At 63.9% G+C, this 56,453-nt stretch carries 54 protein-coding genes and 1 tRNA gene (2 of these 55 only partly in view); 36 read left to right on the top strand and 19 right to left on the bottom strand.

The features are described 5' to 3' along the window. A protein-coding gene (locus tag E8M79_RS12245; protein WP_171015842.1) for a Do family serine endopeptidase crosses the window boundary here: on the top strand, positions 1–880 show its 3' portion. 584 nt of this gene lie to the left of the window's left edge; 880 of the gene's 1,464 nt are visible here — the last part of the coding sequence; the start codon falls outside the window, past its left edge; it ends in the stop codon at positions 878–880. A gap of 69 nt (positions 881–949) precedes the next feature. On the opposite strand, the gene E8M79_RS12240 is transcribed toward E8M79_RS12245, so the two are convergent. After that, positions 950–1,333 (bottom strand): VOC family protein, encoded by a 384-nt coding sequence (locus E8M79_RS12240; protein WP_137152172.1) that lies wholly within the window; start codon positions 1,331–1,333, stop codon positions 950–952. Positions 1,334–1,523: 190 nt separating this feature from the next. Between E8M79_RS12240 and E8M79_RS12235 the strand changes: the two genes are divergently transcribed. The 5 genes from E8M79_RS12235 (at position 1,524) to E8M79_RS12215 (ending at position 5,737) form a co-directional block, all read left to right on the top strand. Continuing rightward, positions 1,524–2,849 (top strand): replication-associated recombination protein A, encoded by a 1,326-nt coding sequence (locus E8M79_RS12235; protein WP_137152171.1) that lies wholly within the window; start codon positions 1,524–1,526, stop codon positions 2,847–2,849. Positions 2,850–2,931: 82 nt separating this feature from the next. Continuing rightward, positions 2,932–3,312 (top strand): fluoride efflux transporter CrcB, encoded by a 381-nt coding sequence (gene crcB / locus E8M79_RS12230; RefSeq protein ID WP_137152170.1) that lies wholly within the window; start codon positions 2,932–2,934, stop codon positions 3,310–3,312. Continuing rightward, complete coding sequence (locus tag E8M79_RS12225) at positions 3,309–4,295, top strand: RluA family pseudouridine synthase (RefSeq protein ID WP_137152169.1); 987 nt, start codon at positions 3,309–3,311, stop codon at positions 4,293–4,295. Before crcB ends, E8M79_RS12225 begins: the two co-directional genes overlap by 4 nt. Then, on the top strand, positions 4,292–4,954 hold the full coding sequence (locus E8M79_RS12220; RefSeq protein WP_137152168.1) for an HAD-IA family hydrolase: 663 nt from the start codon (positions 4,292–4,294) through the stop codon (positions 4,952–4,954). The genes E8M79_RS12225 and E8M79_RS12220 overlap by 4 nt, the downstream gene beginning before the upstream one ends. Positions 4,955–4,957: 3 nt before the next feature. After that, positions 4,958–5,737: an ATP12 family protein gene (locus E8M79_RS12215; RefSeq protein WP_137152167.1), complete on the top strand. Its 780-nt coding sequence runs from the start codon at positions 4,958–4,960 to the stop codon at positions 5,735–5,737. Here the strand turns inward: E8M79_RS12215 and folK are convergent. The 5 genes from folK to E8M79_RS12190 form a co-directional block, all read right to left on the bottom strand. After that, the gene (folK, locus tag E8M79_RS12210) at positions 5,734–6,165 is read right to left on the bottom strand and encodes a 2-amino-4-hydroxy-6-hydroxymethyldihydropteridine diphosphokinase (RefSeq protein ID WP_137152166.1); all 432 of its coding nucleotides are present in this window, start codon (positions 6,163–6,165) and stop codon (positions 5,734–5,736) included. The two genes, E8M79_RS12215 and folK, sit on opposite strands and share 4 nt — an antisense overlap. Further along, positions 6,165–6,551, bottom strand: a complete 387-nt coding sequence (gene folB / locus E8M79_RS12205; RefSeq protein ID WP_137152165.1) for a dihydroneopterin aldolase — start codon at positions 6,549–6,551, stop codon at positions 6,165–6,167. The genes folK and folB overlap by 1 nt, the downstream gene beginning before the upstream one ends. A 6-nt stretch (positions 6,552–6,557) precedes the next feature. Further along, positions 6,558–7,409, bottom strand: a complete 852-nt coding sequence (folP, locus tag E8M79_RS12200; protein ID WP_137152164.1) for a dihydropteroate synthase — start codon at positions 7,407–7,409, stop codon at positions 6,558–6,560. Between the two features lie 7 nt (positions 7,410–7,416). Beyond that, positions 7,417–9,186, bottom strand: a complete 1,770-nt coding sequence (locus E8M79_RS12195; RefSeq protein ID WP_137152163.1) for an SLC13 family permease — start codon at positions 9,184–9,186, stop codon at positions 7,417–7,419. 153 nt (positions 9,187–9,339) lie between these two features. Beyond that, positions 9,340–10,194, bottom strand: coding sequence for an AraC family transcriptional regulator (locus E8M79_RS12190; protein ID WP_137152162.1), 855 nt, complete (start codon positions 10,192–10,194; stop codon positions 9,340–9,342). 132 nt (positions 10,195–10,326) lie between these two features. Here E8M79_RS12190 and E8M79_RS12185 point away from each other — a divergent pair, with 132 nt between their 5' ends. Continuing rightward, positions 10,327–11,265, top strand: a complete 939-nt coding sequence (locus E8M79_RS12185) for a phytanoyl-CoA dioxygenase family protein (RefSeq protein WP_137152161.1) — start codon at positions 10,327–10,329, stop codon at positions 11,263–11,265. 94 nt (positions 11,266–11,359) lie between these two features. Here E8M79_RS12185 and rimO read toward each other — a convergent pair whose 3' ends face one another. After that, on the bottom strand, positions 11,360–12,691 hold the full coding sequence (gene rimO, locus E8M79_RS12180; protein ID WP_137152160.1) for a 30S ribosomal protein S12 methylthiotransferase RimO: 1,332 nt from the start codon (positions 12,689–12,691) through the stop codon (positions 11,360–11,362). Positions 12,692–12,942: 251 nt separating this feature from the next. Here rimO and E8M79_RS12175 point away from each other — a divergent pair, with 251 nt between their 5' ends. Then, complete coding sequence (locus E8M79_RS12175; RefSeq protein WP_137152159.1) at positions 12,943–13,323, top strand: DoxX family protein; 381 nt, start codon at positions 12,943–12,945, stop codon at positions 13,321–13,323. A gap of 77 nt (positions 13,324–13,400) precedes the next feature. On the opposite strand, the gene E8M79_RS12170 is transcribed toward E8M79_RS12175, so the two are convergent. Beyond that, a complete protein-coding gene (locus E8M79_RS12170) occupies positions 13,401–13,973 on the bottom strand; it encodes a DUF4282 domain-containing protein (protein ID WP_137152158.1) in 573 nt (190 codons plus the stop codon). Between the two features lie 46 nt (positions 13,974–14,019). Next, entirely contained in the window at positions 14,020–14,787 is a 768-nt protein-coding gene (gene lipB / locus E8M79_RS12165; RefSeq protein WP_137152157.1) for a lipoyl(octanoyl) transferase LipB, read from the bottom strand. Between the two features lie 73 nt (positions 14,788–14,860). On the opposite strand from lipB, the gene E8M79_RS12160 reads away from it, so the two are divergent. The 3 genes from E8M79_RS12160 to E8M79_RS12150 all read left to right on the top strand — a co-directional run bounded on the left by E8M79_RS12160 (position 14,861) and on the right by E8M79_RS12150 (position 15,831). Beyond that, entirely contained in the window at positions 14,861–15,094 is a 234-nt protein-coding gene (locus E8M79_RS12160; protein ID WP_137152156.1) for a FliM/FliN family flagellar motor switch protein, read from the top strand. Positions 15,095–15,292: 198 nt separating this feature from the next. Next, positions 15,293–15,377 (top strand) — tRNA-Leu (locus E8M79_RS12155). 136 nt (positions 15,378–15,513) lie between these two features. Further along, entirely contained in the window at positions 15,514–15,831 is a 318-nt protein-coding gene (locus tag E8M79_RS12150; protein WP_137152155.1) for a hypothetical protein, read from the top strand. A 69-nt stretch (positions 15,832–15,900) separates the two neighbouring features. On the opposite strand, the gene E8M79_RS12145 is transcribed toward E8M79_RS12150, so the two are convergent. Then, positions 15,901–16,149, bottom strand: a complete 249-nt coding sequence (locus E8M79_RS12145) for a hypothetical protein (RefSeq protein WP_137152154.1) — start codon at positions 16,147–16,149, stop codon at positions 15,901–15,903. A 265-nt stretch (positions 16,150–16,414) separates the two neighbouring features. On the opposite strand from E8M79_RS12145, the gene mgtE reads away from it, so the two are divergent. The 6 genes from mgtE (at position 16,415) to E8M79_RS12115 (ending at position 21,824) form a co-directional block, all read left to right on the top strand. Beyond that, on the top strand, positions 16,415–17,830 hold the full coding sequence (mgtE, locus tag E8M79_RS12140; RefSeq protein ID WP_137152153.1) for a magnesium transporter: 1,416 nt from the start codon (positions 16,415–16,417) through the stop codon (positions 17,828–17,830). Continuing rightward, on the top strand, positions 17,831–18,391 hold the full coding sequence (locus tag E8M79_RS12135) for an AAA family ATPase (protein WP_137152152.1): 561 nt from the start codon (positions 17,831–17,833) through the stop codon (positions 18,389–18,391). It begins immediately after the preceding gene. A gap of 394 nt (positions 18,392–18,785) precedes the next feature. Continuing rightward, complete coding sequence (locus tag E8M79_RS12130; RefSeq protein WP_171015841.1) at positions 18,786–19,463, top strand: glutathione S-transferase family protein; 678 nt, start codon at positions 18,786–18,788, stop codon at positions 19,461–19,463. Next, positions 19,460–19,885: a DUF1489 domain-containing protein gene (locus E8M79_RS12125; protein ID WP_248304980.1), complete on the top strand. Its 426-nt coding sequence runs from the start codon at positions 19,460–19,462 to the stop codon at positions 19,883–19,885. Before E8M79_RS12130 ends, E8M79_RS12125 begins: the two co-directional genes overlap by 4 nt. An 88-nt stretch (positions 19,886–19,973) precedes the next feature. Then, on the top strand, positions 19,974–20,819 hold the full coding sequence (locus E8M79_RS12120; RefSeq protein WP_137152150.1) for a division plane positioning ATPase MipZ: 846 nt from the start codon (positions 19,974–19,976) through the stop codon (positions 20,817–20,819). Between the two features lie 96 nt (positions 20,820–20,915). Continuing rightward, on the top strand, positions 20,916–21,824 hold the full coding sequence (locus E8M79_RS12115; RefSeq protein WP_137152149.1) for a division plane positioning ATPase MipZ: 909 nt from the start codon (positions 20,916–20,918) through the stop codon (positions 21,822–21,824). Positions 21,825–21,846: 22 nt separating this feature from the next. Here the strand turns inward: E8M79_RS12115 and E8M79_RS12110 are convergent, their stop codons facing one another. Beyond that, complete coding sequence (locus tag E8M79_RS12110; RefSeq protein WP_137152148.1) at positions 21,847–22,116, bottom strand: hypothetical protein; 270 nt, start codon at positions 22,114–22,116, stop codon at positions 21,847–21,849. Between the two features lie 84 nt (positions 22,117–22,200). Beyond that, positions 22,201–23,757 carry a D-alanyl-D-alanine carboxypeptidase gene (locus tag E8M79_RS12105; protein WP_137152147.1) on the bottom strand — a complete coding sequence of 519 codons (1,557 nt, stop codon included), beginning with the start codon at positions 23,755–23,757 and terminating at the stop codon, positions 22,201–22,203. A 564-nt stretch (positions 23,758–24,321) separates the two neighbouring features. Here E8M79_RS12105 and clpS point away from each other — a divergent pair. The 3 genes from clpS to E8M79_RS12090 all read left to right on the top strand — a co-directional run bounded on the left by clpS (position 24,322) and on the right by E8M79_RS12090 (position 28,295). Further along, on the top strand, positions 24,322–24,726 hold the full coding sequence (gene clpS, locus E8M79_RS12100; RefSeq protein WP_137152146.1) for an ATP-dependent Clp protease adapter ClpS: 405 nt from the start codon (positions 24,322–24,324) through the stop codon (positions 24,724–24,726). A 9-nt stretch (positions 24,727–24,735) separates the two neighbouring features. After that, on the top strand, positions 24,736–27,075 hold the full coding sequence (gene clpA, locus E8M79_RS12095) for an ATP-dependent Clp protease ATP-binding subunit ClpA (protein ID WP_137152145.1): 2,340 nt from the start codon (positions 24,736–24,738) through the stop codon (positions 27,073–27,075). Positions 27,076–27,254: 179 nt separating this feature from the next. Next, entirely contained in the window at positions 27,255–28,295 is a 1,041-nt protein-coding gene (locus E8M79_RS12090; RefSeq protein WP_137152144.1) for a copper chaperone PCu(A)C, read from the top strand. Positions 28,296–28,387: 92 nt separating this feature from the next. On the opposite strand, the gene E8M79_RS12085 is transcribed toward E8M79_RS12090, so the two are convergent. From E8M79_RS12085 to E8M79_RS12065, 5 genes are all read right to left on the bottom strand, one after another. Beyond that, positions 28,388–29,638: an ABC transporter permease gene (locus tag E8M79_RS12085; protein ID WP_137152143.1), complete on the bottom strand. Its 1,251-nt coding sequence runs from the start codon at positions 29,636–29,638 to the stop codon at positions 28,388–28,390. Then, complete coding sequence (locus E8M79_RS12080; protein WP_137152142.1) at positions 29,635–30,312, bottom strand: ATP-binding cassette domain-containing protein; 678 nt, start codon at positions 30,310–30,312, stop codon at positions 29,635–29,637. The genes E8M79_RS12085 and E8M79_RS12080 overlap by 4 nt, the downstream gene beginning before the upstream one ends. Positions 30,313–30,321: 9 nt before the next feature. Beyond that, positions 30,322–30,753 (bottom strand): hypothetical protein, encoded by a 432-nt coding sequence (locus E8M79_RS12075; RefSeq protein WP_137152141.1) that lies wholly within the window; start codon positions 30,751–30,753, stop codon positions 30,322–30,324. Between the two features lie 141 nt (positions 30,754–30,894). After that, entirely contained in the window at positions 30,895–32,424 is a 1,530-nt protein-coding gene (locus E8M79_RS12070) for an alkaline phosphatase (RefSeq protein WP_137152140.1), read from the bottom strand. A 152-nt stretch (positions 32,425–32,576) separates the two neighbouring features. Next, on the bottom strand, positions 32,577–33,230 hold the full coding sequence (locus E8M79_RS12065; protein WP_171015840.1) for a DUF1275 family protein: 654 nt from the start codon (positions 33,228–33,230) through the stop codon (positions 32,577–32,579). Between the two features lie 139 nt (positions 33,231–33,369). On the opposite strand from E8M79_RS12065, the gene E8M79_RS12060 reads away from it, so the two are divergent. The 16 genes from E8M79_RS12060 to E8M79_RS11985 all read left to right on the top strand — a co-directional run bounded on the left by E8M79_RS12060 (position 33,370) and on the right by E8M79_RS11985 (position 54,611). After that, positions 33,370–34,380 carry a zinc-dependent alcohol dehydrogenase family protein gene (locus E8M79_RS12060; RefSeq protein WP_137152138.1) on the top strand — a complete coding sequence of 337 codons (1,011 nt, stop codon included), beginning with the start codon at positions 33,370–33,372 and terminating at the stop codon, positions 34,378–34,380. A 325-nt stretch (positions 34,381–34,705) separates the two neighbouring features. Continuing rightward, positions 34,706–38,161, top strand: a complete 3,456-nt coding sequence (gene dnaE, locus E8M79_RS12055; RefSeq protein ID WP_137152137.1) for a DNA polymerase III subunit alpha — start codon at positions 34,706–34,708, stop codon at positions 38,159–38,161. A gap of 436 nt (positions 38,162–38,597) precedes the next feature. Next, a complete protein-coding gene (locus E8M79_RS12050; RefSeq protein WP_137152136.1) occupies positions 38,598–40,322 on the top strand; it encodes an ATP-binding protein in 1,725 nt (574 codons plus the stop codon). Between the two features lie 723 nt (positions 40,323–41,045). Continuing rightward, entirely contained in the window at positions 41,046–42,392 is a 1,347-nt protein-coding gene (locus tag E8M79_RS12045; RefSeq protein ID WP_137152135.1) for an MFS transporter, read from the top strand. A gap of 201 nt (positions 42,393–42,593) precedes the next feature. Next, positions 42,594–43,364, top strand: coding sequence for a 30S ribosomal protein S2 (rpsB, locus tag E8M79_RS12040; RefSeq protein ID WP_137152134.1), 771 nt, complete (start codon positions 42,594–42,596; stop codon positions 43,362–43,364). Positions 43,365–43,437: 73 nt separating this feature from the next. Beyond that, positions 43,438–44,367 (top strand): translation elongation factor Ts, encoded by a 930-nt coding sequence (gene tsf / locus E8M79_RS12035; RefSeq protein ID WP_137152133.1) that lies wholly within the window; start codon positions 43,438–43,440, stop codon positions 44,365–44,367. A gap of 199 nt (positions 44,368–44,566) precedes the next feature. Then, the gene (gene pyrH / locus E8M79_RS12030; protein ID WP_137152132.1) at positions 44,567–45,286 is read left to right on the top strand and encodes a UMP kinase; all 720 of its coding nucleotides are present in this window, start codon (positions 44,567–44,569) and stop codon (positions 45,284–45,286) included. A gap of 18 nt (positions 45,287–45,304) precedes the next feature. Next, the gene (gene frr, locus E8M79_RS12025) at positions 45,305–45,859 is read left to right on the top strand and encodes a ribosome recycling factor (protein ID WP_137152131.1); all 555 of its coding nucleotides are present in this window, start codon (positions 45,305–45,307) and stop codon (positions 45,857–45,859) included. 29 nt (positions 45,860–45,888) lie between these two features. Then, complete coding sequence (locus E8M79_RS12020) at positions 45,889–46,650, top strand: isoprenyl transferase (RefSeq protein ID WP_137152130.1); 762 nt, start codon at positions 45,889–45,891, stop codon at positions 46,648–46,650. Beyond that, complete coding sequence (locus E8M79_RS12015) at positions 46,647–47,507, top strand: phosphatidate cytidylyltransferase (RefSeq protein WP_137152129.1); 861 nt, start codon at positions 46,647–46,649, stop codon at positions 47,505–47,507. Before E8M79_RS12020 ends, E8M79_RS12015 begins: the two co-directional genes overlap by 4 nt. Positions 47,508–47,539: 32 nt before the next feature. Beyond that, the gene (gene rseP, locus E8M79_RS12010) at positions 47,540–48,676 is read left to right on the top strand and encodes an RIP metalloprotease RseP (RefSeq protein ID WP_137152128.1); all 1,137 of its coding nucleotides are present in this window, start codon (positions 47,540–47,542) and stop codon (positions 48,674–48,676) included. A 183-nt stretch (positions 48,677–48,859) separates the two neighbouring features. Next, the gene (gene bamA, locus E8M79_RS12005; RefSeq protein WP_137152127.1) at positions 48,860–50,998 is read left to right on the top strand and encodes an outer membrane protein assembly factor BamA; all 2,139 of its coding nucleotides are present in this window, start codon (positions 48,860–48,862) and stop codon (positions 50,996–50,998) included. Positions 50,999–51,070: 72 nt separating this feature from the next. Then, entirely contained in the window at positions 51,071–52,099 is a 1,029-nt protein-coding gene (lpxD, locus tag E8M79_RS12000; protein ID WP_171015839.1) for a UDP-3-O-(3-hydroxymyristoyl)glucosamine N-acyltransferase, read from the top strand. Further along, entirely contained in the window at positions 52,096–52,560 is a 465-nt protein-coding gene (gene fabZ / locus E8M79_RS11995; RefSeq protein WP_137152125.1) for a 3-hydroxyacyl-ACP dehydratase FabZ, read from the top strand. The genes lpxD and fabZ overlap by 4 nt, the downstream gene beginning before the upstream one ends. Continuing rightward, positions 52,557–53,366 (top strand): acyl-ACP--UDP-N-acetylglucosamine O-acyltransferase, encoded by an 810-nt coding sequence (gene lpxA, locus E8M79_RS11990; RefSeq protein ID WP_137152124.1) that lies wholly within the window; start codon positions 52,557–52,559, stop codon positions 53,364–53,366. The genes fabZ and lpxA overlap by 4 nt, the downstream gene beginning before the upstream one ends. 93 nt (positions 53,367–53,459) lie before the next feature. Beyond that, entirely contained in the window at positions 53,460–54,611 is a 1,152-nt protein-coding gene (locus E8M79_RS11985; protein ID WP_171015838.1) for a lipid-A-disaccharide synthase, read from the top strand. On the opposite strand, the gene gltA is transcribed toward E8M79_RS11985, so the two are convergent. Beyond that, positions 54,587–55,876 (bottom strand): citrate synthase, encoded by a 1,290-nt coding sequence (gene gltA / locus E8M79_RS11980; protein WP_137152122.1) that lies wholly within the window; start codon positions 55,874–55,876, stop codon positions 54,587–54,589. The genes E8M79_RS11985 and gltA overlap by 25 nt on opposite strands. A 155-nt stretch (positions 55,877–56,031) precedes the next feature. Continuing rightward, positions 56,032–56,453: the 3' end of a glutamate--tRNA ligase gene (gene gltX, locus E8M79_RS11975; RefSeq protein WP_137152121.1), read on the bottom strand. It continues 1,039 nt past the right edge of the window; the window shows 422 of its 1,461 coding nt (coding positions 1,040–1,461); its start codon lies beyond the right edge, outside the window — the gene reads right to left on this strand; it ends in the stop codon at positions 56,032–56,034.

Here is a 56,453-nt window from a genome sequence, read left to right as displayed (position 1 = left end):
TGGCGTCGGCCAGACCGTCACCAGCGGCATTGTCTCGGCCCTGGCGCGCACCGGCGTCGAGCGCTCGGATTATGAGTTCTTCATCCAGACCGATGCCGCCATCAATCCGGGCAATTCGGGCGGTGCCCTGGTCGACATGGCCGGGCATCTGGTGGGCATCAATACCGCCATCTATTCGCAGTCCGGCGGCTCGGTGGGCATCGGCTTTGCCATTCCGGCCAATATGGCCAAGCTGGTGGCCGAAGCGGGCGTGTCGGGCGGGCAGATCGTGCGCCCCTGGTTTGGTGCCAAGATGCAGGCGGTCACCGCCGATATCGCCGCCAGCCTTGCCATGGCTGCCCCGCATGGCGCGCTGATCACCGAAGTGGCCCCTGATGGCCCGGCGGCCCGCGCCGGCTTTGCCTCGGGCGATGTGGTGATGAGCGTGGATGGCGTGGCGATCGACGATCCCAGCGCCTTCAACTTCCGCCTGGCCACCAAGCCCATCGGGCAATCGGTCAAGCTCGAGCGCCTGCGCAACGGAAGCAGCGAGTCGGTTGATTTCACTGTCGAAGCCGCGCCCGTGCCCGATGCCAATACCACGGCCACCATCACCGGGGATTCCCGCTTTGCCGGCACCACCGTGCGCCAGCTCGATCCGGCCCTGGCCGAGGTCAAGGGCCTGGCCTATGACGCCAAGGGCATCATCGTCACCGAGGTGGCGCCCAATAGCCCGGCCGAAGCCATGGGCCTTAAGGTCGATGACATCATCCTCCAGCTCAACGACACCGCCATGGACAGCGCCAAGGCCTTCGCCCAGACCGCTGGCCAGCGCGTCCGCACCTGGCAGATCATCCTGCAGCGCGACGGCCGCGTCACCCGCAGCATCATCAGCGGCTAGCGCCGTCGTCTCCCCCTCCGACGCCTCGCGCCGGAGGGGTATTTGATGCGCCAGCCCTGATCGACCAGCCTATTCCGGGGCGTGGCAGACCGCTTCGATATTGTTGCCATCCGGGTCGAGCACGAAGGCGCCGTAGTAGGTGGCGTGGTAATGCGGGCGCAGGCCCGGCTTGCCATTGTCGGTGCCGCCGGCGGCCATGGCGGCGGCATAGAAGGCATCGACTTCGGCGCGCGTCTTGGCGGCAAAGGCAATGTGAACGATCGGGCGCTGTGCTTCGCCTTCAGTCAGCCAGAAGGCCGGGCCAGTCTGGCCATAGCCGCCGACCTTGACGCCATTGGTATATTCGGCGGGCACCTGCACGAGGAAGCTCGAGCCCAGTGGCGCCAGCGCCGCATCGTAGAATTGGCGGGCGCGGTCAAAATCGCGGACGGTGATGCCAAAGTGGTCGAACATGGTGGTCAGCTCCCAGAGTGTGTTGATGCCTCCGTCCTAATGCTGGCCTGCTGACAGTCTGCGGCAGCACGCTGTGCCATTGTTGATGGAGAGCCGGGCAGGGGATTTGCACCGGGCAGAGCCCTCTGCCCTTGCTCCCCGCGCCGGGCTGGCCTAGGCAGGAGCAGTGTCCAAGAACCGATGATCCGGCATGGCAGACCTATTCGCTCCTGATCCCGAAAGCGCCGTTGAAGCCGATGCCGCCCGGCCGCTGGCCGATCAGTTGCGGCCGCGCTCGCTCGACCAGGTGATCGGGCAGAGCCATTTGCTGGGCCCCAATGGCACGTTGCGCCGCATGATCGCCTCGGGCCGGCTGGGCTCGCTGATCCTGTGGGGGCCGCCCGGCACCGGCAAAACCACCGTGGCGCGGCTGCTGGCCGACCAGATCGGCTATACCTTCGAGCAGATCTCGGCGGTGTTCTCCGGCGTTGCCGATCTCAAGAAGGCGTTCGAGAAGGCCCGCTTCGAGCGCCTCAGCGGCCACAAGACGCTGCTGTTTGTCGATGAGATCCATCGCTTCAACCGTGCGCAGCAGGATGGCTTCCTGCCGGTGATGGAAGACGGCACCGTGGTGCTGGTCGGCGCCACGACTGAAAACCCGAGCTTCGAGCTCAATGCCGCTCTGCTGTCGCGCAGCCAGGTGCTGCGCTTTGAGTCGCTGTCGGCCGAGGATCTGGAAAAGCTGGTCGCCCGGGCCGAGGCGCTGACCGGGGCGGCGCTGCCGCTTGATCCGGAGGCGCGGCAATTGCTGCTGACCCTGGCCGATGGCGACGGGCGGGCCCTGTTGGGCCTGGTGGAAGAGGTACTGGCCTCGGTGCGGCAGGACGAGACGCTGGACGCGGCGGGGCTCCTGACCGTCGTGCAGCGCCGTGCGCCGATCTATGACAAGGCGCAGGACGGGCACTACAATCTGATCTCGGCGCTGCACAAGACCATCCGCGGCTCCGATCCCGATGCCGCGCTCTATTATTTCGCCCGCATGCTCGATGCGGGCGAGGATCCGCTGTTCCTCGCCCGCCGGCTGATCCGCATGGCGGTCGAAGATGTGGGGCTGGCCGATCCGCAGGCGCTGCCGCAGGCCGTTGCCGCGCGCGATGCCTTCCAGATGCTGGGCTCGCCCGAGGGCGAGCTGGCCCTGGCGCAGGTTGTGGTCTATCTCGCCCTCGCGCCCAAGTCCAACGCCGTCTACACCGCCTTCAAGGCCGCCAGTGGCGTTGCCAAATCCACCGGCTCGCCCATGCCGCCCATGGTCATCCTCAATGCCCCCACCAAGCTGATGAAGGGAAGCGGCTATGGCGATGGCTATATCTATGACCACGATACGCCCGAGGGCTTTTCCGGCCAGGAGTATTTCCCCGAGAGCATCGGCCGGCAGAAATTCTACGAGCCGGTCGAGCGCGGCAGCGAGCGCGACTATCGCAAGCGCATCGATTATTTCGAGCGCCTGCGCGCTGCCAAGCGGGAGAACCGGGAATGAGGCCCGCTCTTTCCGGACTGCGCCTGTCCTTCGCCGTAGCGCCAGTGTCGCCTAAACCATCCTCCCCGTCGGAGCCTCTGTGATGTTTCCCTTTGTTCTCGTTGGCGCCGGTGGCGCCCTGGGTGCCATGAGCCGCTATGGGCTGGCTTCGCTGGTCGGCCGCTTCTTTCCCATGGACTTCCCGCTGGCGACGCTGTTGATCAACATCATCGGCTCGGTGCTCATGGGCGTGCTGATTGGCCTGTTGTCCCGCTTCATGCCGCCGCAACAGGCCGAGCTGCGGCTGTTTCTGGCGGTTGGCGTCTTGGGCGGCTTCACGACATTTTCGTCGTTTTCGCTCGACACCATCGTGCTGATCGAGCGCGGCGAGGTGATTCAGGCGGGGGCCTATGTGCTGTTGTCGGTTGTGGTTTGTCTCATTGGGCTTTATCTCGGGCTTTTGGTGACCCGAGGCGTGGCATGAGTGGCGTTCAACAGCGGCAGGTAGAGAGCGACGAAGACGGCATGCGTCTGGATCGCTGGTTTGCCCATCATTTCCCCCAGCTCGGCTTTGGCCGGCTGCAAAAGCTGATCCGTAATGGCGAGGTCAAGGTCGACAAGGCCAAGGTCACCACCAGCACGCGGCTGTCGCCTGGGCAGGTGGTGCGCATTCCGCCCATTGACGATCCCGACACGGTCAAGCCGGTCAAGGTCAATGACGAGGATGCCCGGCTGATCGCCGACATGATCATCTATGAAGATGACGACATCTATGTGCTCAACAAGCCGCATGGCCTGGCCGTGCAGGGCGGTACGGGCACCAAGCGGCATCTCGACGGCATGCTCAAGAGCCTGCCCAACAAGAAGGGCGAGCCGCCGCGCCTCGTTCATCGCCTCGACCGCGATACCTCCGGCTGCCTGATCGTCGCCAAGACCAAGGCGGCCGCCAGCCATTTCGGCGCGGTGTTCCGCTCGCGCTCGGCCCGCAAGATCTATTGGGCCATTGTCGCGGGCAATCCGCATCCGCCGCAGGGCGAAATCTCGTGCTTCCTGGCGCGCCAGTCCACCGACGATGGCGAGCAGATGATCGTGGTCAAGAATGGCACGCCGGGCGCGCAGCACTCGATGAGCTATTATTCGACCACCGATACGGCCAGCCGGCGCTTTGCCTGGGTCACGCTCAAGCCGGTCACCGGCCGCACGCACCAGTTGCGCGTGCACATGGCCCAGCTCGGCACGCCGATCATCGGCGACCCGCGCTACTTCAACATCGAGAACTGGCAGGGCGCCCCGGGCCTGAGCTACGGGCTGCACCTGCATGCCCGCCGCATTGCCATTCCGCTGCGCAATGGCCAGCGCCTCGATATCTCCGCGCCGCTGCCGCCGCATATGCGCCACAGCTTTGAAACGCTGGGCTTTGATCCGGATCGCTACGACGTCAGCGGCGACCCCGAGGACGGCGCATGATCCTTGTCATGTTCGACATGGATGGGACGCTGATCGACTCGCAGGCGCTCATCACCGAACATATGGCAGCCACCTTCCGCAGCCTGGGCCTGGTCGCGCCGACGCCGGAAGAGGGCCGCCGGGTCATCGGGCTGTCGCTGCCCATCGCCATGGCGCGGCTGGCCGGGACCGACGACACCGTACTGATCGACCAACTGGTCGAAACCTATCGCGCGCATTATCGCGCCTCGGTGGTCACCGATGCGGGCCGTGAGGGGCTGTTTCCGGGTACGCTGGAGGCCCTGCAGCGCCTCAATGCCCGCGAGGACGTCATAATGGGCATTGCCACCGGCAAGGGCCTCAACGGTGTCCACCGCCTCTTGGCGCTGCATGGCGTGTCGAACTATTTCACCACGCTGCAGACGCCGGACCACAATCCCAGCAAGCCGCATCCCGGCATGCTGCTGCGCGCCATGGCCGAAACCGGCGCGACGCCGGACCAGACCATCATTATCGGCGACACCACCTTTGATATCGACATGGGCGTGGCTGCCGGCACCCGCACCATCGGCGTCACCTGGGGCTATCACGACCCGCGCGAATTGATCGCGGCGGGCGCCAGCACCATGATCGACCGCTATGACCAGCTCGACGGCGCCATCCGTCAACTCGTGGAGTAAGCCATGCGCGACCAGCTCGAAGACATCCAGAAGCATCTGGACGACGGCTACGGCCGGGCGCAGCACCTCAACAAGGTCGAGCTGCCCAAGCGCTTCTACAAGGACGTCGGCGTCGCGCCCGTCGAGGCCGGCTTCACCGTTACCCTTGATGGGCGTCAGGTCCGCACGCCGGGCCGCAAGATCCCGGTCGTCGTGCCGGCGGCAGCCATTGCCACCACCATGGCCGAGGAATGGCTCGGGCAGGGCGAGTTCATCAATCCGGCCACCATGCCCACCGTGCGGCTGATCAATTCGGCCGTCGAAAGCGGCGACGACAATGTGCCGGCCTTCCGCGCCGAGATCGTCAAATTTGCCGCCAATGACCTGCTGCTCTATCGCGCTGAGTCGCCGCAGGAACTGGTGTCCGAGCAGGAGCTGGTGTGGGATCGGGCGCTGACCAGCATTGCCCGCCACTTTGGCGTCAGCTTCCAGCCGACCTTTGGCGTCATCCACCAGCCGCAGCCGCAGCCGACGCTCGATCGCCTGGCTGAAGTGCTGGAAAGCGAAAATCTCTTCACCCTCACCGCCATGGTGTCGGTCACCGGCCTCACCGGTTCGGGCCTGCTGACGCTGGGCTATTGGCACAAGCTGCTGACACCCGACCAGGTCTGGGCGGCCGCGCATCTCGACGAGGACTACCAGATTTCCCTGTGGGGCCAGGACGAGGAAGCCGCCGAACGCCGCGCCATGCGCCGCAATGAGTTCGACACGGCCGTGGCCGTGCTCGAGGCCCTGCGCGCCTAGTCGGTCGGCGCCACCAGCGCCGTCACGTCCTCGACGATCTCGCCGAGCGGCACCAGCACGAAATCGCGTTCATGCGCATAGGGATGCGGCAAGGTCAGCCGCTCGGACTTCATGCGCACGCCCTCATAGGCGATGATGTCGATATCGATCAGCCGGGGGCCCCAGACTTCCTTGCGCACGCGGCCCATGGCGCGCTCGATGCCGAGCACGGCGTCGAGCAGGTCGATGGGCGCCAGGCTCGTCTCAATGGCCAGCGCCATATTGGCAAAGTCGGGCTGGTCGGTCTTGCCCCAGGGCTTGGTGGTCAGCACCGAGGATTGCTGCACCACGGTGATATCGGCATGGGCGTCCAGCCGGCTCACCGCCTCGACCAATTGACCGCGTGGATCGCCGATATTGGCGCCAAGGCTGAGCCAGGCCCGCGCCATCACGCGGCCTTCCGCTGACGGTGCAGCTCAATGGCCGCCTCGCCCCGCACCATGGCAATGGGCGCCTCCGGCTTGCGCAGGCGGATGATGATCCAGCTCACGGCAGGGAAAGCCGCAAAGATCGCCTCAACGATATTGTTGGCCACCGCCTCGAGCAGGTGCATGCGCTGCCCCTCGAAGGCAGCTTTGACCACATCATAGATATCGGCATAGGAAATGCCGGTGCTGAGCTTGTCGGTGGTGGCGGGCGCGGTGAGGTCGGCGCCCAGCTCGAGATCGATGAAGAATCGCTGGCCGAGCTTGGCCTCCTCGGCAAAGACGCCGTGGAACCCGTAAAAGCCCAAGTCTTTCAGGATGATACGGTCGCCGGTGAATGGCTCGGTCATGCGGGCTTACCCCAGTTGTGCGGGCGGACCATACAGCGTTGCCTCGGCCACGCGAAGGGCGTCGCGATTGGCGCGCACATCATGCACGCGGAAGATGTGGCCGCCGCGCAGATAGCCCAGCACCGTCGTGGCGATGGTCCCGGCCAGCCGCTCATCGGCCTGATTGCCCAGCAATTTGCCGATCATCGACTTGCGCGAGGTGCCCACCAGGATCGGCATGCCGGGCGGACATGCGGCGGTGAGATCATTGAGCAGAGCATAGTTTTCGGCCAGCGACTTGCCGAAGCCAAAGCCGGGGTCGGCGATCAGACGGTCGCGCTGGAGGCCGGCTGCTTCGGCAATAGCGATGCTGTCGGTGAAATAGGCCTGCATGGCTTCGGCCAGCGAAGCGGCCTCGGTGGCCGCCCGCTGCCAGTGCATGGCGATGACCGGCACCTTATGCAGGGCGGCGATCTCGGCCATTTCCGGCGCGCCCTGCAGGCCATGGACGTCGTTGATGATGCTGGCGCCCGCCTGGATGGCCTGGTCGGCCACCAGGGGCTTATAGGTGTCGATGGAGATGGGCAGGTCGACGCCATCGGCGCGCAGCGCGTCGAGCACCGGCATGACGCGGTCGAGCTCTTCCTGCACGCCCACCGGCGCGGCGCCGGGGCGGGTGCTTTCCCCGCCAATGTCGAGGATATCGGCGCCTTCGGCGATCATCTGCCGGGCATGGGCGCGGGCCAGCTCGACACCGGCATGGCGGCCGCCGTCGGAAAAACTGTCCGGCGTGACATTGAGAATGCCCATCACCAGGGCAGTGCGGCCCAGGATCAGCGGCGAACGGTTCGGCAGGGCGATGGTGTGCGTGCTGTGCATGGCGCGCTCAGAACGGCCAGACGAGCATCAGCATGGGCACGGCCACGAGCACGACGATAAACGACAGCGGCGCCCCCAGGCGCCAGTAGTCGCCGAATTTGTAGCCGCCCGGGCCCATCACCAGCGTGTTGCACTGGTGGCCGATGGGCGTGAGGAAGTCGCAGCCGGCGCCGATGGCCACCGCCAGCAGGAAGGCTTCGGGCTTGTAGCCGAGGTCGGTGGCAAAGGTCGCGGCAATCGGCGCCATGACCAGCACGGTGGCGGCATTGTTGAGAAAGGGCGTCACGGCCATGGCCGCGACCATGATCAGGGCCAGCGCGCCCCAGCCGGGCATGGTGCTGGCGGTCATGGAGAGCCAATTGGCCACCAGTTCGCTGGCGCCGGTGGTGCGCAGCGAGTCCGACACCGGGATCAGGCAGGCGAGCATGATCAGGATGGGGCCGTCGATCTGTGAATAAAGGTCGCGCAGGGGCAGGGCGCGGAACAGCACCATGGCAGCAGCAGCGGCAAAAAAGGCCGGCGCGACCGGCACGATGCCCAGCGCCGTGGCGCCCATGGCGACCGCCAGAATCACCAGCGGCAGCAGCCCGCCGCGGATGCTGCCCAGGCGCAGGCCGCGCTCCACCAGAGGCAGGCAGTCCCATTCGCGCAGCAGTTCGGGCAGGCGCTTGATATGGCCCTGGATCAGGATGACGTCGCCATTCTGGAAGCGGATCTGGCCCAGGCGCTCGGTGAAGCGCTCGTCGCGGCGGCTGACGGCCAGCAGGTTGAGGCCGGTGCGGTCGAACAGGGTCAATTCCTGCGCGGTGGCCCCGATCAGGCCCGAGCTTTCCCCGATCACCGCTTCGATGACGCCGAAATCGGCGGCGTCTTTGGTGGCGGCGCCGCGCCGCTCGGAGAACACCAGGCCGGATTGGTTGACCATCTTGTCGAGCGCTTCGGGTTCGCCGGCGATCAGCAGAATGTCGCCGGCGCGCAGCTTGGCATCGGGCAGGGGTGTGCGCGGGCGGCCACCGCTGCCGACAATGCGCGTCACCATGGCCAGGCCGTCGGCGAGCGACTGGATTTCGCCAATGGTCTTGCCGATGGCCGGTGATTCATCGGTCACCCGGGCTTCGGTGGTGTAGTTCTTGATTTCGACGGCGCTGTCGAGCCCGGTGTTCTCGCGCTTGCGCTCAGGCAGCAGGCGATAGAACAGCGCCAGGAAGATCAGCCCCACCACGGTCAGCGCCAGGCCGACGGGCGTATAGTCAAACATGGTGAAGGGCGTGCCGGTGAGCTCCAGGCGTACGCGCGAGACGATGATATTGGGCGAGGTGCCGATCTGGGTCATCAGCCCGCCCAGCAGCGAGGCAAAGGACATCGGCATCAGGAACAGCGAGGGCGAGACATTGGAGCGCCGCGCCATCTGGAAGGCGATGGGCATCATGATGGCCAAGGCGCCGATATTCTTCACAAAGGCGCTCAGCACCGCCACCACGGTCACCAGCAGCAGCAATTGCGCGCGCGGGCCGGAGAGATTGGGGGCAAAGCGGCGCACGGCCACTTCCATGATGCCGGAGCGGGACACGGCCGCGCTGACCACCAGCGCGCTGCCCACAATAATCACGATATCGTCGGAAAAGCCGGTGAAGGCCTCATCGGGCGCGATCACGCCCAGGGCCAGTCCAGCCAGCAGCGAACAGATCGCCACCAGGTCATAGCGCCACCGTCCCCAGACGAAAGCCACCATCATGGTGGCGATCAACAGGAAGGAGAGGGCTTGCGGAAGTGTCATATCAATCCTGTCGTGCCGCCATGGCGCCAGACAAAGACATTGCGCGGCAGGCGGCAAGCGCAAATTGCGGCTCACGGCTGGCAATTGCGCTAGACAGCTTCGGACAAATCGGCAGTTGCCCGGGGCCGAGAACCGGGCCTCAGCGCGTCCCGATCAGGCGAAATTGGCGCGATACCGGCTGGGTGTCATGCCCTTGAGCGCCTTGAACTGGCGGTTGAAATTGGCCAGCGAGTCATAGCCCACCGCGCCGGCGATGGTGCCGATGGGCATGGTGTCGGACGAGAGCAGCGCGCAGGCGCGGCCGATGCGCAGGCGGATCAGATATTGCGTTACCGTCTGGCGCGTGTGGCGCAGGAAGCTGCGATGCAGCCCGGACGCGCTGAGGGCGGCGATGTCGGCCAGCGTGGTCAGCGACAGCGGCTCGGCGAAATGGGCATGGATATGGGTGAGCACCCGGTCGATGCGGTGGCGGTCGGCTGATGCCGGGGGCGACCCTGGCGCCGTCGCCGACAGCGGGGTGGCCTGCCGGTCCTCGGCCAACAGGGTCAGCACGCGGATGAGGCTCAGGAAGCGGTCGACCGCAGGCAGGGTGAAGAGCTCGGTGATCAGCGGCCGCACGCGCTCTGCCGCCGCGCGCGAAAAGGCGAGGCCCGTCGCCGCCCGCTCCAGCATGGCGGCAACGCCGGCCAGTTCGGCATTAGCGGTCAGGCGTTCCGCCCATTGCGCCTCAAACCACATGACCAGCGCGGTATGGGGCACATCGGCCTGCGGACGATCCAGCGAATGCCAGGTGTGCGGCAGATAGGGGCCGATCAGCACCAGGTCGCCATCCTCATAGCGGCCGATATGATCGCCGATATAGCGCTGGCCCTGGGAATTGAGCGTCAGGGTCAGCTCGAACTCGGGATGGTGATGCCATTGAAAGGGAATGCCATCGTCCAGCGCCCGGTTGAGCCGGGCCCAGGAGGCGCCGTCTTCGGTGGTCAGATGCTCCAGATAGGGCTTCATGTGGCGCAGCAATCCCCTTGAACGCCAGAATAGTACCAGTGTTGGCCATGGGCGGGCAAGTCAGGCTGCCCGATCCGGCCTAATCTGGTCCCATCAACAAGCGCCACAGGTGCAGGCAAATGGGAGACAGACATGCAGGCGGCCACCAAACGCGACAGCCATCCAACCACCCAGGTGGTGACCACTCAGCTCAAGGACATCGTCAAGAAACTGCCGCTGCGGGTGCTGAGCCCGCAGGATTGGCAGCACTGGATAACCAAGGGCTATGTGATTGTTCGCAATGCGGTTCCGCAGGAAAATGTGGAGCGGCTCAAGGCCTTGCTCTGGGAATTTGACGAAAAGAATCCGGCCGACCCCAGCACCTGGTATGCGCCGCAGCGGCGCGATCACATCATGAAGGAGCTCAACGGCACCGGGATGGTGGAGATCTACAACCATCAGTACCTGTGGGATAACCGCATGGAGCAGCGCATCTATGACGCCTTCGTGGACATCTGGGACATGGAAGAGCTGTGGACCAGTATCGATCGCGCCAATCTCAACGTCCCCAAGAAGGTCAAGGGCAATCCCAATGGCTTCATCCATTGGGACAGCGACACCTCGCTCGATCCGCTGCCCATTGGCGTGCAGGGCGTGCTGAGCCTGGTCAAGCAGGATGGCGACGTCGGCGGCTTCCAGTGCATTCCCGAGCTGTTCTACAATTTCGAGGAATGGGTGAAGACCCAGCCGGCCGACCGCGACCCGATGCACCCCGACACCACGGGCCTGACCATCACCAATATCGAGATGGAGGCGGGTGATTTGATGATCTTCAACACCCTGCTGGCCCATGGCGTGCGCCCCAACCATTCCGACGGGCGGGTGCGCATGGCGCAATATATCTCGATGTTCCCGGCCGATGAGGCCAATACCGCCGAGCGCACCGAGCGCATCCGCCTGTGGCGCGAGCTCGACCATCCCAAGCGCGATGCCTTCCCCGGCGATCCGCGCGACTGGGAAAAGAAGAACGCCACCACCGCCAGACTGACGCCGCTGGGCGAGAAGCTCCTGGGCCTCAAGAGCTGGCACTGAGCCGTCTGTCGCCTGCAAACAAAAGAGGCGCAACCGTGTGGTTGCGCCTCTCATTTTGAGTCCGGATGCGCCGCTAAGGCGTTGAAATCAGAGTCTAGTTCAGTGCCGTCACCGGCGTGGCGAACAGGTCGTATTCGTCGCTGTCGGTCACCACCACGTCGAGCATGTCGCCCGGCTTGATGCCGGTGGCATTGGCGATGATCACCTGGCCGTCGATCTCGGGCGCGTCCCATTTGGAGCGGGCGATGGCCTGGTTGGCCTCGGGCTGCACGTCATCGACCAGCACCTGGATGGTGCGGCCCACCTTCTTGGCCAGCTGGCCGGTGGAGACATTCTGCGCCACTTCCATCAGCCGTTCGAAGCGGTCCTGCATGACCTCGTCAGGCACGATGCCGTCGAGTTCATTGGCCGGGGCGCCGGTGACGGGCTCGTACTTGAAGCACCCGGCGCGATCGATCTCGGCTTCCTCGATGAAGTCGAGCATCATCTCGAAGTCTTCTTCGGTCTCGCCGGGGAAGCCGACGATGAAGTTCGAGCGGATGGTGAGGTCCGGCACCTGCTCGCGCCACTTCAGAATGCGGTTGAGCGTCTTGTCCTGATGGGCGGGCCGGCGCATGGCCTTGAGCACGGTGGGGGAGGCATGCTGGAACGGAATGTCGAGATAGGGCAGCACCAGGCCTTCGGCCATCAGCTCCATGATCTGGTCGACATGGGGGTAGGGGTACACATAGTGCAGCCGCACCCAGGCGCCCAGCTGGCCCAGTTCCTTGGCCAGATCATAGAACTTGGCCTTGACCGGGCGGCCACGGTAATTGCTTTCGGCATATTTGATATCAACGCCATAGGCGCTGGTGTCCTGGGAGATGACCAGCAGCTCCTTGACGCCATTGCGGATCAGGCCTTCGGCCTCGCCCAGGATGCCGGCAGCCGGGCGGCTGGCCAGATCGCCGCGGATCTGCGGGATGATGCAGAACGAGCAGCGGTTGTTGCAGCCCTCGGAAATCTTGAGATAGGCGTAGTGCCGCGGCGTCAGCTTGAGGCCCTGCTCGGGCACCAGGTCAACAAACTTGTTGGGCACGGGCGGCAGATGCTCATGCACCGCGTTGACCACATTCTCGTACTGGTGCGGGCCGGAGATGGCCAGCACCGACGGGTGGGTCTTGCGGATCAGCTCTTCTTCGACGCCCAGGCAGCCGGTAACAATGACGCGGCCGTTTTCGTTGAGGGCTTCGCCGATGGCTTCCAGCGATTCCTGCTTGGCGGAATCGAGGAACCCGCAGGTATTGACCAGCACGATATCTGCACCGGCATAGTCGCGGCTGAAGGCATAGCCCTGGGCGCGGAGGGTCGACATGATGCGCTCGCTGTCGACGAGGGCCTTGGGGCAGCCGAGGCTGACGAGGCCAATTTTTGGCGCTTGGCTCATGTGAGCGGGAGGTCCAATGTTGGATAAGTTGGCTGCGTCATACAGAAATCGAGACGGTTACGCAATGTGACCACCGTCCCGGCCAGGCCGCAGCAGGTGTTCCCAAAATGGCGAACACGCGGAAGTTACTGTTCGGGAGAGCGAACAGTGTGTGCAGCCTTCGCTGGTTTGTCTGGTCGTCCGATTGCCGCTAGGTGGGCTTTGAGCGCGACACGTCGTCGCGCCATGGACCTAGTTTTCGGAGTTTACCCATGTTCGACCGTCTCTCCGCCTATGCGCCGCAGGCCCTCGCGGTGCTCCGCATTGTCAGCGGCCTGCTGTTCCTGCTGCATGGCACGCAGAAGGTGCTCGGCTTCCCCGCCATGGATGGCGGCACGCCGCCGCTGATGAGCCTGTTCGGCGCGGCTGGCCTGATCGAGATCGTCACCGGCGTGCTGATCATCGTCGGCTTCTTCACCCGTCCGGCCGCTTTCATCGCCTCGGGCACCATGGCCGTTGCCTATTGGATGGTGCATGCCCCCGGCAGCATCTTCCCGACCCAGAACTTCGGCGATGCCGCCGTGCTGTTCTGCTTTGTGTTCCTGTACCTGGTGTTTGCCGGTCCGGGCGCCTGGAGCGTCAACAAGCGCTAAGCGCTTGATGAGCTGAATCGAAAAGGCCGCGCAGACTGCTGTCCGCGCGGCCTTTTTGTGTCTGGAGGCGGCAAGCCTCAGATATCGTCCTTGGCGGGCGGCGTGCGCTTGGCGGTGCGGCGCGGCGCCTTGATGGCGGGGCTGACCGGGCTCGCTGCGCTCACCGGGCTCGCTGCACTCACCGGGCTCACCGGCGTCACCGTGGCGCTGGGCGGCGCGGAAGGCACATAGGGCGCCGGCTCGGTGGCGGGGGTGATATATTCGTCAGCCTCGGCATAGTCGGGCTCCTCGCCTTCCTCGGCCAGTTCGCGGATGGCGTCGCGCACTTCGTCGAGCAGCGAGGCCGAATAGCGCGAGCGGTTGACCGTCTCGCCGCTCTGCTCATGGGTCTTGAACCACACCAGCAGCGCCTCGCAGGCAATGCGCAGCACCACCAGGGCCAACAGGCCAAACACGGCGATTTCCAGCAGGCCCCACAGCCCATTGCCGAAGCCGAAGCTGAAGGTAAAGAAGAGGTGGCTGACCGCCCAGAGCAGGATGCCGCCCAGGCCCAGGGCATACAGAATCGGCACCAGCTTGGGCGACAGGATCGCATCCAGACGGAACAGGGTCTGGCGGGTGAAGAGGCGCTTGAGGTCGTCCAACGTCATGGCTGGCTCCTGGGGTTGGCACTGAAAACGGGCATGTCAGGGCAGTCTAGTCACCCTGACCGGGCAATCCAGCCCTTAGCAGGCTTTGCTCGGATGCGGAAATGGTCGGGCCGAAGCGGCGTTCGAAGGCGCCGCGCAGCACCGAATCGACTTCGGGCATGGAGACCAGCTGGCCAAGGTCTTCCAGACTCGTCACGCCCTGGTCGGTGATGCCGCAGGGCACGATGCCGTCATAATGGCTGAGGTCGGGCGCCACATTGAGCGAAATGCCGTGGAAGGTCACCCATTTGGAGACGCGCACGCCAATGGCGGCGATCTTGTCTTCCTTGAGCACGCCCTTGTCCGGCCGCTTGACCCAGACGCCAATCCGCGGCGCCGGGCGGCTTTCGGCCACCACGTTGAAGCCGGCCAGCGTGTCGACCACCCAATCCTCCAGGCCCTGCACCAGGCAGCGGATGTCGCGGCCGCGCTGGGTCAGGTCGAGCATGACATAGGCCACGCGCTGGCCAGGGCCATGATAGGTATATTGCCCACCCCGGCCGGCATCGAACACCGGGAATCGGTTGCTCAGCAGGTCGGTCGGTACCGAGGATGTGCCGGCGGTATAGAGCGGCTCATGCTCGAGCAGCCAGATGGCCTCCTCGGCCGCGCCGGCAGCAATGGCGGCGGCACGGGCGCGCATGGCGGCCAGCGCCTGGGGGTAGGGCACGGGCTCGGGCGAAATGATCCATTGCACCGGCCGCGCGTCACTGCGTGCCAGTTTGTTACGGATTTCGCAGTTCTGGGTGTCGTTTGTTAATGGTTCCATAACCATGGCTGTCGGAGGATCGTCCTATAGAGGTGTGCGGCGACTCTTTGCCGTGCCGGGACAGGTTCCAGACATATCTATGAACACTCTAGACGATATTGAAGTGGACATCACCGTCGAACTGGGCGCGACCACCATGCCCATCCATCACCTGCTGCGCATGGGCCGCGGCGCGGTGATCGAGCTCGACGCCAGTGAGAACGACCCGCTGAACATCTATGCCAACAGCACGCTGATCGCCCATGGCGAAGTCAGCGTCGAAGATGGTCACCTGCGTGTGCAGATCACCAGCAAATCGCGTCGCCGCGGCTAGCGAGCGCCGCCGCAGCGGGCAGGGGCCAGCCCCGATTCGTCCCGCTGCAACGGGCCTGCAGCGCCCCCGGGCGCCGCGTTTCACTCCAGGCTGTGCACAGGCCAGCGCAATAGTTGATTTAAGCGCTTGAGGTTACCACCGAGCTTTGCTACATCCCCACTCGCTTCGCCCCCAAAGGGCGTGGCTCTACCAAAGTGTGCGGTCGTGGCGGAATTGGTAGACGCGCAGCGTTGAGGTCGCTGTGTCGCAAGACGTGGAAGTTCGAGTCTTCTCGACCGCACCAATCATCCCTCGGGATGAAACAAGAAAAAGGGCTGCCCCACCGGGCGGCCCTTTTCTGATTCTGGTGGCTTGCTGGGATGGGTGGCATTTTGTGGCCAGCAGCGGGCCGCCGGTCCGCAAGATCGGGAGCCTAGACCATGCCGTCCATCAAATCCGTTCTCTTCTATCACCTGTCCGCCGCTGACCTGCAGCTCCTGTCCCGCCTCAGCTGGGCGTTGGGCGCGCTGCTGACCATTGGCGGGGCGGTCGGCGCGCTGGGCGGCGGCGCCTGGGCCCTGGTGGGCGTTGTGGTGCTGGGGTTGGGCAATCTGGACAAGATCGATCGCCTGCAGCGCTGGGCCGTCAAGCAGGGGGGCACTGCCTTGGCCGCCGCGGCGTTTCTGGCGATGGCGACGCTGCTGGGCTCCGCGCTAGTCAGCCTGCCCTGGCTGCTGGCGCTGGCGCGCATCGCCTAGAACCAATCGCCCAAACACAAAGGCCGCCCCGAGGGGCGGCCTGGCTGGGAGAAGCCTGTGCCTGTGCGATCAGTTGGTGGTCGCGGGCGCCATGGTGTTGGCTGGCGCAGCAGGGGCCATGGTGTCGGCCGGGGCAGCCGGAGTGGTGGTGTTGCCCGGTGCAGCAGGCGCCATGGTGTCGGCGGGGGCGGCAGGGGTCGCCGGTGCCGTGGTGGTCGCTGGCGTGGTGCTGGTGTTATTGGCCGGTGCGTCGCCGCCACAGGCAGCCAGGGTCAGGGCCAGAACGACGGCGGCGGGGGCAAGCAGATTCTTGGACATTTGGTGAAGTTCCTTTTGTTGAAATCATCTTGCTTCAATCAATCGTGATCTAAATGGCCAATTGGGCGAAGTTTGGACCTCAGTGGGGCACAAACCGGGCTTTCTGGCGGATCAATACGGACATCAGGGCTCGCCCGGCCGCGCTGGATATGGCGGCGCAACAATGGCGCATAACTGCCTGCACCAGCGAGACTAAGTCTGGCGAAACACCGGCCGATTGGCTACAGCTGGACATCCCCGCAGGACCGCTACGCAAGGGGCTCCGATGAGCACAGACTTCGAGACAGACCCTCATCGCGATGCCGACGTCGACGCGGATGTGTTCCGCGACGAGCAGGATCGCATCAGTCCGCTCTGGCTCGAGCGTTTGCGGGCCTTTCTGGCCGCCGGGCGCGCCGAGGATGTCGCCACCGTCATGGCGCCGCTGCATGCCGCCGACGTCGGCGACGTGCTGGAATCGCTCGATCCCGATGAGCGGCTGCAACTGGTGCAGTCCCTGGGCGATCTGTTCGACTATTCGGCGCTGACCGAGGTCGATGAAAGCGTCCGCATCGAGATCACCGATGCGCTGTCCAATAGCGAAATCGCCCGCGGCGTGGCGGGGCTGGACAGCGACGACGCCGTCACCATTCTGGAAGATCTCGAGCAGGTCGACCGCGACGAAGTGCTGGCCAAGCTGCCCACCTTCGAGCGGCTCAGCCTCAAGCGCAGCCTGGATTTCCCCGAGGAATCGGCCGGCCGGCGCATGCAGACCGATTTCATCGCCATTCCGCCGTTCTGGACGGTGGGGCAGACCATCGACTATCTGCGCGGCAATCCCGACCTGCCGGACGAGTTCTACCAGATCTATGTGGTGGATGCCTCCTATCAGGTGCTTGGCACCCTGCCGCTGGACAAGTTCATCCGCGCGGCGCGCTCGACCATGATCGAGGCTTTGATGAACACCAATCTGGTGCTGGTCGATGCCAATGAGGATCAGGAAGAGGCCGCCCGCGACTTCGAGCGCTACGACCTTGTCGAAGTCGGCGTGGTTGACGAGAGCCGGCGGCTGGTCGGCGTGCTCACCATCGACGACATGGTGGACGTGATCCACGAAGAGGCCGACGAGGACATCAAGCTGCTCGCCGGCGTGGGCGACGAGGACATTTCCGATTCCACCATCGATACCGTGCGCAGCCGTGTGCCCTGGCTGGTGATCAACCTGTTCACAGCGGTCATGGTGTCGCTGGTGATCGGCATGTTCAATGCCACCATCGAGCAGATGGTGGCGCTGGCCGTGCTGATGCCCATCGTCGCCTCGATGGGCGGCAATGCCGGCACGCAGACCATGACCGTTACCGTGCGCGCCCTCTCGATGCGCGAACTCGACGGGTCGCGCGTGCGACGGCTGGTGCGGCGCGAAATGGTGGTGGGCCTGGTCAATGGCGTGGTCTTTGCCCTGCTGATCGGGCTGGTCACCTGGCTGCGCTTTGACAATCTGCAGCTGGGGATCGTCATTGGCCTGGCCATGATCATCAATCTGATCGTTGCCGGTACGGCGGGCATTCTCATTCCGCTGACGCTGGACAAGTTCAAGGCGGACCCGGCCATTGCCTCGGCGGTGTTTGTGACCACCGTCACCGATGTGGTCGGCTTCTTTGCCTTCCTGGGCATTGCCGGGCTGTGGTTCGGGCTGTTCTAGATGGTCGAGCCGGGCCGCATCATCGTGCTGCATGGCGCGTCCAGCAGCGGCAAGTCCACGCTGGCGCGCGGGCTGCAGGCGCGCATCGATGCGCCGTTCTGGCATATTTCCATCGACCATCTGCGCGATGCCGGGGTTCTGCCCTCGGCCCGGTTCAAATCGGGCGAGTTCAACTGGAAGGCGGCCCGAGCGCCGTTTTTTGATGGCTTCCACCGCTCGCTGGCCGCCTATGCCGCGGCCGGCAATAATCTGATCGTTGAGCATATCCTCGATACCGACGGCTGGCTCGAGCAGCTGGTGGCGCTATTCGCCGGTTTTGACGTCTTCTTTGTCGGCGTGCATTGCCCGCTGCCGCTTCTGATCGCACGCGAGCAGGCGCGCGGCGACCGGCCCATCGGCAGCGCGGCGCAGGACTTCGCCACCATCCATGTGGGGCGGGACTACGATTTCGAGGTGCATGCCGAGCAGTCGGCCGACGACAATATCGCGGTTATCCTCGACGCCTGGCGGGCGCGCAGCGGGGATTCGGTGTTCCGGCGGCTGGCGGGGCGGGCTGTGTGATTTTGTCCGCTGCCATTCGAGCTTAGCTCTCATGGCCTCGTCGCCTGATTTTGCTCCACCGGAGCAAAATTGCCCTGTGGGCCGGCGGCGAGTGTGGCATCTTGGCCGCTTGCAAAGCTTTTGTGACGGGGTTAACGATTTATGACCGGGTGAGGTGTGCGCGCAACGCCACCGCGGAGCCCGGCGTGAACGGCTGACAAGGAGCGACTGATGCGGAGTCAACCGAAGGCCACCATGTGGCGTGCAGCGACCTGGACTTTGGTCTGCCTGCTTTCGATGGGACTGGTATTGACGGTAGTTGCTGGCGTCTGACGCCGGGGTTATTCACTGACATGGATTTGGGAGGGCGCCCCGGCCACTGGGGCGCCCTTCTGCTTGCAAAGGGAGCGGTCTGATGAAGCTGTTGATCGGCAATCGCAATTATTCCACCTGGTCGCTGCGGCCCTGGCTGGTGCTGAGGCATTTCGACATCCCCTTCGAGGATGAGGTGCTGCAGCTCTCCGGCCCGCGCTGGCGCGAGACGCTGGCCGAGCGCTCGCCCACCGGCAAGGTGCCGCTGTTGATCGATGGCGATCTGGTGCTGCCCGAGACCATCGCCATCATCGAATATCTGGCCGATTGCTTTCCCGACAAAGCCATCTGGCCGGCTGATCGCACCCAGCGCGCACTGGCGCGGGCTGCCGCGGCCGAGATGCATGCAGGCTTTTCCGCCCTGCGCAGCCATGCGCCGATGAACCTGCGGGCGTCCCATCCCGGCCGCGTCGATGCCGATCTGGTGGCGCGGGACCTGCATCGCCTCGAAACCCTGTGGGGCGGCCTGCTGGACCGCTCGGGCGGACCGTTCCTGTTTGGCGCCTTCACGGCGGCCGACGCCATGTATGCGCCGGTGGCCACCCGCATCCGCACCTATGATCTGGCGGTGTCCGACCGGGCCAGCGCCTATGTCGACGCCATCTATGCGCTGCCGGCCTTCCAGGACTGGCTGGCCCAGGCCCTGCATGAACCCTGGGTGGTCGATGACGACGAGATCGATGTCATCCAGGGCCGGGTCAAGCCGGGGACCCTGGCATGATCCATATGATCAAGCTGTGCGTGGGCGTCTCCAGCTTTGAGGAGCTGGAGAGCTATCGCAATGAGCGTGCCCATTGGTGGGGGGCGAACTACGGCGAGGATGTGCATGTGCATCGCACCCGCATGATGCCCAAGCGCGCCGAGGAGATGGAGGGGAAATCCTCGATCTACTGGGTCATTGCGGGGCAGGTGGTGTGCCGCCAGCCCATCCTGCGGCTGGCGCCCTATACCGATGCCGAGGGCAAAACCTACTGCGACATTATCCTGTCGCCCGAGCTGATCCGCACATTGCCCTATCCCAAGCGGCCCTTTCAGGGCTGGCGCTATCTCAAGCCCGAGGACGCGCCGCCGGATCTGGGCGCCAATGAGAATGCCGAGTCGCTGGCGCTGGCGGCGGACCTGGCCAAGCTGGGGCTCATATAGGCCTGCGCAGCGCTCGGGATTAAGGCTCTGTTAACCATAAAAGCCCTTGTTGGTGCAGACGTATTTTGCACTGATTTGGGAGTCGGCGATGGCACGACGCGGAGCGCATGTCATTGTGGTGGGCAATGAGAAGGGCGGGTCGGGCAAGTCGACCACGGCCTTCCACCTGGCCATCTATCTGCTGCATGCCGGCCATCGCGTGGCCAGCCTGGATGTGGACAGCCGGCAGCAGACGCTGACCCATTATGTGCGCAACCGCCGCGCCTATGGGCGCGAAAAGGGCCTCGATCTGCCCAATCCCAAGCATTTCCACCTGCCGTCGGCCTGGGGCGATTCCGTCAAGGAAAACCAGCAGGCCGAGTTCGACATGTTCCGCCGCGCCATTGGCGAGGTCGAGGACAGCGTGGACTATGTGATCATCGACACGCCCGGCTTTGACACCAATCTGACCCGTCTGGCCCATTCCATGGCCGATACGCTGGTCACCCCGGTCAACGACAGCCTGATCGACATCAATGTGCTGGCCCGGCTCGACCCCGAGACGGGCGTGCCGATCTCGACCAGCCACTATGCGCGCCTGGTGCAGCGCGCCCGGTCCGAGCGCCTGGCCGTCACCGGCGAGAGCGTGGACTGGGTGCTGGTGCGCAACCGCATTTCCATGCTGGGCTCGCGCAATGCGCGCCAGGTGCATGCCACGCTCGAAGCCATCGGCACCCGCTTCGGCTGCCGGGTTGCCGACGGCATAGCCGAGCGCGTCATCTTCCGCTCGCTCTTCCCCACGGGCCTGACCGTGTTCGATCCGCTGGACGATGTGGTGGGGTCCGAGGCGGCCAGCGTCTCGCATGTGGCGGCGCGGCAGGAATATCGCAATCTGGTGCTGTCGCTGAATCTGCCGCAGCCGCAGGTACTTGAACCGATGCGCCTCTCCGCCTGAGCGCGACGTTAAGCGTTTAACCTTTATTCACCATGAGGCGGCTTGCCAGCGCGGCCGCCAGGCCGGACAATTGTGCCGGAATTCTGGGGGATTACGGTGAGCGGGAAAGGCGTACACGTCATTGTCGTTGGCAATGAAAAGGGCGGGTCGGGCAAGTCGACCACGGCCTTTCATCTGGCCATCTATCTGCTGTATCTGGGCTACAAGGTCGCCTCGATTGATGTCGACAGCCGCCAGCAGACGCTGACCCATTATGTGCGCAACCGGCGCAGCTGGGCCAAGAACCGTGACCTGCGCATTCCGCACACCACCCATTTCCATCTGCCCCTGGCACAGACGGATTCGCTGAAGGCCAACAACAGGGTGGAGTTCGACCTGTTCCGCCAGGCGGTGGGGGAGGTGGAGCATGACGCCGATTTCCTCATCATCGATACGCCCGGGTTTGACACCAATCTGACCCGGCTGGCGCATTCGCTGGCCGATACCCTGATCACACCGGTCAACGACAGCCTGATCGATCTCAATGTCATGGCCGAGTTCGATCCGCTCGATGGCGAACCGCGCTCGATGAGCCATTACGCCAGGCTGGTGCAGCGGGCGCGGTCGGAGCGGCTGGCCATCGATGGCAAGACCATTGACTGGGTGCTGGTGCGCAACCGCATCTCCATGCTCAGCTCGCGCAATATGCGCCAGGTGCAGTCGATGCTGGAGCGCATCGCGCTGCGTCTGGGCTGCCGGGTAGCCGACGGCATTGCCGAGCGCGTCATCTTCCGCTCGCTGTTCTCGATGGGGCTGACGGTGTTTGATCCGCTCGACGATGAGGCCCTGTCGGGCCTGCCCACGCTGTCGCATGCCGGCGCGCGGGAAGAGTATCGGAGCCTGGTGGAGGCGCTGAACCTGCCGGTCAGCGAAAAGGCCGAAGCGCGCAGGGCGCTGGCGGCGAGCCGCTCATCGACGGCTGACGCGCGCAACCGCTTCGTCAGCATCATGAACAGCGAGAGCTAGGTCGCGCGGGTGGGGGCGGCGCTCAGCGCTTGCCCAGGTGCAGCAGCACGGCGCGGCCGCCGCCGGGGGCGAACACGTCGATGTCCACATGCACCGGATCCTGCACCATGCGACGGGTGCGGGCCGACAGCGCCAGCACCACGCCCAGCAGGTCGCCGACGCTGCGCTTGCGCGGCAGCAGGCGCTGGGTGATGCCGCTCAGCACGCGGTTGCGCGCCGCCATGTCATCGGCCAGCAGGCTCGAGCGGCCAACGAAATTGGCCAGGTCGATCAGTGCAGTACGTTCGCTCATTGGGCTACTCCAAACACAGGCACCAATTTGCTTCCCCTCGTGGCCGGCAGCGCTGTGGCCCCGGCTCGTTCTTGTCGTCTGGTCTCAGCTCTGCATGGCCAGGCAGCTCATGTTCTGCTGCTTGAGCTGGTTGCACATGGCGGTGGCGTCCTCGCGGCCACCGAAGCCGACGAAGCGGGCGCGGTAGAACACCTGGCCGCTCTTTTCGAAGCGCTCCACATAGGAGCGGAAATCACCGAGCTTGCCGGCCTTGCCAGCGGCGTCGGCCAGCATGGCGCGGGCGCTGTCTTCGGACGGGCCGGCGCCGATCTGCACGACCCAGCTGCCCGGTGCCGTGCCGGTGTCGGCGGTGTCAACGCTGCCCGAGGTCATCAGGTCGACCGCGGCAGGGGCGGCCTGCACATTGGCGGGCGGCACCATGTCGAGCGGGGCGGAGGGCGCGGTCTGGCCCAGGGCCGAGGGCGGCGCGCCCAGATTATAGGTGTCGCTGAGCCAGGCGCCGATCACGTCCTGGCTGGGATAGGCCGCTTCGGGCGCCTGGGTGGGGGCGGCCAGCGTATTGGCGGCCTGCACGGCCGGCTGCAGCCCGAGGTCGGCGGGCATGGGGGCGGGCATGGGCGCAGTGGTGTCGGCCAGGGCCACCTGCGGCGCGGCCTGGTTGAGCGGCGCCTGCGGCAACGCGCCATTGGCGGCGACCAGCTGCGCCAGGCGGAAGCCGGGCAGGGGCATGGGCACCACAAAGACCGGGGTTGCCGATGGCGACTGCGCCACGGCGACCTGCACGGCGCCGCCCTGGCGGCCCGGCTGGGCGATCTGGGCCAGGTAGGTGCCGCTGCGGGCCTTGGGCAGATAGGTGGCGACCAGGTTGCGCACCTTCTCGTCGCGGGCGCCGGCCGAGTTGAAGCCGAAGGCGACGACAACGATGTGGCGGCCATCCTTGCGGGCGGCGGTCAGCAGGTTGGAGCCGGCGGCATTGATATAGCCGGTCTTGATGCCGTCCACGGCGCCCATATAGCCCAGCACGCGGTTGTGGTTGCCATAGGTCGACTTGCCGTAGCTGAAGCTGCGGGTCTGGAAGAACTCATAGTAGTTCGGAAAATGCTGATAGACCGCGATGCCCAGGATCGCCTGGTCGCGCACCGTGGTCACCTGGCCGCCGTCGGGCAGGCCCGAGGCATTGCGATAGGTGGTGTTGCGCATGCCCAGGGCACGGGCGGTGGCGGTCATGCGTTCGGCGAAGCGTTCCTCAGAGCCCGAGATATGCTCGGCGATGACGCGGGCCATGTCATTGGCCGACAGGGTCACCAGCGATTTGATGGCATTTTCCACCGTGATGGTGGAGCCGGCGCGCAGGCCGAGCTTGGTGGGCACGGCGGCGGCGGCATGGGCCGATACGGTCATCTTGGTGGAGAGCTGCAGATTGCCCGCGCTCAGTTCCTGGAACAGGACATAGAGCGTCATCACCTTGGTGACCGAGGCCGGATAGCGACGGCTGTCGGCCGCCTCTTCATACATGACCTTGCCGGATTTGGCGTCGACCACGATGCCGGCATATTTGCGCAGATTGTCGATGGCATGGGCAGGCGCCATGGTGGGCGCTGTGACGGCGAGAGCCACGAGAACCGTGGCAAGGGCGCGCATGAAAACGATGCGCCATGGGGATTTCGCCTGGGAAGCCACCCGATACTCCAATACTCTCGTGCACTTCTGTGCCCGTACGCAACAACACCTGGCCTGTCCGGAGGAGCCCCACGCACCCGTACACGCCAATAACGTTGCCGACCTTAGTGGTCCCCCGTTACGAATCCGTAAAATGCTGTCGATTTTGGCTGGGGTGTGGAAACTGGGTGACGATGGCCCGGCGATTCCGCGGCGGGGCAGTTGCCATCCTGCTGGGTCAGGTCCCATCTGTGGGCGTTCGGCCTGTGAACGCCCGGGCATCGCGCACAACCGGAAAGCGATCAGTTACCGATCGGAGTCGGTGGAAGGCGCGTCGATGCCGGTGGGTTCAACAGGCTGATGCGCCCCGTGCCGGACTCGGATACAAGCCCTTCTGACGCCGGCAAAGGCCGATTTGCCGGCCAAATCCCTGCAATTGCTGACATCACAAATTCGGGACTGCATGCCCCTTAACACGGGGCCGAATTTGCCTACATAATGCTGCTCACCATGCTGCTTCGTTTCTCTCACGACAGATGTACCGCCATGACTTTCGATGACCTCCTCGCACGAACCGACGAGGCCCCAGCCGCGCTGCGTCTGGCGCCCGGGACTGCCCATGCGGGGCCAGACAAGCACGAACCGGGCAAGGGTGGCACCGAAACGGGCACCATCACCAAGACCCGGCCCAAGACCAAGCGGCCAAATCTGTACCGCGTGGTGCTGCTCAATGACGACTACACGCCGATGGAGTTCGTCATTCTCGTTCTGCAGGACGTCTTCAACAAATCGCGTGAAGAGGCCGTGCAGATCATGCTGCATGTTCACCAGAAGGGGGTGGGTGAGTGCGGCATCTATCCATACGAGGTCGCTGAAACCAAGGTGACCCGCGTCATGGATACGGCACGCAAGAACCAGCATCCGCTGCAATGCGTGATGGAAAAGCAATAGGAACATCATATGCCCTCATTTTCTCGCGGACTTGAAAAGGCTCTGCATCAGGCGATGAACCTGGCGCGTGAGCGCAACCATGAGTTCGCTACGCTCGAACACCTCTTGCTCGCCCTGACCGACGATCGGGAAACCATCGCCGTGCTCACCGGCTGCGATGTCGATGTCGACGCGCTCAAGAGCGACCTCGAAGATTTCATCAATGAAGAGCTCGACAGCCTGATCGTGGCCAATGGCCAGGATGCCCGGCCGACTGCGGCCTTCCAGCGCGTGATCCAGCGCGCGGTGATCCATGTGCAGTCATCGGGTCGCGAAGAGGTGACCGGTGCCAATGTGCTGGTGGCCATCTTTGCCGAGCGCGAAAGCCATGCCGCCTATTTCCTCGAACAGCAGGACATGAGCCGGCTGGACGCGGTCAATTTCATCAGCCACGGCATCACCAAGTCGGGTCCCAGCGAGGAGCGCAAGGTGCGCGGTGCCGAGGATGGCGAAAACCACGCCGAAGGTGGTGCCGAGGCCAAGAAGAGCTCGGCCTTGGCCGATTTCTGCGTCAACCTCAACGAGAAGGCCCGCCTGGGCAAGATCGATCCGCTGATCGGCCGCGATGCCGAGCTGCGCCGCACCATCCAGGTGCTGTGCCGCCGCTCGAAGAACAATCCGCTCTATGTCGGCGACGCCGGCGTGGGCAAGACGGCCATTGCCGAGGGCCTGGCCCGCAAGATCATCGAGGGCGATGTGCCCGAAGTGCTCAAGGAAGCGGTCATCTATTCGCTCGACATGGGTTCGCTGCTTGCCGGCACGCGCTATCGCGGTGATTTCGAGGAGCGCCTCAAGGCGGTGATGAAGGAGCTCGAAAAGCTCCCCAATTCGGTGCTGTTCATCGACGAAATCCACACCATGATCGGCGCCGGCGCCACCTCGGGCGGCGCGCTCGATGCCTCCAACCTGCTCAAGCCGGCTCTCGCCTCGGGCGCGATCCGCTGCATCGGCTCGACCACCTACAAGGAATATCGCCAGTTCTTCGAAAAGGACCGGGCGCTGGTCCGCCGTTTCCAGAAGATCGACGTGAATGAGCCGACGGTTCCGGACGCCATCGAGATTGTCAAAGGCCTGCGCCCCTATTTCGAGGCCTTCCACAAGGTCACCTATACCGACGACGCCCTCAAGGCCGCCGTCGAGCTCAGCGCCCGCTACATCAACGACCGCAAGCTGCCCGACAAGGCCATCGACGTGCTCGATGAAACCGGTGCGGCGCAGATGCTGGTCACCGCCGACAAGCGCAAGAAGATCATCGATGTCGAGGACATTGAGGCGACCATCGCCACCATTGCGCGCATTCCGCCCAAGTCGGTCAGCAAGTCCGATGCGGAACTGCTGGGCAGTCTCGAGCAGAGCCTGAAAACCGTGGTGTTCGGCCAGGATGCCGCCATCACGGCCCTGTCCTCGGCCATCAAGCTGGCCCGGGCCGGCCTGCGGGAACCGGAAAAGCCGATTGGCTCGTATCTGTTCACCGGCCCCACTGGCGTGGGCAAGACCGAAGTCGCCAAGCAGCTGGCCGATACGCTCGGTGTCGAACTGCTGCGCTTTGACATGTCCGAATATATGGAGCGCCACACGGTCAGCCGGCTGATTGGTGCCCCGCCGGGCTATGTCGGCTTTGACCAGGGCGGTCTGCTCACCGATGGCGTCGACCAGAACCCGCATTGCGTGGTGCTGCTCGACGAAATCGAGAAGGCCCATCCCGATCTCTACAACATCCTGTTGCAGGTCATGGACCATGGCAAGCTGACCGATCACACCGGCAAGTCGGTGGATTTCCGCAATGTCATCCTGATCATGACGTCCAATGTGGGCGCCAGCGAATTGGCCCGCAGCCCAATCGGCTTCGGTCGCAAGCGCGAGCAGGGCGACGATGAAGAGGCGATCAACCGCACCTTCACGCCCGAGTTCCGCAATCGTCTGGATGCGATCATCTCGTTTGCCCCGCTGCCGCGCGAAGTCGTGCGCCGCGTGGTCGAGAAGTTCGTGCTCCAGCTCGAAGGCCAGCTGGCCGAGCGCGGTGTCACCATTGTGCTGCAGCCCGCTGCCGCCGACTGGCTGGCCGAGCGCGGCTATGACGAGCGCATGGGCGCGCGCCCGCTGGGCCGCGTCATCCAGGAGCACATCAAAAAGCCCCTGGCTGAACATGTGCTGTTTGGGGAACTGGTCAACGGCGGCACCGTCACCGTCGCCGTGCTGGGCGAAGGCCCCGACGCCAAGCTCGAACTGATCGCCGTCCCCCCACGCCCCGCAAAGCCCAAGGCCCTGCCCAAGCCGAAAAAGCCCAAGGCAACGGCCGAGAAGAGCTAGAGCGGATTAGATTGAGACAATGAAAGAGGCCCGGAGCGATCCGGGCCTTTTTTGTTTGCCCCTCGGGGGCATGATTTTTCGCGTTCGGTCAGTTTCTCCGGCGCAAAGGAACAAAAAAACTCGCCTTGGCTTTGCAGCCAAACTCGTTGCGCCCTAGCGTGCCGGCCAGGAGACAGGCGATGCAAGTGGTTGAAACACCGGAGATTTGGGCGCTGTCGGCGCCGCGGCGCCTGTCGATTGCGCAGGTCAAGGCGACCGCCGCCGCGCTGTCGCCGCAGCTGGACGCCGAGATTGCCCGGGTTGGCATGGTGGCCAGCGCGCCCTGGATCTTTATCGCTCGCGATCTGCCCAGGGATGGCAAGACGCTGTTTGATTGGCGCATCTGTCGCCCGGTGGCGGCGCCGCTGCCCTATGACGGGCCGTTCGAGCTGATCCATCTCGCGCCGATCATGGTGGCCAGCGCGGTGCATCGGGGCCCGCTGCGTACGCTGTTCACCCAGGGCTATGCGCCCCTTGTCGAAGCGATCAGCCAGTCCCGCCATGTGTTGTCCGGCGAAAGCCGCGAGGTCTATCGCCGCTATGACGGGCCGGGCGCATCCTATCAGGAAATCGAGATTCAGTTTGGGCTGGATCGCTTGGGCAGGCCGGCAGGGCCCGTCGTCCCCGTGCCGCCTGTCACGCCAGCGTCACCAAGCTCTTCTATCGAAGTAATGTTACATCATTACGGAGACTGGCCGATGCTGCGCCCCACCCTTATTGCCCTGTTGTGCCTGCTGCCGCTGCAGTCGGTGCTGGCAGAGGATGAGCATGACCATGTGGCCAGTGTCGGCGGCCTGACCGTGGTGCATCCCTGGGCGCGGGCCGCCGCAGCCGGTGGCGACACGCTGGTGTTCTTCGAGATCGACAATGATGGCGCCGCCGTGCAGCTGGCCGGTGCGGCCACCGCCGTCGCGGCCGGTGTCGAGATCGTCGGGGCCACGCTGGGCAACGATGGCACGCTGACTTATCAAAGCGTGGGCCCGGTGCAGATTGCGCCCGGACATTTTGCGCTGGAGCCCGAGGGGCTCGGGCTGCGCCTCTCCGGCCTGACGCAGGCGCTGGTGCAGGGCGAAGACTTTGAGCTGACGGTGGACTTTGGCATGGGCGCGCATCTGGACCTCCATGTCGAAGTCGAGGCTGCCGATGCCAAGGCGCATAGCCATGCTGGCCACAGCCACTAGCATCTGAAGCAATCGGAACCCGGCGGAGAGGCGTAGCTTCCTGGCTCCGCCGGGCTTCTGGTGGGGGAGTCGCGTCAGCGGCTCCCCTTGTCCTATCGCAGGCCGTCGACGACCGGCCGGCGATAGATCAGCACAGCGGGCAGGCTGGCCAGCAGCAGGCCCAGCGCCACCAGGGCGCCGACCAGGCGGAATTCGCTGCTGCCGATCTCGGCCCGCATGGCGACCCCGGTCTGGTTGGCCAGCAGTTCGGAGACAATGGCGGCAAAGCCCCAGCCGAGCAGCAGGCCCGCGATGGCCCCGGTGACGATGAGCGCGGCGACATAGACCCAGACGGTGGCAAAGACGAAGCCGCGCGACGCCCCCAGCGCCCGCAGCACGGCAAATTGCTGGCGCTGCAGATCGAGAATGGCGACGATCCCGGCCAGGATCGCCGCGACCACCAGGGCCTGGGCGGCCAGGGTCAGCGCACTCATGATGGCGGTGGCGTCGCCCAGCAGCGCATAGAGTTCGACCAGCACTTCGGCGGGGAAAAACGCCGTCGACTGCGGCGTGCGATAGGCGCCGCGCAGGCCATAGGCGGCGGCCACGTCCACCGGCTTGACCACTACGGCGGGCAGGCCGGGCAGGCTGTCGGGGTCAAAGGGCGGGCCGATGTGGCTGTCGCCGGGCCGGTGGCCGGTGCCCAGGCCATGGGCCGACCAGTTGTATTCGATCGGCACCACCACGGCGCGGTCCCAGGGCGTGCCCGTGGGCTGCATGCGGCCAGTGATGGTGATGGTGGGGTGGTCGCCATCGCCGCCGGGAACAGCTGCGCCGGCGGCGATGGCATCGGCGGCGGCATCGGCATCGGTGCCTGTGGCGCCGCCATGGCCGTGCGACACTTCAAGCTGGTCGCCGATGGCATGGGGCGACAGGGCGCCGACCACGGCCTCGTTCAGCGCGGTAAAGACGCGGCCCTCGGCCAGCCCGCCCGACAGATGCTCGACAAAGGCGGCGGTGGTGCCCACGACCGGCGCATCGCCAATGGCGTCGCCAAAGCCGATCGGGGCGACGAACTCGGCCTGGTCGTCTTCGAGCAGCAGGCGGGTAATGGCCGGATCGAGCAGCGGCACGGCGCTGGGGTCGAGATAGACGGTGGAGAACAGCACGTCATTGTGGCTGCCGGGCGCGGCGACGATGAGGTCGAACTTGTCGGCGGCGCGGGCGCTGCCCAGGCGCAGGGCGCGTTCCTGGGCGGAAATGGCGATGCCCAGGGCGACGGTCAGCGCGACAATGGCGATGAACAGGATGGCGGTGAAGCGGTTGCGGCGCAGCGAGGCCCAGGCAATGGGAAAAGGGTTCATGCGGTCGCCTCGCTGTGGCGGGTGCGGCCATGTTCGAGCAGCACAGTGGTGCCGGCCTGGGCGCGCAGGGCGGCATCATGGGTGGCCACCAGCACGGTGCGGCCCTGGCCCAGCGCCAGATCGCGTAACACGGCGATGACGGTTTGACCCGAAGTGGCGTCGAGGCTGGCGGTGGGTTCATCGGCAAAGATGACAGCGGGATCGCCGATCAGCGCCCGGGCAATGGCGACGCGCTGCTGCTCGCCGCGCGACAGCAGCGCGACATGGGCGCGCCGCTGCGGCACCTCGAGCTGGTCAAGCAGGGCGATGGCGCGGGGCCGCGCCGCCTTGGCCGAGACATGGTCGAACCAGACCGGCACCAGCACATTGTCGAGCGGGCTCAGTTCCTCGATCAGGTGAAAATTCTGGAAGATGAAGCCGGCGTGCCGGCGGCGCCAGCGGTCGCGCTGGCTCTCGCCCAGCCGGGCGAGATCCTGGCCGGCCCAGGTGACGCTGCCGGCATCGGGGCGCAGCAGGCCCGACAGCAGATAGAGCAGGGTGGATTTGCCCGAGCCGGACGGACCGGCCAGGGCGGTCAGCGTGCCCGGCGCCAGGGTCAGCTCTGGCAGGTCAATAATGCCTTCGCCGGCAAAGGCGAGGCGCAGGCCAGAGGCGGCCAGCGACAGTCCGGGCATGGTGTGCTTTCAGAGGCGGGTATAGGTGGTCTCGAGCAGGCGCACCTTGCTGACAAAGCCGGTTGCCGCGTCGGTCTTGACGCCAGTGTCAAAAATGCCTTCCACCCGGATCAGGTTGGAAAAGCGGGTGAATTCCATGTCGCCCTCGAAATAGGAGACGACGATATCATCGGGCCAGTCCGCCGCGTCATTGCAGAAGGGGCAGGTGGCCATGGGGATTTTGGTCAGCACGAAGAAATTGATCTCGGGCTTGAGCGGCGGGGCCATGTAGCCGGTCATTTCGATGCGCTGGCCCTGCAGGGCCATGGCGGTCTCGGAGAGGTCCTTGCCGCGCGCATACATGTCGCGGAAGCGCAGGCTGGGCGTATTGGCAAAGGCCGGGGTGATGCTGGCCAGGAGAGGCGCCGTGGCGAGGGCGCCAAGAAAATTGCGTCTGTCCATGAGCGTGATCCTTCCCGCTGTTGGGCCTCCAGAATAGAGCGGCTGGACGGCATGCGTGTGACACTCACAATGTCGTGAAAGGGCAAGGCCGCCGGCGTGAACCGGCGGCCCCGATGGTCGCGCTGCCGATCTGGCAGCCTCTTACTTGGCGGCGTTCAGTTCAAGCGCCTTGGCCATGACGTGGTAGATCATGTTCTGCTCGATGACACCGTCGAACAGGTAGCTCTGCGGGCCCTGGGCGAAGATGGTGACGTCGTCGCCGGCATGGCTTTCCGAACCCATGGGGATCAGCGCCTGCTGCAGGAAGTCGATATCGGTGGTGTCGACATCCTTGAGGTCAGCGCGGATGGTCAGCGGGGCATCGGCATCGGCGCCTTCCGGACGGGTCGGGGGATTGGCTTCGTCATAGGTCGCAGCGCCCGGGCCGTTCATGTAGCCGAGCGTGGTATAGGCCTTGCCGTCGTCAGCGGTGCCGGCAATGCCCAGGATCGGGTTGCCACGCACCGGGTAGCCGGCAATGCTGAAGACGTGGCTGTGGTCGGCGGTGACCAGGATCAGCGTGTCTTCGGGGTTCACGGCGTCATAGGCAGCCTGCACGGCTTCGGACACGGCGATGGTGTCGGTCAGGGCGCGGGCGGCGTTGCCGGCGTGGTGGGCGTGGTCGACACGGCCACCTTCGACCATCAGCACGTAGCCGGTGTCGTTCTTGCTCAGGATCTCGATGGCCTTGGTGGTCATCTCGGCGATCGAGGGTTCGCCACCGGCATCCTTGGCGCGGTCGGCTTCATACTGCATGTGGCTGCCGTTGAAGAGGCCCAGCACGCGGGTGGTGTCGGCGCCCAGGGCGTCGAAGCCTTCCTGGTTCCACACATAGGCGCCGTCATTGTGCTTGGCCTGCCAGTCAGCGATCAGGTCGCGGCTCTTGCGCGCGCCCATCTTGGTCTCGTCTTCGGGATCCTTCTGGCTGTCGAGCATGAAGTTGGCGCGGCCGCCGCCGAAGACGACTTCAAAGCCGTCACCGAACGACCAGTCGACCAGCTGCGAAGCAATGTCGGCGCACTTGCCAGCGGCATCTTCGGGCAGCTGGGTGTCGTTTTCCCAGTCGCGGGCCACGGTGTGGGCATAGGCGGCAGCCGGGGTGGCGTGGGTGATGCGGGCGGTGGAGATCACGCCGGTGGCAAGGCCAGCTTCCTCAGCCTGTTCGAAGATCGACTTGGTGGTCGAGCCGGCCTGGCTCGCGCAATCTTCCAGCACGGCGGTCTGGTCGACACCGATGGTGCCGTTCAGCGACTTGATGCCCGAGGTGATGGCGGTGGCGGTCGGTGCAGAATCGGCGACCTGGCTGTCATGGGTATAGGTCTTGACCAGGGCGGTGTGCGGCAGCAGCTTTTCGAAGGCGAGCGAATGGCTCTCGCCGTCGACGCCGGCGTTCTGGCCTTCGAGGATGCGGGCAGCGGTGATGGTGGGAACAGACATGCCATCAACGATGAACATGATGACGTTCGTGGCCTTGCCGGTGTTGGGCTTGATGGCTTCCTTGGCGGCAAGTTCAGCCTGGGCGGCGAGGAAGTAGCTGTCATCAGCCTGCGGCAGGGTCGACTGGGCAAAGGCGGGAACCGTGAGAGCGATCACGGATACGCCAGCCACAAGGGCGCGAGCGAAAGAGGTCATAGGAGCTTCCTGGGTGTCGTTGAACGGCCGTAACACGGCTGCGTGAACACTAGGCAGAGCCAATGACAGATCGATTGCAGCTGTGTGACGGTTCCGTCAACGGCTGCGGCAGGGCAGTCTGAGCGGCACGCTGCAACCGGTCCATGGCCGCGCTACCCGATCACCTTGCCCGGTCGCCGCGCCAGGAACGCCATGAAGAATCCCAGGTAGACCAGCGCCGGCACCAGCAGCGCGTTGAGGCCGAGCAGGTAATAGCCCAGGCCGCCCAGCATGCCGCCGGTGAGCAGCGAGGCCCAGACCAGCAAATGCTGGGCCCAGCGCCAGGGCGGGGCCAGTTTGGCCAGTGCGCGGGCGAGGTCCTGCCCGGCGGCAAACAGCGTGCCGGTGACAAAGGTGGTGCCCAGGCGCACCGAGCCGGTCGAGGGCAAGATGGCGTTCTGCGCGCCGGCCCCGGCGGCCAGGATCAGCATGAACTGGCCGGCCGGCACGCCCAGGGCCGACAGCAGTATGGTCACGGCAAAGCTGGCCAGCACCAGGGAGGTGACGGCGGCCGAGCCCCAGCGCGGGCCGGCCTTGATGGCGGCCAGCGACCCCAGCACGCTGCCGAGGAAAAACAGCGAGACCAGCGAGCCGGTCAGCCGGGCGACGTCCCAATTGCCCAGCGTCAGCGCATCGCCCAGCTGGGTGGTGTTGCCGCTGACAAAGGAGGTGAAATGGCCGCCCAGCTCGATAAAGCTCACCACATCGGCAAAGCCGGCGGCGGCCGTGAGCAGCAGGCCCAGGCTGAGCTGTGGGGTAGGGGTCAAGGTCGACTCCGGTGTGGATGGGACGCGAGAGTTGCAAGCCGGTTCGGCCGACGCAAGGGGCTTGTGCGGGTCCAGCGATCTCGGGCAGGCTTGCGCCCGAAACAAAGCCAGAGCCGGAAACCGGCCGGGGGGAGATGACATGCGTGCTGTGCGGCTGGAGGCCATTGGCGCCATGGCGCTGCGGGAGGTGGCCATGCCCGTGGCCGGGCCGGGCGAGGTGCTGGTGCGCGTGCTCGCGGCCGGCATCTGCGGCTCGGATCGCCACATGTATAAGGGCGAATATCCCACCGGGCGCCCGGTGACGCTGGGGCATGAGTTCTGCGGCCGCGTGGAAGCCGTGGGTGCTGGGGTAACCGGCTTTGTCGGCGGCGAGCTGGTGACGGTCGATCCCAATATCGCCTGCGGCACCTGTCCGGCCTGCCGCGCGGGGCGGGTCAATCTCTGTGACAATCTCCTCGCCATTGGCGTATTTCGCGATGGCGGCTTTGCCGAGTTTGTCGCCGTGCCGGCGCAGCAGGCCTTTGTGCTCCCCGATGGGCTTGATCCCGTGCATGGCGCCTTCAGCGAACCGCTGGCCTGTTGCCTGCATGCCCTCGATGTCGCGCGCATTGTGCCGGGTAGCACGGTGGCTGTGCTCGGCGGTGGGGTGATTGGCCTGCTCATGGTGCAATTGGCGCGGCTGGCCGGGGCGGCAGAGGTCGTGCTGGTCACCCGCCAGGCGTCGCGCCGGGCGCTGGCGCTGGAACTGGGCGCCACCGTCGCCATTGATCCGGCGGCGGGCGATGTGGTCGCCGCCGTGCGCGGGCTCAATGGCCGGGGCGTCGATGTGGTGCTCGAATGCGCCGGCGTGCCCGAAACGCTGCAGCAGGGTCTGGGCATGCTGGCCCGTGGCGGGGCGCTGGTGCTGTTCGGCGTCACGCCGGCCGGCGTTGAGGTGCCGGTGCGCCCCTTTGATCTCCTGGTCAACGAGATCCGGCTTGAGGCGGCCTATCTCAATCCGCACACCCATGCCCGCGCCGCCGCCATGGTGGCCAGCGGCGTGCTGGAGCTTGACCGGTTGGTGACCCATGTCGTCGGGCTCGACGACGTCGCGGCGGTGGTCGGCGCGGCGCCGCAACCGGGCGAAATCAAGGTCATCGTGCGGCCCTGAGTCTGCCCCGGCGCGGCGTCCAGCCCGTCAACGCGCCGGCAATCTTTCCTAACGCTTTGCTAACCAAAGCGGGGCAATCCCCGCTGTTCCCGTTGTCCGCTCTGGACAGGAACGAATAAGGAACATATAAGAACATTATAGCAACACGGGAGATGCAGATGCTCACTTTCATCAAGGACTTCGCCGCATTCGTCACGCTGGGCGCCTTCACCGTCGGGTCTTTGGCCTGGATGGATGTGCTGACCCGACTCGTGTGACCGTGGCTGTGGATTGCGGCCCGCGGACAGTATGATCCTGGTCCCGGGCCGGTCATAAAGGTTCCATCATGCCAGGCCCCGGTTTTATCCACCTCCACGTCCATTCTGCCTATTCGCTGCTCGAGGGCGCGTTGCAGCTGGAGACCATTCTCAAACTCGCCGCCGCCGATGAACAGCCGGCGCTGGGCATTGCCGATACGGGCAATCTGTTCGGGGCGCTGGAATTCTCCGAAAAGGCCAGCAAGAAGGGCATCCAGCCGCTGGCCGGGGTGGAACTCGCCATCGATTTCGCCGCCGCCGAGGAGCGGGTCAGCGAACGCGGCCACAGCGCTTGGTCGGGCAAGTCCAGCGTCGTGCTGCTGGCCCAGACCGAGGCCGGCTTTGCCAATCTCTCCCGCCTCGTCTCGCAGTCCTATATCGAGGGCGATGGCGGCACCGCCCGGGCGCAGCTGGGCTGGCTGACGCCGGAGCGCCTCGAAGGGCTGATCTGTCTCAGCGGTGGGCCGGAAGGGGCCATCGACATGGCCTTTGCCCAGGGGCAGGACGGCAATGCCATCAAGCGGCTCGACCGGCTGGCGGAACTGTTCGGGGATCGCTTCTATATCGAGCTGCAGCGGCATGGCCGGGTGCAGGAGGCGGCTGTCGAGCCGCGCCTGGTCGATTATGCCTATCGCAAGGGCATTCCGCTGGTCGCTACCAACGAGCCCTTCTTCAAATCGGTCAAGGAATTCGAGGCGCATGATGCGCTGCTGGCCATTGCCGGCGGCACCGTTTTGGCCCAGACCGAGCGGCGCAAGCTCAACGATCAGTATTATTTCAAGACCCGCGCCGAAATGGCGTCGCTGTTCTCCGATCTGCCCGAGGCGCTGGACTCCTCGGTCGAGATCGCGCGCCGCATTTCCTATCGCCCGCGCACGCGCAAGCCCATCCTGCCCAAATTCGCCGCTGCGCCGGATCTCAGCGACGCCGATGCCGTGGCCGCCGAGGCCGATGCGCTGCGCGCCATGGCCGAGGAGGGGCTGCGCAATCGCCTGGCCAATCCGGGCCCGGCGCCGGGCAAGACGGCCGAAGAATATTGGGAGCGGCTGGAGTTCGAGCTGGGCATCATCCAGTCCATGAAGTTCCCCGGCTATTTCCTGATCGTGGCTGACTTTATCCGCTGGTCAAAGGCGCAGGGCATTCCGGTGGGGCCGGGCCGCGGCTCGGGTGCCGGCTCGCTGGTGGCCTATGCCACCACCATCACCGATCTGGACCCGCTGGCCTATAACCTGCTGTTCGAGCGCTTCCTCAATCCGGAACGCGTGTCGATGCCGGACTTTGACATCGACTTCTGCCAGGATCGCCGCGAAGAGGTGATCCGCTATGTGCAGCGCAAATATGGCACCGAGCAGGTCAGCCAGATCATCACCTTCGGAACGCTGCAGGCCCGCGCCGTGCTGCGCGACGTCGGCCGCGTGCTGCAGATGCCCTATGGCCAGGTCGATCGCATCTGCAAGCTCGTGCCGGCCAATCCGGCCGATCCCTGGTCCATCGAGCGCACCATGAACGAGGTGCCGGCCTTCAAGCAGATGGCCGATGAGGACGAGACGGTCGCCGATCTCGTCGCCATTGCCAAAAATCTCGAGGGCCTGTTCCGCCACGCCTCGACCCATGCCGCCGGCATCATCATTGGCGACCGGCCGCTGCAGGATCTGGCGCCGCTCTACCGCGATCCGCGCTCGGACATGCCGGTGTGCCAGTACAATATGAAGTGGAGCGAGGCGGCGGGCCTGGTTAAGTTCGACTTCCTGGGCCTCAAGACGCTGACGACGGTGCAATATGCCGTCAACATGGTCAATCTCGATGGCGGCAGCTTCCGCATCGAGGATATCCCGATCAACGACAAGCCGACCTACGAGCTCTATGCCCGGGGCGACACCTTTGGCGTGTTCCAGGTGGAAGGCGCCGGCATGCGCCGGGCGCTGCTCGACATGAAGCCGGACCGTTTCGAGGACATCATCGCCATCGTGGCGCTCTATCGCCCCGGTCCGATGGACAATATCCCGCTGTTCTGTGACCGCAAGCACGGCCGCGAAGAGGTGGAATATCCCCATCCGGACCTCTCCAAGGTGCTCGACGAGACCTATGGCATCATCGTCTATCAGGAGCAGGTGATGCAGATCGCCCAGCTCCTCTCGGGCTATTCGCTGGGCGAAGCCGATATGCTGCGCCGCGCCATGGGCAAGAAGATCAAGGCCGAGATGGATGCGCAGCGCGAGCGCTTCCGCGAGGGCGCCATCAAGCATGGCCTCAAGCAAAGCCTGGCCGACACGATTTTCGATCTGCTCGCCAAGTTCGCCAACTATGGCTTCAACAAGAGCCATGCGGCCACCTATGCGCTGGTCAGCTATCAGACGGCCTATCTCAAGGCGCATTACCCCCATGAGTTCCTGGCCGCGTCGATGACGCTGGACATGGGCAATACCGACAAGCTCGCCGAGTTCCGCAGCGAGGCCAAGCGCAACAAGATCGAGCTGGTGCCGCCCTGCGTCAACCGCTCGGCCGTGGTGTTCTCGGTCAAGGACAAGAAGATCCTTTATGGCCTGTGCGCCGTCAAAGGCGTCGGCCGCCAGGTGGCCGAGCATATCGTGGAGGCCCGTGGCGATACCCCGTTCAAGGATCTCAGCGATTTCGCCCGCCGCGTTGATCCGCGCATTCTCTCCAAGCGCACGCTGGAGACGCTGGCCAATGCCGGCGCCTTCGACACCATCGTGCCGCGCCGCGAAGATGCCTTTGCCGCCATCGAGGCGGTGATGGGCATGGCCCATTCGCTCACCGCCGAGCGCAGCGAGGGGCAGTGGAACATGTTCGACGTCGGCGAGCCCGAGGCCATTCGCATGCCGGCGGGCGTGCCGGCCTGGTCGACCACCGAGCGCGCCGATCGCGAGCTCAGCGCCATCGGCTTTCACCTCTCGGCCCATCCGCTCGATGCCTATACGGATATGTTCGAGCGGCTGCGCGTGCAGCGCTGGGGCGATTTCGAGCGGGCCGTGAAGGACGGCGCCAGCGCCGGGCGTCTGGCCGGCACCATCAGCGGCCGGCAGGATCGGCGCACCCGCAAGGGCACGCCGATGATGATCCTGACGCTGTCCGATCAGTCGGGCAGTTTTGAAGTCATTGCCTTTTCCGAGCAGATCAACGAATTCGGCGCGATTTTGCAGCCGGGCAAGTCAGTGATCCTGCAGGTGGGGGCCGACGAGCGCGCCGAAGGCGTCAGCCTGCGCCTGCTCTCCGCGCAACCCATCGATGGCATCGAGGATCGTATCGAACGCCGCCTCACCGTCTTTGCCGCCGACGCCAAGGCCCTGGCCCCCATCAGCGCCCAGCTCAAGCGCGGCGGCGAGGGGAGCGTCAATTTCGTCGTCATCCGCGACGGCGGCGCCCGCGAATACGAAATCGAGCTCCCGGGCACCTACCGCCTGACCTCAGAAGTCGCGGGCGGCATCAAGGCGCTCGATGGCGTGACGGATGTAAGGTTTCATTGAGGGGTAGGGGGCGGGAGTTGCTGGCGGCTTTCGACGCCGTTTCGATCGTTAGTTGAGGCTTCACGGGTTCCAGAAGGAGGTACTGGAATTCATTGAGCGGTGGGCTCGTGGGGAAGGACACAGGTCTGGTCTTTTCTGAAGGGGCAGCTAGGTGAGCGCCCACACTAGTCCTTTTGACTGCGCCGGTTTACTGCGGTCTGCTTTTCACTGTTCCGCCGGAAGGACAACAGGTCCTGCTCGCAGACGCCGCAAGACGGTGTTTTTGTTCTTTCTGATTGTCGTTTTGTGCCGGCTGCGCACTCGAACCAATGTCGCCATTGACCAAAACTGGTGAATTTTGTTGGCGGGCAGTTTTTTGTTTGTGGGCAATTTGAAAGGACAGTGGCAAGAACGGTGGCAGTCGCTACTTTGAGCCAATTTTGTCGAGGAAACGACTATGCCGGTATTGCTGCAAGGTTTGGCTCTGAAATTCTATCGTGGGATTGGGCCAGAACTACAGAGAGTTGGGCCTTTCAAGAGTTTCAATTTCTTTATCGGTGCAAACAATGCTGGCAAGTCGACTGTATTGAATTTCATAGCTGACATACTCCCAAACGCGTGGGGCAGCGGGGGGGCGCGGCGACTAGAGGCTCTTGAGCAATATAGAGGTGAGAAGACAGGCGAATTGTCTTTTGCGTTAGGTGTTCCAGTCGCCGAATTTGTGGAGAACGGTCTCTCGATAATTCCGGAGATAAGTCGGAACGCTTGGCGTGACAGTCTAGTTGCGATTGCAAATCAGGCACAAGTTGATGGGATGGTATGGGTAGTTAGAGACAACGCGCGGGCCGCCCTCCTTGAAAATGACGTCCTAAAGTATGAACGCCTCTTGGACAGGGACCAATGGTATGGTCTGTGGCGTCAGCTATCGCGTGCCTCTGGTGGCTCTCTACGAGATTATTGGATACCTAACTCGCTAGATAGGCTCGTTAGCGTGCAGAGCATCACGCCTCCAAAAGTTCGGCTGATTCCATCGTTGCGGCAGATTGGCCCAAAGGGAGCGGGCTTCAATGATTTCAGCGGCATCGGTTTGATTGACAGATTGGCAGAGGTTCAAAGCCCTGATCATGACAAACGCTCGGAGCGGAAAATATTCGACAAGATTAATGTCTTCCTACAACGCGTGACTGACCGTGCCGACGCGATAATTGAAGTGCCGCATCATCGCGATCATTTGCTTGTGCACATGGACAATAAGGTCCTGCCTCTGTCTTCTTTAGGTATGGGTATCCATGAGGTGATTATGATCGCCGCCTTCTGCACGATTACCGAGAACGAAGCAATTTGCATAGAAGAGCCTGAGATACATCTACACCCGCTTCTACAGCGAAAGCTCATCCGATATCTCCAAGAGTTCACAAGCAACCAATACTTTATCGCTACCCACTCTGCGGCTTTCATTGATACCCCCGACGCAGCGATCTTCCACGTCACTAACGACGGTGTTCAAACTCGAATTCGAGAGACTGTGCTTCGGAAAGACAGATTCGATATCTGTATGGATCTCGGATACCGGGCATCCGACATCGTGCAGTCCAACGCGGTCGTTTGGGTAGAGGGGCCTTCTGACCGAATCTATCTGAAGCACTGGATACGAGCGCTTGATCCCGACCTCATCGAAGGCATCCATTACTCGATTATGTTCTATGGTGGACGTCTGCTCAGCCACTTGTCGGCTGACTCCGAGGAACTGGCAGAGTTTATTGCCCTTCGTTCGCTAAACCAGAACCTCGCGATGATTATCGACAGTGACAAGGCATCGGACGATGAAGACGTCAATGCGACGAAGCAACGGTTGAAGGATGAGTTTGGTGAGACAGGCATATGTTGGATCACAGCTGGTCGGGAGATCGAAAACTACATCCCGCACGACTTACTTCAGGCCGGCGTCGCAGCAACACACCCCGGGACTTATGAAGCTCCGTTAGGCGGTGGCAGGTATGATCATGCGCTGCATTTTCGACGACTAGAGATTAGCCGCAGCGGGCGTCGCAACGAAACCAATATCGACAAAGTCGGCGTCGCTCGTGAAGTCTGCCGCAGCCAAGCCAACCTAGACGTGCTGGATCTGAGAGATCGGGTGGAGGCATTGGTGGCATTTATCCAACGCGCTAACGAAATCTAGCCTTCCGGGATCCAAAGCAGTTGGGGTGAATGCGCATTGAAGCAATCGAGCAGGACCGCGATTCTCTGCCAGGCTTTTTCATGGCGATCTGATTGTGCAGATAGTGGAGTTCAGTCCGCTTCTGCTCAACTCTGCACTGAATCCGCCAGTTCGCTTCCCACCGCATTTCCGCCGGAACCCTGCATCCTCCCGCCTTACCCCCCTTATCCCCACCCCCTAAATCCCATGCCACACTCCCCCCGTCGCCCACCACGGAGCCCGGTCATGACGAGTGATCCAGCGTGGGGATGGCCGGTCGGGGCATGGGTCGCCAGGCCCCCGCATGGATGCTGACCACCAGCCGGACACGATCCGAGGAAGAGGGCGCTGACCCGCCTCGGATGGACTGTCCAACCCGAAAGGGCGGCTGCTCGATGCGTGTGTGAAAAATCCGGCGCGGTGGCGGGGCGCGAGCCTCTTCTCTTTCCACCACAATCCCGAGGCCAGCGCCTCGCCACCGCTGCTCTACCCGGAAACCGCTGGCGGGCGGCGCTTTGGCCTGCGCCGGACCCGGGCGGACCAGGCTCATGCCGTGCAGGGGTCCACAATGGCGGTCGAAAACCCCTTGCCTGGTTCGTCGTCCTGCTGCCGGCTGCTGACACGTCTCGTCAGTCCGCCGGACCATAGCTACACTCAGCTTGCGTGTCCGCGTGGCGCGCGGTTGACGGATAAAGGGCGAAGACGATGAAGCCGTTTCACCAAATCCTGGCCAATAATCTTGTGGCCAATGTCACCAATTTCACCGTCTGGTTCGCCATCACCTTCTGGACGTACCTCGAGACCCAGTCGGTGTTCGCGACAGGCATGATCGCCGGCGTTTACCTAGTGTTCACGGCGGCCTTCGGTTTCTGGTTCGGCTCGATCGTGGATCACAATGCCAAAAAGACAGCCATGCTGGCGTCAAGCCTGGTTTCGGCGCTGTTCTATGCGGCAAGCCTCGTGCTGCTGCTGCTGGAGCCGGAGGGGGCCTTTGCCGATCCCTATGGCCCCTATCTCTGGGCCTTTGTCCTGCTGGTGATGCTGGGGGTGATCGCCGGCAATATCCGCTCTATCGCCCTGACGACGCTGGTGACGATCCTGATTGCCGAAGAGGAGCGCGACAAGGCCAATGGCCTGGTGGGCATGGTATCGGGCATCGGCTTTCTCACCACCTCGGTTATCTCGGGCTTTCTGGTGGCCTATACCGGCATGCTGGGCGTGATCAGCCTGGCCCTGGTCGTCACCGTTCTGGTGCTGCTCCATCTGGGCCTGGTGCGCATTGACGAGGGGCGGGTGGCGCCGAGCGCCGAGCATCCCGAGGCCCCCCGGCGCGTCGATATCGCCGGCACCATCCGGGTGATATCAGCCGTGCCGGGCCTGTTTGCCCTGATCTTCTTCGCCTGCTTCAACAATTTCCTCGGTGGCATCTTCATGGCCCTGCTCGATGCCTATGGCCTGTCGCTGGTCAGCGTCGAGGTCTGGGGCCTGACGTTCGGCGCGCTGTCCACCGCCTTCATCCTGAGCGGCATCATCATCGCCCGGACCGGGCTGGGCAAGAATCCGCTGCGCACGCTGCTCATGGTCAATCTCATCACCTGGTCGGTGTGCTGCGTCTTCACGCTGCAGGCCTCGATCTGGCTGCTGGCCGCCGGCTGTTTTGTCTGGATGCTGCTGGGGCCCTATGCCGAGGCGGCGGAGCACACGACGCTGCAAAAGGTCGTGCCGTTGGAGCGGCAGGGCCGGGTATTCGGCTTTGCCCAGTCGGTCGAGCAATCGGCCTCGCCGGTAACGGCCTTCCTCATCGGCCCGCTCACCCAGTTCGTGGTGATCCCCTTCATGACCGACGGGGCAGGGGCGCAATCGATCGGCAGTTGGTTCGGCACCGGTCCCGACCGGGGCATGGCGCTGGTGTTCACCCTAGCCGGCGTGGTCGGCGTGCTGGTGACGGTCATCGCCTTCAATTCGCGCCCCTATCGTGATCTGTCGCGTGCCTATGCCGCGGGCGACGATGGCGATGCCAGTGGCGGCACGGCGGTGGCTAGCCCGTCCTGATCCATCGCGGCGGGCGTGCGGGGCAGGGGCGGCTCTTGCTCTTTGCGGCCGCTTCCCCTATATGCGCGATGCGTTTGACTGCGTGTCAGCGCGATTTCACACACGAGACGGGCTTTTCGGGGAACCGGCGAGCCATCCGGTGGCGGGCAACCGTCGCAGCGTTTCGTGGAGGCATCAACCGGTAAACAAGGAGCAGCCACAATGGCACTGCCCGATTTCTCCATGCGCCAATTGCTCGAAGCTGGCGTCCACTTTGGTCACCAGAAGCACCGCTGGAACCCCAAGATGGAACGCTACATCTTTGGCGTTCGCAACGACATTCACATTCTCGACCTGAGCCAGACCGTGCCGGCCCTGAGCCGCGCGCTGCAGCTGGTCTCCGACACCGTGGCCGATGGCGGCCGCGTGCTGTTCGTGGGCACCAAGCGCCAGGCCGCTCCGCTGGTTGCCGAGGCTGCCAAGCAGTCGGCCCAGTATTTCGTCAATTCCCGCTGGCTGGGCGGCACGCTCACCAACTGGCAGACGATTTCGAAGTCCATCTCCCGCCTGCGTGAACTCGAAGGCATGGGCGAAGACGAGCTGGCGCTGCGCACCAAGAAGGAACGCCTGATGATGAGCCGCGAGCAGGAACGCCTTGAGCGTGACCTGGGCGGCATCAAGGACATGGGCAACCTGCCGTCGCTGCTGTTCGTGATCGACACGAACAAGGAAGCCAATGCGATCAAGGAAGCCCGTCGCCTGGGTATCCCGGTTATCGCCATTGTCGACACCAATTGCGATCCCGACACCGTCGACTATGCCATCCCCGGCAATGACGACGCCTCGCGCGCCCTCGAGCTCTACACCGCCCTGATCTCCAAGGCTGCCATCGACGGCATCGGCCGTTCGTCGTCGGCCCTGGGTGCAGACCTGGGCGCTTCCGAGCGCGCACCGGCCGAAGATCTGCCGTCGGAAGACGCAACCGTCAACTAAGTCTGGTATTTCCAGACCCATTCCTGATTCGAACCATGCGGCCCCGCAATAGGGGTCGCCGAAAGGTATTATCATGGTTGAAATTACTGCAGGCCTGGTCAAGCAGCTTCGTGACTCCACCGGCGTGGGCATGATGGACTGCAAGAAGGCCCTGGCCGAAACCAATGGCGACATGGAAGCAGCCGTCGACTGGCTGCGCACCCGTGGCCTGGCCAAGGCTGCCAAGAAGGCCGATCGCGTTGCTGCTGAAGGCCTGGTTGGTGTTGTCACCACCGGCACTTCCGCTGCCGTGGTCGAAGTGAACTCCGAGACCGACTTCGTTGCCCGCAACGAGCAGTTCCAGTCCATCGTGAGCAATGTCGCCAAGCTGGCCCTGGATGCCGAAGGCGATGTGGTCAAGCTGGGCGAAATGCCGTTCCCCGGCACCGGCCACTCCGTGTCCGCCGAAATCACCGAAGCCGTCGCCAAGATCGGCGAGAACATGGGCCTGCGTCGCACGGCCCACGTCTCGGTCGGCAATGGCGTGGTCGAGAGCTATGTCCACAACGCCGTCAAGACCGGCCTGGGCAAGATCGGCATCCTGGTCGCGCTGGAATCGACCGGCGACAAGGCTGTGCTGTCCACGCTGGGCAAGCAGCTGGCCATGCACATCGCTGCCACCAACCCGCTCTCGATCGATCCCGAAGATCTCGACCAGACGGTTGTGGCCCGCGAGCGCGCCATCATCCTCGAGCAGGTCAAGGAATCGGGCAAGTCCGCCGAGATCGCCGAGAAGATGGTCGATGGCCGTATGCGCAAGTACTTCGAAGAAGTCACGCTGCTGGCCCAGACCTTCGTGATCGACGGCGAGACCAAGGTCCGCGATGCGATCAAGAACGCCGAAAAGGATGCCGGCGCGCCGATCAAGCTGACCCGCTTCGTGCGCTTTGCCCTGGGCGAAGGCATTGAAAAGGTCGAGACCGACTTTGCTGCTGAAGTCGCCGCTACCGCTGGCGTGAAGTAAGCCTAACTGGCGGGCGGGCCCAAGGGTCCGCCTGCCGCTCTCCCGGCGGCCATGTTCTCGCCAGGGATCGAGCATAAAACCCTGCCAATTTCTGAATTTGCCGGCGCCACGCCTTCTGTTGCGGGCGCTTTTGCCATAGTGTCTGCCGGGTGCTGCCGGATTCGGCGCCCCTGTGCTCATCTCAAGAAGGGGTTCGCCAATGGCGCCTGCCTATAAACGCGTTCTGCTCAAAGTCTCTGGCGAAGCGCTTTCAGGTGACCAGCAGTTTGGCATTCAACCCGAATTTCTCGATGCGGTCGCCCAGCAGATCGCCGAAGTGGCCCGCTCGGGCGTGCAGATGGCCATCGTCACCGGCGGTGGCAATATTTTCCGTGGCATGGCCATGGCTGCCAATGGCAGCGACCGGGTGACGGCCGACATGATGGGCACGCTGGGCACGGTGATCAATGCCCTGGCCCTGGCCGGTGCGCTGACCGCCATTGGCGTCAAGGCCAAGGTGTTTAGCGCCACCACCATGCCGTCTGTCGCCGATACCTATACTGCCCGTGCTGCCAAGGCGGCGCTGGAAGACGGCTTTGTCGTCGTGCTGGGCGGCGGCATCGGCAACCCCTTTTTCACCACCGATACGGCTGCTGCCTTGCGCGCCATCGAGCTGGAATGCGATATCGTGCTCAAGGGCACCAATGTCGACGGCGTCTATTCCGCGGACCCCAAGAAGGATCCCAAGGCGACGCGTTATGACCAGATCAGCCATGAAGATGTCATCACGCAGAACCTCAAGGTCATGGATACGGCGGCATTCGCCCTTGCCCGTGACAACAACATGCCGATAATCGTGTATTCTCTGGACGACAAGGAAGGTCTTTCCGGCGTCCTGGCTGGCCGTGTGCGCAGTACGCGCGTTGGCAAGCCGCTCTAGACTGGAAGGAAAACTGTAATGGCCTATGATCTCGCTGACCTCAAGAACCGCATGCAGAAGTCGATTTCCTCGCTGCGCGATGAATTGTCCGGCCTGCGGACCGGGCGTGCCAGCGCCAGCCTGCTCGAGCCGGTGACGGTGGAGGCCTATGGCTCGCGCATGCCGCTGAACCAGGTTGCGACGGTCACGGTTCCCGAGCCGCGGATGCTGAGCGTCCAGGTCTGGGATCGCAGCATGGCCAATGCCGTCGAGAAGGCCATTCGCGACAGCGGCCTGGGTCTGAACCCGATGGGCGAGGGGCAGATCATCCGGGTGCCGCTGCCCGAGCTCAACCAGGAGCGCCGGCGCGAGCTGAGCAAGGTCGCCCACAACTATGCCGAGGCCGCCCGCGTGGCCGTGCGCCATATCCGTCGCGACGGCATGGACACGCTCAAGAAGGCCGAAAAGGACAGCGGCATGAGCCAGGACGACGCCCGTGTGCAGGCTGACCTGGTGCAGAAGGCAACCGATGCTGCCGTGGCCGAGATCGATCAGATCGTGGCGGCCAAGGAAGCCGAAATCATGCAGGTTTGACGCCTGCTTGCTGCGCTGGGAGGGCGTAGATGTCTTTGGACCCCATCATTGCCAATCCGGACGTGCAGCGCCAGGCGCTGCGCGTTCCTGTGCATATGGGGGTCATCATGGACGGCAATGGCCGCTGGGCCAAGGCCCGCGGCAAGCGCCGTACGGAAGGCCATATCGAAGGCGTCAAATCGCTGCGCAACCTGGTTGAGCTGTGCATCAACTACGGCGTGGCGCATCTGACGGTCTTCAGCTTCTCGTCCGAGAACTGGTCGCGACCGCGCGATGAGATCGCATTCATTTTCAACCTGCTGCGGCGCTTTGTTGCGTCCGACCTTCAGCGGCTGATCCGCAATAATGTGCGGGTCCGCATCATTGGCACGCGGGCTGGGCTTGAGGCCTCGCTGCTGCGCCTGATCGACGATGTGGAGGCCAAGACGGCCGCCAACACCGGGCTCGAGCTGATCGTGGCGTTCAACTATGGCGGCAAGGCCGAGATCGTCGAGGCGACCCGGCTGATCGCTGCCGAGGTGGCTGCCGGGCGGCTCAAGCCCGAAGAGATCACCGAGCAGACCATGGCTTCGTATCTCTACACCTCCGGGATTCCGGATCCGGACCTGATCGTGCGCACCAGCGGCGAGCAGCGCATTTCCAATTTCCTGCTCTGGCAGGCGGCCTATTCCGAGCTGGTGTTCGTGGATGAGAACTGGCCCGATTTCGACGAGGCCAGCTTCCTTAGGGTGCTCGAGACCTTTGCGCGGCGCGAGCGGCGTTTCGGCGGCATCGAGGCGGCTGCGCCTTGAGTGAACCCGGCCAATCTGCTGCAGACATCGCCAAGCCGGCCCGGCGGTCCTGGGCCGATCTTGGTCCGCGGGTGATTTCAGCGCTGGTGCTGATCGCTGTCACGGCCACCGTGCTCTATCTGGGCAGTTATTTCTTTGCCGCCACGGTCGGCGCGGTGTTCGCCGGCGCCTATCGCGAGTGGGAAACCATGGTCTCGCGGGCGCCGTTGACGCCGGTGGGCTATGGCCTGATTGGCCTGGTGGCGCTGTCGGGTCTGGTGTTCCCGGCGCTGGGGCCGCTGGGCAGCCTGGGCATTATTGCCCTGGCCTGCGTTGTGGCACTGGCCGCGCGCGGCGAGGGCATGCTGTGGCGTGTGCTGGGCCTGTGCATCTATGGCGCCATCATTATCGCGGCGCTGATGATGCGCGGCACGACTCTCGATGGCGTCTGGGCCGGCGTCTATCTGGGCACTGTGGTGTGGATGACTGATTCTGCAGCCTTTTTTGCTGGCCGCCAGATTGGCGGCGAGAAGCTGGCGCCCGACATCTCGCCATCCAAGACCTGGTCGGGTGCGCTTGGCGGTCTGGCGCTGGGCACCGGGGCAGGGCTGCTGGTCTGGGTGCTGGCCACCGACTCGCCATGGTGGATCGGGCTGTGCCTCTCGGCTGTCATCAGCGTGCTGGGACAGTTGGGTGACCTGGGCGAAAGCGCTATCAAGCGCCATTTCCGCATCAAGGACAGTGGCGATATCATTCCCGGCCATGGCGGGCTGATGGACCGGCTCGACAGCCTTACATTTGGCGTCTTGCTGGTGCTGCTCGTGGGCGGGCTGCACGGCGGTTTCCACGCCGTGGCCCAGGGGCTGCTCTACTGGTAGGCTGAGGCCATGCCGGACGCACAAGGAAGACCATGATCGACTATATCTACTGGCTGCTGTCCTTTGTGGTGCCGTTCCTGGCTATCCTGACGGTCATCGTTTTTGTCCATGAGATGGGCCACTACCTGGTCGCCCGCTGGAACGGCATTGCCATCGAGACCTTCTCGGTGGGTTTCGGCAAGGAGCTGATCGGTCGCACCGACAAGCACGGCACCCGCTGGCGCATCTCGGCCATTCCCCTGGGCGGCTATGTTCGCTTTGTGGGCGACATGAATGTCGCCAGTGCGCCCGATGCTGAGGCGATTGCCCAGGCCGATCCGGCCCTGGCGCCGCGGCTGTTTGCCAACAAGGGCGTCTGGCAGCGCATCTCGGTGGTTGCAGCGGGGCCGGTGGCCAATGTGATCCTGACCTTTGTGGTGCTCTATGCCCTGCTGCTCGGCTATGGCCGCTACACCATTCCGCCGGTGATCGGCGATGTGGTCGCGGGCTCGGTGGCCGAAAGCGCCGGCATCGAGCCGGGTGACACCATTGTGGCCGTTGACGGCTACAAGGTGCGCGGCTTTGAGGATTTCCAGCGGCTGGTGGCGACCAGTCCGGACCGCGCGGTGACCATTGAGTTGCAGCGCAACCAGGTGCCGCAGACCATTGTGCTGGTGCCCGAGGCCACCAAGGTCGAGGGTCCGTTCGGCAGTGAGCAGCGGATCGGCCGTATCGGGGTGATGCGCAATGTGGCCGATACCGATGTGACGCTCTATCGGCCCGATCCGGTCGAGGCCATCGGCATGACCACCGAGGAAATCCGCTTCATCGTGCAGCGCACGGCGGCCTTCATGGGTGACTTCTTCGTCGGCAAGGGCGATGTGCAGCAGCTGGGCGGGCCGGTCAAGGTTGCCCGCGTGTCCGGCGAGGTGGCGACTCTGGGGATTGTCGCACTCATAAATCTTATGGCGCTGCTCTCGCTAAATATCGGTTTATTCAACCTTTTGCCTGTACCTATGCTCGACGGCGGACATCTGCTGTATTATCTGGTTGAAGCTGTGAGGGGGCGTCCGCTCAGCATGAGGGTGCAGGAAATCGGGTTCCGTATCGGATTTACCCTGGTCCTGAGTCTGATGGTGTTCACGCTCATCAACGATACGCTGTTCGAGTACCTTGGAATCCTGCGTTAACGCCTTGTTAACCTTGGTTGGTAAGGTGTTGCTCGAATACAAGGGCACGAAGCTTTTGCTAACTGCGACGAGGCTTACACCTTGTCCTTGGTTAAAAAGGCGGTAAAACGGTGTCATGGAGTTATCTTGGGGATCGCTGTGCATGGCGATTCTCTGGGTTCGGTCGCAGAAGGCAAAAATAATATGATCCACCCCACTACGTCGATGCGCGGTGCATTCCTGGCGCTTGCGATACTCGGGGCTGCTCCACTTGCTGGCGCCAGTGTTCCGGTTCTGGGCGTTGCGACTGTGCAGGCGAAGGACCAGCTGGTCGCTTCTGTGCTGTTCGAGGGCAATCGGCGCTTTACCGATGCGCAGCTGCTGACGATGGTTGATGTGTCGGCGTCCGGCATCTTCACCCAGCAGCGTCTGGCTGCGGATACCGAGAGCATCCGTCAGGCCTACGATCGCGAGGGCTTCCGCTCCGTGTCGGTGACGCCGCGGACCGAGGCAACTGCCGACGGTCGTGTGCGTGTGGTGTTCGTCGTCAATGAAGGCAATCGCGCGGGTATCGCTGCGATCAACTTCACCGGCAACAATGCAATCAACGGTGGCAACCTCAAGGGTGCCATGCTGACCAAGGAAACCGGCTTCCTGAGCTGGCTGCTCAAGGACGATAGCTACGACGAGCAGAAGATCGCCGTCGATCGCGAGCGCATTCGTCTGTACTACGCCAACCGCGGCTACCCGGACACCCAGGTGACGTCGGTCGGCGAGTATGACGCCGCCAAGAACGCCTATTTCATCAATTTCACGATCAACGAAGGCCAGAAGTACAGCTTCTCGCAGGTCGGGATCGAAACCAGCATTCCTGGCCTGAACACCAATGCCCTCAAGGGTGTTGTGCAGACGGGTGAGGGCGGTCGCTACTCGGTGACCGAGCTGCAGACCACCATCGAAGACATGACCTATGAGGCGACGACGCAGGGTTACTCCTTTGCTGACGTCCGGGCTCGTCTCGAGCGCGATGCTGCCAATGGCACCTTCAAGGTCACCTATCTGGTTGACGAAGGTCCGCGGGTCTACGTCGAGCGCATCAATATCACCGGCAATGACAAGACGCGTGACTTCGTCATCCGTCGCGAGCTGGAGTTCGCTGAAGGCGACCCCTTCAACCGTGCCCTGATCGTTCGTGGTCGCAACAACATCCAGGCCCTGGACTTTTTCTCGGCCGTCAATGTGACGACCGCTCCTGGTTCGGCGCCTGACAAGGTTGTCGTCAATGTCGCCCTGACCGAAAAGTCCACTGGTGAATATGGTGCGACGGCCGGCTACTCGACGGTTGACGGTATCCTGGGTGAAGTCTCGCTCACCGAGCGCAACTTCCTGGGTCGTGGCCAGTATCTGCGTGCCGCCATCGGCGCGTCGCAGGCCGGCCGTACCTTTGACTTCTCCTTCACCGAGCCCCGTTTCATGGGTCTGAAGGTGTCGGCTGGTGTTGACGCGTACCATCGCATCAACGAAGAGACGACGGCGAGCTTCTATGGTTCGCAGGCCACCGGTGGTGCGCTGCGTGCTGGCATCCCGCTGACGTCCGACCTGAGCGCAACCGTGTTCGGTGGTATGGAGCGCAAGCTCATCACCGATACCAAGGATAACCCGCGCTATCGCTCGTCGCTGGTTGTTGATGGCAAGGAATTCTACAAGGCCTTCGCTGGTTACACGCTGACCTGGAACAGCCTTGACGATACCAAGAAGCCGACAGAAGGCCTCTATGCCACCTTCACGCAGCAGTACATCGGCTGGGATCATAACCTGATCAAGTCCGAAGGCCGCGCGCGCTACTTCGTCCCGCTGATGGAAGATAGTGGTATCGTCGCCAGCCTCAAGGGCCAGGCCGGCGTGATCAACGACCTCAGCGGTACGGGCGTGCATGCTGTGGAAGCCTTCAATCCCGGTTCGCAGCTGATCCGTGGCTTTGAAAGCCGTGGTCTGGGCCCGCGTCTGGCGAGCGGCGAATATCTCGGCGCCACCATGTATGCCGGTGTCTCTGCCGAAATCAGCTTCCCGATCCCGGCACTGCCCGAGAGCTATGGGCTGAGCGGCGCGATCTGGGCCGATGCGGCCTGGGTTGACGGCCTGCCCAAGATCGGCACGGGCGCAGCTGCCCTGTCGCCGGTCGATGCCGGCAGCATGGATGTGCCGTGGCGGACGTCCATCGGTGCTTCCCTGATCTGGGACTCGCCGTTTGGTCCGCTGCGTGGCGACTTCGCGCATGTTCTCAACAAGTCGAGCTCGGATCGCACGCAGGTGTTCCAGCTCACGCTGCAGACGCTGCTCTAGTCGTCATCGTGTGATACAGTTCATTGAGCCGCGGGGCGGTAGCGCCGCGGCTCAATGCTTTTGAGTGGCTCCATGGTCGATACTCGTTTTCATCGCTTTGCCGGTCCGACGACGGTTCGTGATATTTTGTCGAGCCTGGGCCGCAGTGATCTGGTGCCGTCTGGCGCCGCTGCTGATTTGATTATTTCCGGCGTGCAGGGTCTTGATCTGGCAGGGCCGGGCGATCTGGCCCTGGCCGCGCATGCCAGCTACAGCGCCGAATTGCGCGGTACCGGCGCCGGTGTTGTGATTGTGCAGCCAGCGCTGCTGGAGCTGGTGCCGGCCGGTGTCGTCCCCGTCGTCTGCGACAAGCCGCATCCGCTGTTTGCTGACATGCTCGATGTGCTGTTCCCCAACAGCACGCGCGCCATCATGGCTGGACGCCGCGAGGACCTGGGCGAGCCCCTGATCGAGGCCGATGTTTCCATCGGTGCCAATGTCGTGATTGGTCATGGCGTAGAGATCGGCCGCGGCACTGTCATTGGGGCCAATACGGTTCTGGGACCGGGCGTCACCATCGGGCGCAACAGCCTGATCGGCGCCAATTGCACCATCGACTGTGCCCATATCGGCAATGAGGTGGTGATCCACTCCGGTACGCGCATCGGCACCGAAGGTTTCGGCTGGCTGGACCAGGGGCGTGGCAACCGCAAGGTGCCCCAGCTGGGGCGGGTCCTGATCCAGGATCGGGTTGAAATTGGCGCCAATTCCAGCATTGACCGTGGTGCCTTGGGCGACACGATGATTGGCGAGGGAACCAAGATCGACAATCTGGTCCAGATCGGACACAACTGTCGAATCGGGCGCAATTGCCTGATTGCGGCGATGTCGGGATTGTCCGGTTCGACCATCGTTGGCGATGGGGTGTTGATGGGTGGTGGCGTGGGCACTTCGGGCCATTTGAGCATTGGCTCAGGTTCGGTTGTGCATGGCCGTGCAGCCGTCACCAAGGACTGGCCGGAAGGCTCCAAGCTGGCGGGGGCGCCGGCTCAGGATATTCGAGATTTTTGGCGAGAGATCGCCGTCGTGCGTAGACTTTCCAAGGGAGACAAACGGGGATGAACGAGAGCACCGAGCTCACTGCGATGAGCATTGCCGAGATCCTCAAGAGCCTGCCGCATCGCTATCCGTTCCTGATGATCGACAAGATCATCAGCATCAATGGCGATGAGAGTGCAGTCGGCATCAAGAACGTGACGTTCAATGAGCCGATTTTCCAGGGCCATTTCCCGGAGAACCCGATTTTCCCGGGCGTGCTGATCATCGAAGGCATGGCCCAGACGGCCGGCGCGATCGTGATCAAGCATGACTCGACCAGCGGGCGGAAGAACATCGTGCTGATGCTGGGCGTCGACAAGGCCAAGTTCCGCAAGCCGGCTGGCCCCGGCGATGTCATCGAGTTCCATATTTCCAAGATCCAGCGGCGCCGCAATGTCGGTCGCTACAAGGCCGAGGCCATGGTCGATGGCACGATGATCGCGGAGGCGGAGATCACCGCCATGATCGTCGAGGCCACTTCGTGACCGCTGCAGTCGTTCATCCGACAGCCATTGTTGCCGATGGCGCGCGCCTGGGGGAGGGCGTGCGCATTGGGCCCTATTGCATCGTCGGTGCCAATGTCGTGCTGCATGACGGGGTCGAGCTGATCTCCCATGTGTCCATCGACGGCTATACCGAGGTGGGCGCCGGTACGCGCATTTTCCCCTTCGCTTCCGTCGGCCATGTGCCGCAGGATCTCAAGTTCCACGGCGAGGCGTCTCGGCTGGAGATCGGCGAGCGTTGCACCATCCGCGAGTCGGTCACCATCAATCCGGGGACCGAAAACGGCGGCATGTTGACCAAGATCGGCAATGACTGCCTGATCATGGCCAGCGCCCATGTGGCGCATGACGCCATCATCGGCAACAATGTCATCATGGCCAATTATGTTGGCATCGCCGGCCATTGCCAGATCGGTGACAATGTCATTTTCGGTGGCACCTGCGTGATCCACCAGTTCACCCGCATTGGCGCGCATGCCTTTGTCGGTGCGCAGTCGATGGTGGATGGCGATATCATTCCCTATGGCATGGCCGTGGGCAATCGTGCCGCGCTGACCGGGCTGAACCTGGTTGGCCTCAAGCGTCGCAAGTTCGACCGCGAGGCAATCCATCGCCTGCGCGCCGCCTATCGGCAGATTTTCTCCAATGAGGGCACGCTGCGCGAGCGTGTCGAGGATGCCGCCAGCCTGTTCAAGGATGACGTGCTGGTGCAGGACGTGGTGGCCTTCATTATGGCGGCCTCGGATCGTCCGATCCTGACCCCGCGCGACGGCCAGACGGCAGACTGATGTTGGCCTTGCCCGGGCGCCGCTGGCCTGGTGCCGGACGCCGCCCGGGCCCTATAGCCTGTGCGGCTGCCCCGCTGTTCAAGGCGCTCGACCGTGGCTGATCCCTTAAAACTCTTCATTCTGGCCGGCGAACCCTCCGGGGACCGCATTGCCGCCGATCTGGTGCAGCGCCTCAAGGCGCGGGTGCCTTTGGCGCTCACTGGCGTTGGTGGTGACGAGCTCAAGGCGCATGGCCTCGTCAGCCTGTTCCCGATGACTGACCTGGCCGTCATGGGCATCAGTGATGTGCTGCGTCGCTTGCCGCTGCTGCTGTGGCGGGTCGAGCAGACGGCGCGGTTCATTCGCGCGTCGCGCCCGGACATCGTCGTGCTGGTCGATGCGCAGGATTTTTCCCGCCTGGTGGCCAAACGCCTCAAGGCTCTTGGCTATGCCGGCGTTGTCATCCTCTATGTAGCGCCCTCGGTCTGGGCCAGGGCGCCGCAGCGGGCTGCGCGGCTGGCGCCGCTGGTCGCAGAGGTCATGGCGGTGCTACCGTTTGAGCCAGCGGTGATGCAGCGCCTGGGCGGGCCGCCCACCAGCTATGTCGGCCATCCGGCCCTGGCGGAGCGTCTCGACACCACCGAGCCGCCAGAGCGCGGGCCGCTGATGCTGCTGCCCGGCAGCCGCGATGGCGAGCTGCGCCGACACCTGCCGATGTTCCGCGATGTGCTGGCCGCGCTCGGCAGACATCCGGCCATCGATGGCGTCATCATTCCGACCCTGCCGTCACTGGCCGAGCGGTTGCGGCGCGAGACGGCTGACTGGCCAGTGCCCGTAGCAATTGTCTCCGATCGCGGCCAGCGCAAGGCGCTCTATGGCCGGGCCATTGCCGCGCTGTGTGTCTCGGGCACCGCCACGCTGGAACTGGCCCTGGCGCGCCTGCCCATGGTGGTCTGCTATATCATGGATGCCCACCAGGCCCGGGCTTTCGACAAGCTTGGTCGCCCCGCCGTCTCGCTGCCCAATATCATCCTTGGCCGGGCCGTGTTGCCCGAGCTGGTGCAGGCCGGCGGCAATGCAGACCAAGCCACAGCGGCCTTGCGGGCGCTGCTGGACAGCAAAAAAGCCCGCCATGACCAGATCCTGGCCTTTGGCGAGCTTTCGGAACTCATGCAGTCGGGTGAACCCGGCTTTGCCCGGCAGGACCCTGCGGACCGGATCCTGAGCCATTGGGCTGACCGTCAGCGGTTGTCGACGCTTTCGTAGTCGCGCATCGGGGCGCCGTTGTAGAGCTGGCGCGGACGGCCGATCTTCTTCTGCGGATCGGCAATCATTTCCTTCCACTGGCTGATCCAGCCAACGGTGCGGGCGACCGAGAACAGCACGGTGAACATCGAAGTCGGGAAGCCGATGGCTTCCAGGATAATGCCCGAATAGAAGTCGACGTTGGGGTAGAGCTTGCGTTCGATGAAATAGGGGTCCTCGAGCGCGATCTTTTCGAGCTCCTGGGCCACCTGCAGCGTCGGGTTGTTGTGCACGCCCAGCAGGTCGAGCACTTCCTTGGCCGTCTTCTGCATCACCGTCGCACGGGGATCGAAGTTCTTGTACACGCGGTGACCGAAACCCATCAGCTTGAACGGGTCGCTCTTGTCCTTGGCGCGGGCAATGAACTCGGGAATGCGATCGACGGTGCCGATCTGCTTGAGCATGTTGAGCGCGGCTTCATTGGCGCCGCCATGGGCAGGGCCCCACAGGCACGCCACGCCGGCTGCGATACAGGCGAAGGGGTTGGCGTCGGACGAACCGGCCAGGCGCACCGTCGAGGTCGAAGCGTTCTGCTCGTGGTCGGCATGCAGGGTGAAGATCAGGTCCATCGCCTTGGCGATGGTGGGGTTCACCTCATACTGCTCGGCGGGAACCGAGAAGCACATGTGCAGGAAGTTCGACGCATAGTCGAGGTCGTTGCGCGGATAGACGAAGGGCTGGCCGACCGAATATTTATAGGCCATGGCAGCGATCGTCGGCATCTTGGCGATCATGCGGATCGAGGCGATCTCGCGCTGACGCGGGTCGGTGATGTCGGTGGAGTCATGGTAGAAGGCGGCCATTGCACCGACCACGCCGGTCATGATGGCCATCGGATGGGCATCGCGGCGGAAGCCACGGTAGAAATAGTGCATCTGCTCATGCACCATGGTGTGCCGAGTTACCAGTTCATCGAACTCGGCCAGTTTTTCCTTGTTGGGCAGTTCGCCGTAGAGCAGCAGATAGCAGACTTCGAGATAGCTGCTCTTTTCGGAGAGCTGGTCGATCGGGTAGCCGCGGTAGAGCAGTTCACCCTTGTCGCCGTCGATATAGGTGATGGCGCTGTCGCAGGCTGCCGTGGAGGTGAAGCCGGGGTCGTAGGTGAACATGCCGGTCTTGGCATAGAGGGTGCGAATGTCGATCACATCCGGGCCCACTGAGCCGGACAGAACGGGAAATTCGTGGGTCTGGTCCCCGATGACGAGTTTGGCGACTTTGTCGGTCATTGAGCTCTCCTCGATGGCCCCCTGACTGGTGACGCGAACAGACGCGCATACCAGGGGGCCGGCTATGTGGTCGTCACATATGTCCTCGGACAGGTATCAGCTTTTGCCGGCCCGAGGCAACTGATGGGTAAGCAAGCCTTACCCTCCGAATAGCACTAGACAGTCCCGATTTGATCGCCCAGTCGCGCCATGGTCTCATCGCGACCGATGAGCACCATCACCTCGAAAATTCCGGGCGAAACGGTGCGTCCCGTCAGGGCCGCCCGCAGGGGCTGCGCCAGCTTGCCGAGCTTGAGTCCCTTGGACTCAGCCAGCGTGCGCATGGCGGCGTCGATTGCCGGCACCGACCATTCGTTGAGGCCACGCAGCAGCTCTGCCATGTCCGACAGAACAGCGCGTGAATCGGTGGTCAGCAGCGCCGACGCGGCCGCATCAATAGACAGCGGACGTGACGCATAGATGAACTGGGCGAGATCGATCAGTTCGAGCACGGTCTTGGCGCGCGGCTGCAGCTCGGGCAGGGCCGAGAGCACGGTGGCCTTGTTGGCGGTCAGCCCGTCAACGTCAAAGGTGCGGA

The organism is Devosia sp. FKR38 (assembly GCF_005222805.1).
GTDB lineage: Bacteria > Pseudomonadota > Alphaproteobacteria > Rhizobiales > Devosiaceae > Devosia.
This window is presented reverse-complemented; position numbering and strand designations above follow the sequence as displayed.

Coding starts and splice junctions, on each gene's coding strand:
- E8M79_RS12240 (WP_137152172.1), bottom strand. CDS start 1,333: ATGTTCGACCACTTTGGCATCACCGTCCGCGATTTTGACCGCGCCCGC.
- E8M79_RS12235 (WP_137152171.1), top strand. CDS start 1,524: ATGGCAGACCTATTCGCTCCTGATCCCGAAAGCGCCGTTGAAGCCGAT.
- crcB (WP_137152170.1), top strand. CDS start 2,932: ATGTTTCCCTTTGTTCTCGTTGGCGCCGGTGGCGCCCTGGGTGCCATG.
- E8M79_RS12225 (WP_137152169.1), top strand. CDS start 3,309: ATGAGTGGCGTTCAACAGCGGCAGGTAGAGAGCGACGAAGACGGCATG.
- E8M79_RS12220 (WP_137152168.1), top strand. CDS start 4,292: ATGATCCTTGTCATGTTCGACATGGATGGGACGCTGATCGACTCGCAG.
- E8M79_RS12215 (WP_137152167.1), top strand. CDS start 4,958: ATGCGCGACCAGCTCGAAGACATCCAGAAGCATCTGGACGACGGCTAC.
- folK (WP_137152166.1), bottom strand. CDS start 6,165: ATGGCGCGGGCCTGGCTCAGCCTTGGCGCCAATATCGGCGATCCACGC.
- folB (WP_137152165.1), bottom strand. CDS start 6,551: ATGACCGAGCCATTCACCGGCGACCGTATCATCCTGAAAGACTTGGGC.
- folP (WP_137152164.1), bottom strand. CDS start 7,409: ATGCACAGCACGCACACCATCGCCCTGCCGAACCGTTCGCCGCTGATC.
- E8M79_RS12195 (WP_137152163.1), bottom strand. CDS start 9,186: ATGACACTTCCGCAAGCCCTCTCCTTCCTGTTGATCGCCACCATGATG.
- E8M79_RS12190 (WP_137152162.1), bottom strand. CDS start 10,194: ATGAAGCCCTATCTGGAGCATCTGACCACCGAAGACGGCGCCTCCTGG.
- E8M79_RS12185 (WP_137152161.1), top strand. CDS start 10,327: ATGCAGGCGGCCACCAAACGCGACAGCCATCCAACCACCCAGGTGGTG.
- rimO (WP_137152160.1), bottom strand. CDS start 12,691: ATGAGCCAAGCGCCAAAAATTGGCCTCGTCAGCCTCGGCTGCCCCAAG.
- E8M79_RS12175 (WP_137152159.1), top strand. CDS start 12,943: ATGTTCGACCGTCTCTCCGCCTATGCGCCGCAGGCCCTCGCGGTGCTC.
- E8M79_RS12170 (WP_137152158.1), bottom strand. CDS start 13,973: ATGACGTTGGACGACCTCAAGCGCCTCTTCACCCGCCAGACCCTGTTC.
- lipB (WP_137152157.1), bottom strand. CDS start 14,787: ATGGTTATGGAACCATTAACAAACGACACCCAGAACTGCGAAATCCGT.
- E8M79_RS12160 (WP_137152156.1), top strand. CDS start 14,861: ATGAACACTCTAGACGATATTGAAGTGGACATCACCGTCGAACTGGGC.
- E8M79_RS12150 (WP_137152155.1), top strand. CDS start 15,514: ATGCCGTCCATCAAATCCGTTCTCTTCTATCACCTGTCCGCCGCTGAC.
- E8M79_RS12145 (WP_137152154.1), bottom strand. CDS start 16,149: ATGTCCAAGAATCTGCTTGCCCCCGCCGCCGTCGTTCTGGCCCTGACC.
- mgtE (WP_137152153.1), top strand. CDS start 16,415: ATGAGCACAGACTTCGAGACAGACCCTCATCGCGATGCCGACGTCGAC.
- E8M79_RS12135 (WP_137152152.1), top strand. CDS start 17,831: ATGGTCGAGCCGGGCCGCATCATCGTGCTGCATGGCGCGTCCAGCAGC.
- E8M79_RS12130 (WP_171015841.1), top strand. CDS start 18,786: ATGAAGCTGTTGATCGGCAATCGCAATTATTCCACCTGGTCGCTGCGG.
- E8M79_RS12125 (WP_248304980.1), top strand. CDS start 19,460: ATGATCCATATGATCAAGCTGTGCGTGGGCGTCTCCAGCTTTGAGGAG.
- E8M79_RS12120 (WP_137152150.1), top strand. CDS start 19,974: ATGGCACGACGCGGAGCGCATGTCATTGTGGTGGGCAATGAGAAGGGC.
- E8M79_RS12110 (WP_137152148.1), bottom strand. CDS start 22,116: ATGAGCGAACGTACTGCACTGATCGACCTGGCCAATTTCGTTGGCCGC.
- E8M79_RS12105 (WP_137152147.1), bottom strand. CDS start 23,757: ATGCGCGCCCTTGCCACGGTTCTCGTGGCTCTCGCCGTCACAGCGCCC.
- clpS (WP_137152146.1), top strand. CDS start 24,322: ATGACTTTCGATGACCTCCTCGCACGAACCGACGAGGCCCCAGCCGCG.
- clpA (WP_137152145.1), top strand. CDS start 24,736: ATGCCCTCATTTTCTCGCGGACTTGAAAAGGCTCTGCATCAGGCGATG.
- E8M79_RS12090 (WP_137152144.1), top strand. CDS start 27,255: ATGCAAGTGGTTGAAACACCGGAGATTTGGGCGCTGTCGGCGCCGCGG.
- E8M79_RS12085 (WP_137152143.1), bottom strand. CDS start 29,638: ATGAACCCTTTTCCCATTGCCTGGGCCTCGCTGCGCCGCAACCGCTTC.
- E8M79_RS12080 (WP_137152142.1), bottom strand. CDS start 30,312: ATGCCCGGACTGTCGCTGGCCGCCTCTGGCCTGCGCCTCGCCTTTGCC.
- E8M79_RS12075 (WP_137152141.1), bottom strand. CDS start 30,753: ATGGACAGACGCAATTTTCTTGGCGCCCTCGCCACGGCGCCTCTCCTG.
- E8M79_RS12070 (WP_137152140.1), bottom strand. CDS start 32,424: ATGACCTCTTTCGCTCGCGCCCTTGTGGCTGGCGTATCCGTGATCGCT.
- E8M79_RS12060 (WP_137152138.1), top strand. CDS start 33,370: ATGCGTGCTGTGCGGCTGGAGGCCATTGGCGCCATGGCGCTGCGGGAG.
- dnaE (WP_137152137.1), top strand. CDS start 34,706: ATGCCAGGCCCCGGTTTTATCCACCTCCACGTCCATTCTGCCTATTCG.
- E8M79_RS12050 (WP_137152136.1), top strand. CDS start 38,598: ATGCCGGTATTGCTGCAAGGTTTGGCTCTGAAATTCTATCGTGGGATT.
- E8M79_RS12045 (WP_137152135.1), top strand. CDS start 41,046: ATGAAGCCGTTTCACCAAATCCTGGCCAATAATCTTGTGGCCAATGTC.
- rpsB (WP_137152134.1), top strand. CDS start 42,594: ATGGCACTGCCCGATTTCTCCATGCGCCAATTGCTCGAAGCTGGCGTC.
- tsf (WP_137152133.1), top strand. CDS start 43,438: ATGGTTGAAATTACTGCAGGCCTGGTCAAGCAGCTTCGTGACTCCACC.
- pyrH (WP_137152132.1), top strand. CDS start 44,567: ATGGCGCCTGCCTATAAACGCGTTCTGCTCAAAGTCTCTGGCGAAGCG.
- frr (WP_137152131.1), top strand. CDS start 45,305: ATGGCCTATGATCTCGCTGACCTCAAGAACCGCATGCAGAAGTCGATT.
- E8M79_RS12020 (WP_137152130.1), top strand. CDS start 45,889: ATGTCTTTGGACCCCATCATTGCCAATCCGGACGTGCAGCGCCAGGCG.
- rseP (WP_137152128.1), top strand. CDS start 47,540: ATGATCGACTATATCTACTGGCTGCTGTCCTTTGTGGTGCCGTTCCTG.
- bamA (WP_137152127.1), top strand. CDS start 48,860: ATGATCCACCCCACTACGTCGATGCGCGGTGCATTCCTGGCGCTTGCG.
- lpxD (WP_171015839.1), top strand. CDS start 51,071: ATGGTCGATACTCGTTTTCATCGCTTTGCCGGTCCGACGACGGTTCGT.
- fabZ (WP_137152125.1), top strand. CDS start 52,096: ATGAACGAGAGCACCGAGCTCACTGCGATGAGCATTGCCGAGATCCTC.
- gltA (WP_137152122.1), bottom strand. CDS start 55,876: ATGACCGACAAAGTCGCCAAACTCGTCATCGGGGACCAGACCCACGAA.